The 54,635-nt window shown below is 66.1% G+C and carries 44 protein-coding genes and 7 pseudogenes; 24 read left to right on the top strand and 27 right to left on the bottom strand.

The features are described from left to right. The first annotated feature begins 412 nt into the window (after nucleotides 1-412). From QSJ97_RS18670 to QSJ97_RS18660, 3 genes are read left to right on the top strand one after another with little or no spacing between them, the layout of a single operon-like run. Complete coding sequence (locus QSJ97_RS18670) at nucleotides 413-874, top strand: PepSY domain-containing protein (RefSeq protein ID WP_285673572.1); 462 nt, start codon at nucleotides 413-415, stop codon at nucleotides 872-874. Beyond that, the gene (locus QSJ97_RS18665) at nucleotides 874-1,500 is read left to right on the top strand and encodes a cytochrome b/b6 domain-containing protein (RefSeq protein ID WP_285673571.1); all 627 of its coding nucleotides are present in this window, start codon (nucleotides 874-876) and stop codon (nucleotides 1,498-1,500) included. Before QSJ97_RS18670 ends, QSJ97_RS18665 begins: the two co-directional genes overlap by 1 nt. Next, the gene (locus tag QSJ97_RS18660) at nucleotides 1,500-2,057 is read left to right on the top strand and encodes a helix-turn-helix transcriptional regulator (RefSeq protein WP_285673569.1); all 558 of its coding nucleotides are present in this window, start codon (nucleotides 1,500-1,502) and stop codon (nucleotides 2,055-2,057) included. The genes QSJ97_RS18665 and QSJ97_RS18660 overlap by 1 nt, the downstream gene beginning before the upstream one ends. A 216-nt stretch (nucleotides 2,058-2,273) precedes the next feature. Here QSJ97_RS18660 and QSJ97_RS18655 read toward each other — a convergent pair whose 3' ends face one another. Next, a complete protein-coding gene (locus QSJ97_RS18655; protein ID WP_285673567.1) occupies nucleotides 2,274-2,702 on the bottom strand; it encodes a MerR family transcriptional regulator in 429 nt (142 codons plus the stop codon). 464 nt (nucleotides 2,703-3,166) lie between these two features. Here QSJ97_RS18655 and merF point away from each other — a divergent pair, with 464 nt between their 5' ends. The 4 genes from merF to QSJ97_RS18635 all read left to right on the top strand — a co-directional run bounded on the left by merF (nucleotide 3,167) and on the right by QSJ97_RS18635 (nucleotide 7,181). Next, nucleotides 3,167-3,376 carry a mercury resistance system transport protein MerF gene (gene merF, locus QSJ97_RS18650; protein ID WP_285673565.1) on the top strand — a complete coding sequence of 70 codons (210 nt, stop codon included), beginning with the start codon at nucleotides 3,167-3,169 and terminating at the stop codon, nucleotides 3,374-3,376. A gap of 10 nt (nucleotides 3,377-3,386) precedes the next feature. Beyond that, on the top strand, nucleotides 3,387-4,814 hold the full coding sequence (gene merA, locus QSJ97_RS18645) for a mercury(II) reductase (protein WP_285673563.1): 1,428 nt from the start codon (nucleotides 3,387-3,389) through the stop codon (nucleotides 4,812-4,814). A gap of 9 nt (nucleotides 4,815-4,823) precedes the next feature. Continuing rightward, nucleotides 4,824-5,537, top strand: a complete 714-nt coding sequence (merB, locus tag QSJ97_RS18640) for an alkylmercury lyase family protein (RefSeq protein ID WP_285673562.1) — start codon at nucleotides 4,824-4,826, stop codon at nucleotides 5,535-5,537. 183 nt (nucleotides 5,538-5,720) lie between these two features. Beyond that, on the top strand, nucleotides 5,721-7,181 hold the full coding sequence (locus QSJ97_RS18635) for a DUF4214 domain-containing protein (RefSeq protein ID WP_285673561.1): 1,461 nt from the start codon (nucleotides 5,721-5,723) through the stop codon (nucleotides 7,179-7,181). Between the two features lie 85 nt (nucleotides 7,182-7,266). Here QSJ97_RS18635 and QSJ97_RS18630 read toward each other — a convergent pair whose 3' ends face one another. The 4 genes from QSJ97_RS18630 to QSJ97_RS18615 form a co-directional block, all read right to left on the bottom strand. Further along, nucleotides 7,267-7,890 carry a response regulator gene (locus tag QSJ97_RS18630; RefSeq protein ID WP_285673560.1) on the bottom strand — a complete coding sequence of 208 codons (624 nt, stop codon included), beginning with the start codon at nucleotides 7,888-7,890 and terminating at the stop codon, nucleotides 7,267-7,269. A 17-nt stretch (nucleotides 7,891-7,907) separates the two neighbouring features. Continuing rightward, a complete protein-coding gene (locus QSJ97_RS18625; RefSeq protein ID WP_285673558.1) occupies nucleotides 7,908-9,371 on the bottom strand; it encodes a sensor histidine kinase in 1,464 nt (487 codons plus the stop codon). Between the two features lie 6 nt (nucleotides 9,372-9,377). Then, nucleotides 9,378-10,019: a hypothetical protein gene (locus QSJ97_RS18620; protein ID WP_285673557.1), complete on the bottom strand. Its 642-nt coding sequence runs from the start codon at nucleotides 10,017-10,019 to the stop codon at nucleotides 9,378-9,380. Between the two features lie 276 nt (nucleotides 10,020-10,295). Continuing rightward, nucleotides 10,296-11,486, bottom strand: coding sequence for a hypothetical protein (locus QSJ97_RS18615; protein WP_285673556.1), 1,191 nt, complete (start codon nucleotides 11,484-11,486; stop codon nucleotides 10,296-10,298). A gap of 964 nt (nucleotides 11,487-12,450) precedes the next feature. On the opposite strand from QSJ97_RS18615, the gene QSJ97_RS18610 reads away from it, so the two are divergent. Then, nucleotides 12,451-15,762, top strand: a complete 3,312-nt coding sequence (locus QSJ97_RS18610) for an Ig-like domain-containing protein (protein WP_285673555.1) — start codon at nucleotides 12,451-12,453, stop codon at nucleotides 15,760-15,762. Between the two features lie 516 nt (nucleotides 15,763-16,278). Here the strand turns inward: QSJ97_RS18610 and QSJ97_RS18605 are convergent. Then, nucleotides 16,279-17,493: a flavin-containing monooxygenase gene (locus QSJ97_RS18605; protein ID WP_285673554.1), complete on the bottom strand. Its 1,215-nt coding sequence runs from the start codon at nucleotides 17,491-17,493 to the stop codon at nucleotides 16,279-16,281. 427 nt (nucleotides 17,494-17,920) lie between these two features. Continuing rightward, nucleotides 17,921-19,939 carry a hypothetical protein gene (locus QSJ97_RS18600; RefSeq protein ID WP_285673553.1) on the bottom strand — a complete coding sequence of 673 codons (2,019 nt, stop codon included), beginning with the start codon at nucleotides 19,937-19,939 and terminating at the stop codon, nucleotides 17,921-17,923. Nucleotides 19,940-20,076: 137 nt separating this feature from the next. Between QSJ97_RS18600 and QSJ97_RS18595 the strand changes: the two genes are divergently transcribed. Both QSJ97_RS18595 and QSJ97_RS18590 read left to right on the top strand, forming a co-directional pair. After that, nucleotides 20,077-21,468: a selenium-binding family protein gene (locus tag QSJ97_RS18595; RefSeq protein ID WP_285673552.1), complete on the top strand. Its 1,392-nt coding sequence runs from the start codon at nucleotides 20,077-20,079 to the stop codon at nucleotides 21,466-21,468. Between the two features lie 15 nt (nucleotides 21,469-21,483). After that, the gene (locus tag QSJ97_RS18590; RefSeq protein ID WP_285673551.1) at nucleotides 21,484-22,116 is read left to right on the top strand and encodes a hypothetical protein; all 633 of its coding nucleotides are present in this window, start codon (nucleotides 21,484-21,486) and stop codon (nucleotides 22,114-22,116) included. Between the two features lie 244 nt (nucleotides 22,117-22,360). On the opposite strand, the gene QSJ97_RS18585 is transcribed toward QSJ97_RS18590, so the two are convergent. The 3 genes from QSJ97_RS18585 to QSJ97_RS25035 form a co-directional block, all read right to left on the bottom strand. Next, on the bottom strand, nucleotides 22,361-23,257 hold the full coding sequence (locus QSJ97_RS18585; protein WP_285673550.1) for an aminomethyl transferase family protein: 897 nt from the start codon (nucleotides 23,255-23,257) through the stop codon (nucleotides 22,361-22,363). A gap of 172 nt (nucleotides 23,258-23,429) precedes the next feature. Next, complete coding sequence (locus QSJ97_RS25040; protein WP_352231111.1) at nucleotides 23,430-24,500, bottom strand: FAD-dependent oxidoreductase; 1,071 nt, start codon at nucleotides 24,498-24,500, stop codon at nucleotides 23,430-23,432. Beyond that, complete coding sequence (locus QSJ97_RS25035; RefSeq protein WP_352231110.1) at nucleotides 24,488-24,769, bottom strand: FAD-dependent oxidoreductase; 282 nt, start codon at nucleotides 24,767-24,769, stop codon at nucleotides 24,488-24,490. The genes QSJ97_RS25040 and QSJ97_RS25035 overlap by 13 nt, the downstream gene beginning before the upstream one ends. A 65-nt stretch (nucleotides 24,770-24,834) precedes the next feature. On the opposite strand from QSJ97_RS25035, the pseudogene QSJ97_RS18570 reads away from it, so the two are divergent. Continuing rightward, nucleotides 24,835-25,868: pseudogene (locus QSJ97_RS18570) on the top strand (LysR family transcriptional regulator). Nucleotides 25,869-25,956: 88 nt separating this feature from the next. Here the strand turns inward: QSJ97_RS18570 and QSJ97_RS18565 are convergent. Then, nucleotides 25,957-26,844, bottom strand: a complete 888-nt coding sequence (locus tag QSJ97_RS18565) for an amino acid ABC transporter substrate-binding protein (RefSeq protein WP_285673549.1) — start codon at nucleotides 26,842-26,844, stop codon at nucleotides 25,957-25,959. Nucleotides 26,845-27,173: 329 nt separating this feature from the next. Here QSJ97_RS18565 and QSJ97_RS18560 point away from each other — a divergent pair. Further along, nucleotides 27,174-27,374 (top strand): annotated as a pseudogene (locus QSJ97_RS18560) (helix-turn-helix domain-containing protein); the annotation flags it as partial. Between the two features lie 19 nt (nucleotides 27,375-27,393). Here the strand turns inward: QSJ97_RS18560 and QSJ97_RS18555 are convergent. Both QSJ97_RS18555 and QSJ97_RS18550 read right to left on the bottom strand, forming a co-directional pair. Next, nucleotides 27,394-27,480: pseudogene (locus QSJ97_RS18555) on the bottom strand (integrase core domain-containing protein); the annotation flags it as partial. A 334-nt stretch (nucleotides 27,481-27,814) separates the two neighbouring features. Beyond that, on the bottom strand, nucleotides 27,815-29,155 hold the full coding sequence (locus tag QSJ97_RS18550; RefSeq protein ID WP_285673548.1) for a ferredoxin reductase family protein: 1,341 nt from the start codon (nucleotides 29,153-29,155) through the stop codon (nucleotides 27,815-27,817). A gap of 124 nt (nucleotides 29,156-29,279) precedes the next feature. Between QSJ97_RS18550 and QSJ97_RS18545 the strand changes: the two genes are divergently transcribed. Continuing rightward, nucleotides 29,280-29,717 (top strand): MarR family winged helix-turn-helix transcriptional regulator, encoded by a 438-nt coding sequence (locus tag QSJ97_RS18545; RefSeq protein WP_285673547.1) that lies wholly within the window; start codon nucleotides 29,280-29,282, stop codon nucleotides 29,715-29,717. Nucleotides 29,718-29,918: 201 nt separating this feature from the next. Here QSJ97_RS18545 and QSJ97_RS25170 read toward each other — a convergent pair whose 3' ends face one another. The 5 genes and pseudogenes from QSJ97_RS25170 to QSJ97_RS18520 form a co-directional block, all read right to left on the bottom strand. Further along, nucleotides 29,919-30,635 carry a transposase domain-containing protein gene (locus tag QSJ97_RS25170; protein ID WP_434220934.1) on the bottom strand — a complete coding sequence of 239 codons (717 nt, stop codon included), beginning with the start codon at nucleotides 30,633-30,635 and terminating at the stop codon, nucleotides 29,919-29,921. Beyond that, nucleotides 30,609-31,076: pseudogene (locus QSJ97_RS18535) on the bottom strand (transposase); the annotation flags it as partial. The gene QSJ97_RS25170 and the pseudogene QSJ97_RS18535, both read right to left, overlap by 27 nt. Before the next feature lie 77 nt (nucleotides 31,077-31,153). Then, nucleotides 31,154-32,099, bottom strand: a pseudogene (locus QSJ97_RS18530) (IS630 family transposase); the annotation flags it as partial. 740 nt (nucleotides 32,100-32,839) lie between these two features. After that, the gene (locus QSJ97_RS18525) at nucleotides 32,840-34,603 is read right to left on the bottom strand and encodes a purine-cytosine permease family protein (protein WP_285673546.1); all 1,764 of its coding nucleotides are present in this window, start codon (nucleotides 34,601-34,603) and stop codon (nucleotides 32,840-32,842) included. Nucleotides 34,604-34,666: 63 nt separating this feature from the next. Beyond that, complete coding sequence (locus QSJ97_RS18520; RefSeq protein ID WP_285673574.1) at nucleotides 34,667-35,995, bottom strand: ABC transporter substrate-binding protein; 1,329 nt, start codon at nucleotides 35,993-35,995, stop codon at nucleotides 34,667-34,669. 265 nt (nucleotides 35,996-36,260) lie between these two features. On the opposite strand from QSJ97_RS18520, the gene QSJ97_RS18515 reads away from it, so the two are divergent. Both QSJ97_RS18515 and QSJ97_RS18510 read left to right on the top strand, forming a co-directional pair. Next, nucleotides 36,261-36,422: a hypothetical protein gene (locus QSJ97_RS18515; RefSeq protein ID WP_285673545.1), complete on the top strand. Its 162-nt coding sequence runs from the start codon at nucleotides 36,261-36,263 to the stop codon at nucleotides 36,420-36,422. Nucleotides 36,423-36,909: 487 nt separating this feature from the next. Then, nucleotides 36,910-38,151 (top strand): porin, encoded by a 1,242-nt coding sequence (locus tag QSJ97_RS18510; protein WP_285673544.1) that lies wholly within the window; start codon nucleotides 36,910-36,912, stop codon nucleotides 38,149-38,151. A 312-nt stretch (nucleotides 38,152-38,463) separates the two neighbouring features. Here the strand turns inward: QSJ97_RS18510 and QSJ97_RS18505 are convergent. Both QSJ97_RS18505 and QSJ97_RS18500 read right to left on the bottom strand, forming a co-directional pair. After that, nucleotides 38,464-38,604: pseudogene (locus QSJ97_RS18505) on the bottom strand (transposase domain-containing protein); the annotation flags it as partial. 502 nt (nucleotides 38,605-39,106) lie between these two features. Beyond that, nucleotides 39,107-39,643: a hypothetical protein gene (locus tag QSJ97_RS18500; protein ID WP_285673542.1), complete on the bottom strand. Its 537-nt coding sequence runs from the start codon at nucleotides 39,641-39,643 to the stop codon at nucleotides 39,107-39,109. 145 nt (nucleotides 39,644-39,788) lie between these two features. Here QSJ97_RS18500 and QSJ97_RS18495 point away from each other — a divergent pair, with 145 nt between their 5' ends. Further along, nucleotides 39,789-40,964, top strand: coding sequence for an alpha/beta hydrolase (locus QSJ97_RS18495; RefSeq protein ID WP_285673541.1), 1,176 nt, complete (start codon nucleotides 39,789-39,791; stop codon nucleotides 40,962-40,964). A gap of 234 nt (nucleotides 40,965-41,198) precedes the next feature. Here the strand turns inward: QSJ97_RS18495 and QSJ97_RS18490 are convergent, their stop codons facing one another. Then, nucleotides 41,199-41,843, bottom strand: a complete 645-nt coding sequence (locus tag QSJ97_RS18490) for a TetR/AcrR family transcriptional regulator (RefSeq protein WP_285673540.1) — start codon at nucleotides 41,841-41,843, stop codon at nucleotides 41,199-41,201. 289 nt (nucleotides 41,844-42,132) lie between these two features. Between QSJ97_RS18490 and QSJ97_RS18485 the strand changes: the two genes are divergently transcribed. From QSJ97_RS18485 to QSJ97_RS18475, 3 genes and pseudogenes are all read left to right on the top strand, one after another. After that, nucleotides 42,133-43,473 (top strand): tetratricopeptide repeat protein, encoded by a 1,341-nt coding sequence (locus tag QSJ97_RS18485; protein ID WP_285673538.1) that lies wholly within the window; start codon nucleotides 42,133-42,135, stop codon nucleotides 43,471-43,473. Nucleotides 43,474-44,048: 575 nt separating this feature from the next. Continuing rightward, nucleotides 44,049-44,399, top strand: coding sequence for a transposase (locus tag QSJ97_RS18480; protein ID WP_285673537.1), 351 nt, complete (start codon nucleotides 44,049-44,051; stop codon nucleotides 44,397-44,399). Then, a pseudogene (locus QSJ97_RS18475) lies at nucleotides 44,327-45,148 on the top strand (IS3 family transposase); the annotation flags it as partial. The gene QSJ97_RS18480 and the pseudogene QSJ97_RS18475, both read left to right, overlap by 73 nt. Before the next feature lie 123 nt (nucleotides 45,149-45,271). Here QSJ97_RS18475 and QSJ97_RS18470 read toward each other — a convergent pair. Continuing rightward, nucleotides 45,272-45,439: a WGR domain-containing protein gene (locus tag QSJ97_RS18470; protein WP_352231112.1), complete on the bottom strand. Its 168-nt coding sequence runs from the start codon at nucleotides 45,437-45,439 to the stop codon at nucleotides 45,272-45,274. Between the two features lie 59 nt (nucleotides 45,440-45,498). Further along, a complete protein-coding gene (locus QSJ97_RS18465; RefSeq protein WP_285673535.1) occupies nucleotides 45,499-46,104 on the bottom strand; it encodes a tyrosine-type recombinase/integrase in 606 nt (201 codons plus the stop codon). Between the two features lie 427 nt (nucleotides 46,105-46,531). Between QSJ97_RS18465 and QSJ97_RS18460 the strand changes: the two genes are divergently transcribed. The 3 genes from QSJ97_RS18460 (at nucleotide 46,532) to QSJ97_RS18450 (ending at nucleotide 49,295) form a co-directional block, all read left to right on the top strand. Beyond that, nucleotides 46,532-47,089 (top strand): hypothetical protein, encoded by a 558-nt coding sequence (locus tag QSJ97_RS18460; protein ID WP_285673534.1) that lies wholly within the window; start codon nucleotides 46,532-46,534, stop codon nucleotides 47,087-47,089. Nucleotides 47,090-47,246: 157 nt separating this feature from the next. Further along, nucleotides 47,247-48,125, top strand: a complete 879-nt coding sequence (locus tag QSJ97_RS18455) for a LysR substrate-binding domain-containing protein (RefSeq protein ID WP_285673533.1) — start codon at nucleotides 47,247-47,249, stop codon at nucleotides 48,123-48,125. Nucleotides 48,126-48,290: 165 nt separating this feature from the next. Beyond that, complete coding sequence (locus tag QSJ97_RS18450; RefSeq protein ID WP_285673532.1) at nucleotides 48,291-49,295, top strand: hypothetical protein; 1,005 nt, start codon at nucleotides 48,291-48,293, stop codon at nucleotides 49,293-49,295. A 151-nt stretch (nucleotides 49,296-49,446) separates the two neighbouring features. On the opposite strand, the gene QSJ97_RS18445 is transcribed toward QSJ97_RS18450, so the two are convergent. Then, nucleotides 49,447-50,898, bottom strand: a complete 1,452-nt coding sequence (locus QSJ97_RS18445; RefSeq protein WP_285673531.1) for a GntP family permease — start codon at nucleotides 50,896-50,898, stop codon at nucleotides 49,447-49,449. Between the two features lie 250 nt (nucleotides 50,899-51,148). On the opposite strand from QSJ97_RS18445, the gene QSJ97_RS18440 reads away from it, so the two are divergent. Next, entirely contained in the window at nucleotides 51,149-51,592 is a 444-nt protein-coding gene (locus QSJ97_RS18440) for a lipocalin-like domain-containing protein (protein ID WP_285673530.1), read from the top strand. 139 nt (nucleotides 51,593-51,731) lie between these two features. Here QSJ97_RS18440 and QSJ97_RS18435 read toward each other — a convergent pair whose 3' ends face one another. Together QSJ97_RS18435 and QSJ97_RS18430 are read right to left on the bottom strand one after the other, a co-directional pair. Next, nucleotides 51,732-52,559: a class I SAM-dependent methyltransferase gene (locus QSJ97_RS18435; protein ID WP_285673529.1), complete on the bottom strand. Its 828-nt coding sequence runs from the start codon at nucleotides 52,557-52,559 to the stop codon at nucleotides 51,732-51,734. Further along, on the bottom strand, nucleotides 52,559-53,092 hold the full coding sequence (locus QSJ97_RS18430; protein ID WP_285673528.1) for an OsmC family protein: 534 nt from the start codon (nucleotides 53,090-53,092) through the stop codon (nucleotides 52,559-52,561). The genes QSJ97_RS18435 and QSJ97_RS18430 overlap by 1 nt, the downstream gene beginning before the upstream one ends. Before the next feature lie 145 nt (nucleotides 53,093-53,237). On the opposite strand from QSJ97_RS18430, the gene QSJ97_RS18425 reads away from it, so the two are divergent. Continuing rightward, nucleotides 53,238-53,954, top strand: a complete 717-nt coding sequence (locus QSJ97_RS18425; protein WP_285673527.1) for a winged helix-turn-helix transcriptional regulator — start codon at nucleotides 53,238-53,240, stop codon at nucleotides 53,952-53,954. Between the two features lie 65 nt (nucleotides 53,955-54,019). On the opposite strand, the gene QSJ97_RS18420 is transcribed toward QSJ97_RS18425, so the two are convergent. Continuing rightward, complete coding sequence (locus tag QSJ97_RS18420) at nucleotides 54,020-54,472, bottom strand: ester cyclase (protein WP_285673526.1); 453 nt, start codon at nucleotides 54,470-54,472, stop codon at nucleotides 54,020-54,022. Between the last annotated feature and the right edge of the window lie 163 nt (nucleotides 54,473-54,635).

Here is a 54,635-nt window from a genome sequence, read left to right as displayed (position 1 = left end):
TGCCGCTCACGGCAGATCTCCCCGGTCGCCCTGCCGCGGACTAAATGCTCCCGGCGCAGTGCCGCGATCGCATCCACGAGCTTCATCCCCCGCCCATCCGGACCACGGAACCGGCAGGCCCGTTCGAGCCCTCCAGTGGACAAGTTCTGGAAGCCGCCCCCCGCTCAGGGAGACAGCATGCCATCCCGATCCACAGCCTGCCCCAGCGACATCCTCGAGCGCATCGGCGCCGTCCACATGCACGGCAGGATCGACGATCTCATGCCGTGACGCACGAGCCCTGGCAGCCCGTAAGCGGGCGCTTATGGGCCGCGGGGTAAGCGTCCGATGGATGGCTCCGCGGCGCATCGCTTCCCATCCCCCTGGAGGCCGGCCGCATCGATGCCGGCAGATCGGGATACAGGAGGCCAGCATGACCCGGAGCATCTTCGTCGCCGCCGTTCTCGCGGCGCTGACATCGCCTGCGGCATTCGCCGTCGAACCCGCCCAAGGCGCACGGCTGGGAACCGGGCCGGGCGAGATATCGGCGGCGCTCGGAGAGAGCGGCTACGCGCTGACCAAGTTCGCGCGCGAGAACGGCCGCATCGCGTTGATCGCGGTCAAGGACGGGCTGCGTGTCGAGGCCTATCTCGATGCCGAAAGCGGCGCGGTGACCCGCCTCGAGTCCCGCGGTCGTCGCGGACCCTGGCCGCTGCCCGGCGTCGACGATGGCGCGCTCCGCGCGCAGCTCGAGGCCGACGGCTACCGGATCGTGGAATACGAGCGCGAGCGGGGCCGCATCGAGGTCCGTGCCGACCGCGCGGGACGGCGCTGGGAGCTCAAGATCGACCCGCGCGACGGGCGGATCGCCGAGATCGAGGCGGAGGACGACTGATGACCGGGACAAGCGAAGAGACCGCCATGCCGGCCGGCCCGCGCTGGGATCCGCTGGTGCGGCTGACGCATTGGGGCATCGCCGCGGCGGTGCTGCTGAACGGCCTTGTCATCGAGGAGGGCGGAGCGATCCATGTCTGGATCGGCTACGCGGCCCTGGCGATGCTGGCGCTCAGGCTCGTCTGGGGGCTGGCCGGCACGGGGCCGGCGCGCTTCTCGGCCTTTCCGCCGAGCCTCTCGGCAGCCCGCGCGCATCTCTCCGACATGCTCTCCGGCCGGCACCGGGTGCATCGCTCGCACAACCCGCTCGGCGCGCTCATGGTCTATGCGCTCTGGGCCATGCTGGCGGTCGTGACGGCCACCGGCATCGCCATGGCGGGCTCGCCGCTTGCGCCGCGGCCCGGCGATGAGGCCGGGTACGGGCGCGCAGCGGTCGTCGCCGGGCATGACGAAGCGGCCGAGGAACACGGCGGCGCGGAGAGCGCGGCCGGGGAGGCGCTCGAGGAGGTGCACGAGGTGGCGGCGAACCTGCTCCTCCTCCTCGCGGCCATGCATGTCGGCGGTGTCGCGCTGGAGAGCCGGCTGTCGGGCCGGAACCTCGTTCGCCCGATGCTGAAGGGGTCGTGATGCTGCGCCGCCTACAGCGCCGGTGGAGCGAGGCGCCGGGCGGTCGCCGGGAGACCGCCCTTGCGCTGGTCCTGGCGCTTCAGGCGATGGCGGCGGTGTTCTTCGTCGGCGACGTGCTTGCCGACATCACCTTCGATGGGGCCGACCTCCACCTCGTGCTCGAGGCGGCGGTCGCCCTCGCGCTCGTTCTCGGCGTCCTGTTCGGCGCCCTCGAGATGCGCCGCACGCTCGAGGAGGCCGAGCGGAGCCGGACCGCCCTCTCCGCCGCCCGCGGCGCGATGACCGACCTGATCGAGGCCCGCTTCGCGGCGTGGCGCCTGACGCCCGCGGAGACGGAGGTCGCGTTCCTGGCACTCAAGGGTTTCGATGTCGCCGCCATCGCCGGGCTCCGCGGCGCCGCCGCCGGCACGGTCCGGGCGCAACTGGCGCGCGTCTACGCCAAGTCGGGCGTCGCCAGCCGCGCCGAGCTGCTGTCCCTCTTCATGGACGACCTCATCGCAGGCCCCGTCGCCGGAGAGCCCTCTGGCGCCGATGCGGCTCGCCTGCCCGCAGCTTGATGGCGCGGCGCCGCCTGCCTGTCTCTCCGGTGACGCCGGGCCTGTCGGGCATCCTGGCCCGTCGGGGGAGAGCGGCCGCCGCTGGCACATCGTGTGATGCCGGACCATCCCCACGGGCGGGCCGGGCCACGGGCGCACCGGAAACGGCCTGGCGCCGGCGCCCGCCTTCCATCTCTCTGCGAAAGCCTCGGTTGCCGTGTCCGGGCGCAGTCGCGATCACGATTGCTCCTGATCTTCCCAAAGCGCGTCGATCACCGGGCAGTCGGGGGCCGTGTCCGACGCGCACCTGTCGGCGATCTCCGAGAGCGTGCGCTCGAGCCGCGCGAGATCGGCGAGCTTCTTGCGGATGTCTTGCAGGTGGGCGACCGTCAGACCGTGGATCTGGGCGCAGGTATAGGTGCCGGCGGTCGCCATCGAGAGCAGGCTTCTTATCTCGTCGATGCTGAAGCCGAGCTCCCGTGCCCGCATGATGAAGCGCAGACGCCTCTGGTCCTGATCGGTGTAGAGCCGTTGCCCGCCGGCGCTGCGGCGCGGGGCGGGCAGCAGGGCAATCTTCTCGTAGTACCGGATGGTCTCGAGGTTGCAGCCCGAGCGTTTGGCCAGAACGCCTCGGGTGATCGGGATGAACGTGGGCGTGAACTCCATTCGGATGACCCCTTGAACCTGTAGTCACTACAGAGCCTAGGTTATGGCGATCGCAGTCCAAGGCAAGCAGGTTCGAGGATCGCCGCCGTGACCCACCATGCCCTCGATCGTATCGCCACGACCCCGGTTGTCGCGGCGAAGACAGCCCTGCCGGTCCCAGGGCCCTCCGGGCCGGATGAAAGGCGTGCCATGTCGGCAGGATCGCAGCACTTGCTCGCAGCGGGGCTTCTCGCTCCCGGTGCGTTTGCACTGGCCCCGAGGGCCGGTGCAGACGCGGTCGCCGCGACCCGCCCGGCCTGCCCGACCAGGGTTTGCAAGCGCATGGAACCGGCCGAAGGGGCCCTGAACGCCGAGGCATCCCCCGAAGCCCCCGCAGCGGGCTTGGCCTTCGCCGACGGGAGAACCCTGCCGATGCGCCGGCGTGGTCCGGCCATCCTGAAACCGCTGCCGAAGGAGAGCGCCAGATGAACGAACGTCGCCTTCTCAAGCTCGGCATCGTCGGCACGATCGTTGCCGCGCTCTGCTGCTTCACGCCGATCCTCGTCGTTCTTCTCGGCGCGGTCGGGCTGTCGGCCCTGACCGGCTATCTCGATTATGTGCTGCTGCCGGCGCTGGCGATCTTCGCCGGGTTGACGGCCTATGCACTCTGGCGGCGCAGCCGCGCGAACTCCTAAAGGAGACGACATGTCAGACCGCGGCGCGCCGGGCGCGCGAACCACGTTCGACCTCGCCGTCATCGGCGCAGGGTCGGCCGGCTTCTCGGCGGCGATCACCGCTGCTGAAGCAGGCGCACGGGTTGCCCTGATCGGCTCGGGCACGATTGGCGGCACCTGCGTCAATGTCGGCTGCGTGCCCTCCAAGGCGCTGATCCGTGCCGTCGAGCCGATCCATCAGGCCCGGGCGGCAGCACGCTTCGACGGGATCGAGGCCGAAGCCCGCGTGACCGGCTGGCGGGCCGCTGTCGCGCAGAAGCAGGCGCTCGTCGATGAGCTGCGCGCCGCGAAATACGTCGGCCTCCTGCCGTCCTACGACCGTATCAGCTACCTCCCGGGGGCTGCGCGCTTCGAGGCGAACGGCAGGCTTGTCGTCGGCGGTGATGCCGTCGCGGCGGGCAGGATCGTCGTTGCCACCGGGTCGAGGCCGGCCCTGCCGGGCATTCCGGGCATCGAGACGGTGCCGGTTCTCGACAGCACCTCGGCCCTCGATCTGGAGACCGTGCCGCCCTCCCTGCTGGTGATCGGTGCCGGCTATGTCGGCGCGGAGCTGGCGCAGGTCTTCGCCCGCGCGGGCGCCCGGGTCACGCTCGTGAGCCGGCGCGGGCTGCTGCCGGAAGCCGAGCCGGAGATCAGCCATGCCCTGACGGGATATCTGGGCGACGAGGGCATCGCGAGCGTGAGCGGCATTGCATACGAGCGGATCGAGCGCACCGCAGCCGGAGCGGCGCTCCGGGTGCGCGCGGGCGGGGAGACGCGCGCCCTGGAGGCGTCGGCCGTCCTGGTCGCGACGGGGCGCAGGCCCAACACCGAGGCGCTCGGCCTCCGCCATGCCGGAATCGAGACGGATGCGCGCGGGTCGATCCTGGTCGATGATGCGATGCGCACGACCAGGGCCGGGGTCTATGCGGCAGGCGATGTCACCGGCCGCGACCAGTTCGTCTACATGGCGGCCTATGGCGCCAGGATCGCCGCCACGAACGCACTGAACGGCGACAGCCTTCGCTACGATGCGACCGGGATGCCGGCGGTCGTCTTCACCGACCCGAACCTGGCGACGGTCGGCTACACCGAGGCGGCCGCCAAGGCGGCGGGCATCGCGACGAAGACGAGCGTTCTCGCGCTGGAGCATGTGCCCCGCGCGCTGGCGGCCAGAGACACCCGCGGGCTGATCAAGCTCGTTGCCGATGCCGGCACAAGGAAGCTCATCGGCGCGCATATCCTCGCCCCCGAGGGCGCGGACAGCATCCAGACGGCTGCGCTGGCGATACGGGCGGGCATGACCCATGACGAGCTCGGCGCGACGATCTTCCCCTACCTCACCACGGTCGAGGGGCTGAAGCTTGCGGCGCAGACCTTCGACCGGGATGTCGGCAAGCTTTCGTGCTGTGCAGGGTGAGGCCGCGAGATGCCGCGGTTCGCGTTGACCATCGGCCCGAACACCCGGTTCCCGGACTGGTCGGCCGTGACCTCTCCGCTGGTCGAGGCAGCGCTTCTCGATCTCCTGCGAGAGGATCGCATGCTCGCGCGCTGGCAGGGTCTCGGGGAGGCGGCGCGGGATACGCACCGCGCAATCCTGCAGAGCTTTCGCGAGACCGGGCGCGCGCCGCGGCTTGCGTGGCTCGCCGAGCGTCGCCGGCTTGCCGCGGCTGCGATCGCCCGGCATCTCGACGAACTCGTGGCGCGCGATCTGGTGGTGTGCCGGCAGGGCGAGATCGAGGGCGCCTACCCGTTCACCGATCGGGACACCGGGCATGTCGTCGAGATCGGAGAGGTGTCGGTGAACGCCATGTGCGCGATCGATGCCCTTGGCATCGGTGCCCTGCTCGGCCGGCCGACGCTGATCCGATCGCGCTGCGCGCACTGCGCCGGAAAGCTGCGGATCGGCACCGGCAATGACGGGCGGTCGATCACGGGGCAGGTTCCGCCGGGCATCGTGGTCTGGGCCGGGGTCGAGCCGATCCATGGCTGCGCCGCCGACACGCAATGCCGGTCGATGGTCTTCTACTGCTCTGCCGAACACCTCGATGCCGCGCAGGGTGGCGAGCCGGTCTCCGGCTACCGCTTCAGCACGTCTCAGGCGCTCGAGGCCGGCGCCGCGATCTTCGGCCCGTTCCTCTAGCGGCCCCCGCGGCGAACCGGCCGGATGTGCCGGTCCTCCGGCCTTGCCCATGACGCCGGCAACGGTGAGCGCTCCCACCGGGTTTCGGACCTTGGTCCGATCGATCGGGGGACTGCCGCCCCTGTCGGGCGCCCACGCGCCCGGTAGGGTGATCCCGACACCCAGCCAGCGGGAGGTGCGCTCATGGACGCGCAGGTCGTGGACGTGGAGATCGAAGGCGCGGACATCGAGATCGCCTACGCCGACGGCTCCGAGGAAGAAATCGACGCCGGCATCTACGAGCGCAAGGACGCCTCGGGCGAGACGGTGGAGGAGCGGCCGGCGACCGATGCGGACCGGCAGCGGCTTCTCGATCTCGCCGCGGGTTTCGCGGGCGAGCCGGACGACGACGACGATAGCGGCGATACGGGCGGCGGGGAGCCGGCGGGAGACACAGGCATGGACAGGACGGTCACGAAGATCGAGATCTTCGGCGCGAACATCGAGGTCGAGTACTCCGACGGCACCAGGGAGGAGATCGAGTTCGGCATCTACGAGCGCAAGGACATGGCGGGCGACACCGTCGAGGAGCGCGCCGCGACGGTGGCCGATCGCACCCGGCTCGAGAGCCTCTCGATCGGGGATGCGGTGTCGGGTGACGGCACGCCCGTGGACCCGGGGGACGGCATGCCGGGCGGCCCCGCCTTCCCCGCCCCCGATGCGACCGTGACCGGGGTGGAGATCCTCGGCGACACCATCGAGGTCGCGTATTCCGACGGCTCGAAGGAGGAGATCGAGGCCGGTGTCTACGAGCTGAAGGACCCGGCCGGCGAGACCATCCTCGAGCGCCCGGCGACCGCCACCGACCGCGTGCGGCTCGAGGGGATCGCCGCCGGCAACCCGGCGGTCGTGGCGCAGGCGTTTCCCCTCGCCGACGGCAGCATCCTCGAGACCGGCCCGAACCGGATCGAGCAGACCTTCCCAGACGGAAGCAGGATCGAGATCGAGGGCGGCATCTACGAGGAGAAGGCGGCGGACGGCACGACGATCGTCGAGCGCCCGGCAACCCAGGCGGATATCGACGGGCTGACGGCGCTCCTGCCGGCGGGGGTGGACGCGCCCGATCTCTCGCCCGGCGCCCCGGCTCCGGGCAACGACGACGGCACCCCGGACCAGGGGCCCGGCGACGCGCCCGGCACGCCGGGATCGGACGACACGCCGATGCCGGGCGGTGACGACGGCACCCCGGACCAGGGCCCCGGCGACGCGCTGCGCATGGCCGAGGACGTGACGCTGTTCTACACCGAGACGCTCGGGCGGGCGCCGGACAGGACCGGGCTCAACTTCTGGATCGATGCGCTCGAAGACCGCTTCGACCTTGACGACCTGGCCGAAGCCTTTCTCGACTCGTTCGAGTTCGCCGAGGCGGTCGGCGATCCGGACGGCATGGAGAACGGCGCCTTCGTCGAGACGCTCTATGACGACCTGCTGGAGCGCGCCGCGGACACCGACGGCATCCTGTTCTGGACGTCCTTCCTCGATGGCGGCGGCGCCCGCGCCGAACTCGTCGTCGCCTTCGTCATCAGCGACGAGAACCGCGCGAACACGCCCGAACTCGACAATCTCGTCGAGGTGTCGCCCGGCGAGTGGGAGATCGCCGGCTAAGGCGACGGGCACGCGCCCGGCCGGCGCAGGCTGCATGCCGCGCGCTCCCGAAACCCGGGCGGGGCGCCAGCACCCTGCCGAGCGCTCAGCGGGATCGGCCGGCCGCGAGGAGCGCCGCCTCGACGCGGTTGCGCACATGCAGCTTCTGCAGGATGTTCGTCATGTAGTGCTTGACGGTCTTCTCCTGCAGGGCCAATTCGCGCCCGATCTCCTTGTTGCTCAGGCCCTTCGCGACCAGATCCAGGATCTGCTCCTCGCGGCGGGTCAGCGAGTCGAGCGGGTCCGCCGCCGCGCCGTCGGCTCGCGGGCTCTTCATCGCCCCGAGGACCCGCGCGGCGAGCGATGGAGAGACATAGGAGCCGCCTGCCGCAACGCCGGTCAGCACCTCGACGAGCTCGGCCGCGCCGATGCCCTTCAGCACATAGCCCTTCGCGCCGGCCTTGAAGGCGGTCATCACGTCATCGTCGGATTCGGAGACCGTGAGCATGACGATCCGCACCGCCGGAAACCGCTCGCCGATCACCCGCGCTGCGTCCAGCCCGTTGCCGGGCAGCGAGATGTCGAGGCACACGATGTCGGGCAGATGCTCCTCGACGGCCCGGATCGCTGCCTCGGCGGTCCCCGTCGCGGCCACGACCTGCAGGGCGCCGCTCTCTTCGAGGGTCCGCGCGACGCCGTCGCGGAACAGCGGATGGTCGTCGGCGATCACCACGCGGATTGCGACGGTCATTCTCCGTCCTCGATCGGCAGGGCCATCCGCAGGGTCGTGCCGGCGCCCGGCGCGCTCGCAACGGCAAACCGGCCGCCCACGCTCTCGATGCGCTCGCGCAGCCCGAGCAGGCCGAGGCGGTCGCTTGCGGCGGAGAGGTCGCCCGGGTCGAAGCCCGGCCCGCGATCGGCCACCGTCACCACCAGCTCGATGCCGTCCAGCCTGGCGGCAACCCGCTGCTCCCTGCCCGCGCCGTGGCGCCAGGCGTTGTTCAGGCCTTCCTGCACGAAGCGGTAGACGCAGATCAGGCTCGGATGATCGAGATGCAGCCCGGCGAGGGTCCGGGCATCCAGCGCCGCGCCGACCTCGCTCCGCGTCCGCCGTTCATGCGTCTCGATCGCGAGGGTCAGCGTGTCCAGCACGGATTTCCCGTCGATCTCGGGCAGGCTGAGCCCCGAGGAGATCGCCCTGATCTCCTTCATCGCGGCATCGAGCGATGCGCGGATGGTCTCGTGGTCCGCCCTGCCCCGATCCGGCTCGAGATGCCGGAACGCGGAATCGAGCCTGAGCGCCGCAAGGGCGAGCTCCTGGGCCGGGCCGTCGTGGAGCTCCGCGCTGATCCGGCGCAGAAGCCGCTCGTTGTGCTCGCCGGCGCGCCGCGAGGCGCCCTGGATATGCCGCCTCAGCCGCGTGTTCTGCACCGCCATCTCGTTGACCTCCGATATCCGGGCGCGCAGCTCCCCGGTCTGGCGCTCGATCGTCCGGCTCCCCTGGCGCACGATCCCGAAGAGCAGGACCGACATCGAGAGCGACACGCTGCCGACCACGGCCCAGGACTTGAGCCGCGCATCGAAGATGTCCCGCTCCAGCTCGGTCGCGATCTGGTAGAACTCGGCGACCGCGATGATCCTGCCCGTGTAGATCGAGTGGATCGGGTTGTAGACCTCGAGATAGGGAATGTCGCCCGCGTCCCGGATGTAGTCCGGCGGATGGGCCAGATCGTCGAACTCGGCGCTCAGCGCGCCCTTCCAGGCGGCGGCGAGCGGCGGCGTCGGCTCGAAGGTCTTTCCGATCAGGCCGGGATCGGTGCTGAACGCGACCAGCCCGCCGGGTTTCCAGAGCTTCACCGCAGCGATGCGCTCGGCGAAGGTCGGCTCGCGGAACAGGTCCCGCAGGCGCTCGGCGGTCCCGTGCGACAGGGTGTCCTGCGAGTTCAGCTCCTGCGAGAGCGGCGCGATGAAGCTCTCCATGTAGAGCGCCGTCGAGATCGCGGAATTGCGCGTGACGCTGTTCTCGATCTCGCGGCCGACCCACCATCCGATCACCAGCATGCCGAGCAGCACGACGACGCTGCCGATCGCGGCAAACCGCAGATGCAGCGGCGCCCGGCGCCAGGTGTCCGAGACCCGCCGCGCGGTGTGGCGCACGAGCCGGTCCATGGTCGCGTCCGCCGGCCGCTCCTGCGTGAGCTGGCGCCTCACGCTGCCTCAGTCCGCAGCGAAGCAGTAGAAGTAGCCGTTGCCTCCGCTCGAGCGGAGCGCCTCCTGGCTGCAGCCGCGCGACTGATGCGCCGCGTTCCACGAGGTGTTGCCGCCGCCGTGGCGGTCATGATGGCCGACGGTGGCCGATCCCTCCCCGTTCGAGGTCCAGTTGGCGCAGGTCTTGTCGCCCTCCTGCCAGGGGAAATAGGCGGTGCCGTCTTCCTGCGTGCCGGTCAGGATGTCGTGCTCGTTGCGCTCGTCATAGCGGCCCATGACGCGGTTGCCGTTCTCGTCGAGCGCCGTGCGCAAATAGATGTTCGGCATGATGTGGAGCTGATCGAGATCGACCGCGATCAGCTCGCCGAGGGCGTTGTACCAGGGCCCGTCGCCGATCCGCTGCCGGGCCGAGATGCCGCGCTTGCCGTCTTCCTGCGTCGAGAGATAGGCGCGCCACTCCCGGTCACCCGCGCCGGCCGCTTCGGCGAGGCTCTGGCAATGGGCATCCGCCCCGTCCAGCCCTCCGAGGTTCGCACCGTCGCCCATCCCGACGCTGGTGACGAAGAACCCCATCTCCTGCGCGGCCGCCGGGCCGGGCAGGAGAGCAAGGGCGGCGAGGGTTCCGGCAAGCATGGCTGCAGCGCGTATCATTCTGTCATCCTCCCAGTTTTTTCGTCGAGCGACGGGTCCGTGACCGGGGCGCCGGAGCGCCCGCCTCCTGCCGATGCTAGGTCCGTTCCATCCCGGAAGCTTCAGACCAAAGTCCGGCTAGTCGAGGATCGGCGGCAGCTTTCCAGCCGCAGCGCCCTGAAATGCGTGGCATGCAAGGGACCGTCGCCTCCAGCCGGCCGCCATTCCTGATCGCGGGCATGTCCGGCCGCGAAGGTGCCGGCTTGCCGGCCCGCCGCCCTGCCCCCCCGGCAGCGGCTACAGCACGGTCGCGGTGCCGACCGCGACGCCGCCGATCGTCCAGGCCGGCGCCGAGATCACCAGCAGCCCCGCGACGGCAAATGCCCCGAGCGCCTCCCACTTGTAGTCCCACACCTTCTCGTACCAGGCCGGCTCGGGTGGCCGGTAGCGCGGGTTCGGCATCATCTGCACCTCGATCTTCACCTTGATCTTTCCCTTGATCGAGTACGGGCCGGAACTGCGCTCGAACACCGGGCTCTGGCCCTCGAAGACCAGCTCCCCCCTGCTCGTCGAGCTTTTCAGGCTCAGCTCGAGCTTGCCGATCGTGCTGCCGATCTTGGCGCTGGTGGCCCCCATCCTGTCGAAGGTGAACCCGTAATCGAAGCCGGCGACCCGCTTCTTGACCTCGGTCTCGTATTTCGGCCAGGTGAACTGCGCGGTGATGCGGCCGTTGCGCGTCGCGGTCACGTTGCCGCCGATATAGAGCCTGGCATTGAGGATCACCGGCCCCTGCACGACGGTGAGCACGGCATAGGGCACGTCACCGCCGATCTTCACGGCCATCGTGGGATAGGTGAGCGCGATCGGGATCCGCGCGACCGGTGCGGGCCGGCGCTTGCCCTCGAAGTCCGACACCACGGTGGGCACGAACAGGCGCGGCAGGGTGAGCTTGGCGCACATCAGGATCTTGCGGTCAAACGCCAGCAGGGCGCCGTCGCTGGCCTTGATGATCTCGGCGGCGTAGACATCGCTGCCATAGATCAGCCTGGCGACCTGGGCAACCGTGTCGCCCTCGCGGGTGACATGGGTGCCGCCGCCCTTTGTCGCCCCCGCCCAGTCGACCGAGAGCTTGAGCGTGTGCTCGGTCGAATGCAGCGGCGGCGGCTGCGGCCGCGGCCGCTTCACCTTGATCTTGGACTGCGATTTCCGGACGGTGACCTTGATCTCCGCATCGATCACCAGCGTCCGCTCGTATTTCTTCCTGATCTTGTCGATCGCCTTCCGGATGCCGGTGAGCCGCTCCTTCTTGAGCCAGTCGGGCTTGTAGCGCTTGAATTCGGCGGTTCCGTCCTTCTTCGCGTAGATCAGGTCGGGGTCGCTGGTCACACGCCGGGAGAGCTCGCTCTCGATCTGTCCGGCGAGTTCTGTCTGGACCCGGCTGCGATGCATCCTGAGCACCGGGTCGAGAAAGCCGTTCTCACTACCCATGGTTACGGTTCCGGCACGGTACTCCCTGGCATCGGCCAGCAGACTTCCGTTGCGACAGCCTAGTGCCTACCGATCCTGTCCAACAAGCGATTTCGACCGCAATCCGCGATCCCGACGATGGCGCGGCAGAGAGGCAGGCCCGGGCCTTCCCGATCTGAAACGATTGTCTGAGCCGCTGAAGCCCGGGCGGTGTCGAGGACGTGGATTCCCCTTCCGGCCGCGGTGAGGTTCAGGTGCTTTCCTGCAGGCGGGGACAGCGTGTTTCGCGGGTTGATTAGCCGCCGGGAATGGACCTTCTTCGGGCCCTTCGTGATCGGGACGGGACCGGAGCGGTGCCGCCCGCCGAAGGATCATCGGCGCGTGCCGGATGGCGCGCCCCGGATCGCGAGGGCGGGTGCGCCGTGGCGCGCTCTGCAGTCAGGGCTCGGTCCCCGCCCATCAGCCGGCCGCGGGCGCAACGGGGGGCTCGGCGCCGGGCTCTCGGGCGCTCTCGCGGGGGCCATTCGACCGGGTCCGCCTCCGGACGAACGGCGGCGACGCGGCGTTCATCCCAGCCGGGAAGCGCTGGCGGGACCGCCAGACGGTCGGCGGTCACACATGCCCCCTGCGCAGCCGCATTCAGCGATGCGTCGGCCCCCTCGGGAACGCCCGCAGCGGCACGCACCCGCGACGACACCACCGCCGCGAGCGTCCCCGGCTTCGTCCAGCTCCTGTAAATCCGCCCGTGGCAGCAGGACTTCGCCAACACAGCCTAGACAAGACCGCGATCAGGCAGTCATGAAGCCCGCCGGACAGCCACAATGCCCGTTCTCCGATATGCACTGTCGAGGGTGTTAATGATTGACGGTCTGCCGTTGGTCCATCAATGCTTTCCCCGGGAGCTCCGAGGTCGGAGTCTGGATTGGGTGTGGTTTGGGTGATGGCCTTTCGTGTCGTCCGAGCTTGCTAGGCGAGGAGACACGACATGGCCGTGATCAACGGGGGCTCCGGTCCCGAAACGCTCGAAGGCACGGAAGGCGAAGACAACGTCGTCAACGGCAATGGCGGCAACGACCGGCTGGACGGAGCCGGCACCGAGGGTTTCGTCGATACGCTCGACGGTGGCTCGGGCGATGACACAATTTACGGGTATTACGGCGATCGCCTGCTTGGCGGGCCAGGCAGCGACTACATCTTTGCGGACCCCTTCTCCCTAAATCCCGGTCCGCCGGCGCTTTCGTCGGACGGGCCGTTCTTCATGGATGGCGGGACCGGCGCAGATACGTTCAACTGGAATTTCAGCGGGCCCAACGGCGCGTCCGGCTCCGTCATCATGGTGGACGATCCTGGCGACGTGGTTGTCCCCTCCGCCCCGGGGAGCGGCGCCGAGATCCGCTCCACCGTCACGGTCGACCTGAGGACGGTGGTCGGTCCGGGGAACGACTACGCCGAAGACTACAACGACCACCTCACGCTGCTTGGCAGTTCGGATCTCGGCGCCGCCGGCAACGCCGCCGACAATATCCTCACGGGCAATTCCGGCGACAACGCGCTGAGCGGCAGAGAGGGCGACGACACGCTCGAGGGCGGCCTGGGCGACGACACGGTGGACGGCGGCGCGGATACCGACACCGCGGTGGTGGGCGTGGCCCGCGCCGACGCCATCGTCACCTTCGACGGCGATGCGATCGTGATCGAGTCGTCCCAGGGCACCGACCGCTTCGAGGGCATCGAGAGCTTCCAGTTCACCGACCAGACCATCGCGGCGGGCGATCTGACCGAGGACACCAACACCGATCCGGTGGCGGCGGACGACAGCGCCGCGACCGGCTTCGAGACCTCGGTGCTTATCGACGTGCTGGACAACGACAGCGATGCCGACGGCGACATGCTCAGCATCGACAGCGCCGGCATCCCCGCCAACGGCAGCGCGGCGGTCGAGAGCGGCGAGATCCGATACACCCCCGATGGCGGCTTCGCGGGCACCGACACGTTCACCTACACGATCGCCGACGGCATGGGCGGCCTCGACACCGCAACCGTGACGGTCAGCGTCAACGGCCCGCCGGATGCGGTCGACGACAGCGCCGATGTGGGGTTCAACAGCTTCAGCGACATCGTCGTCACCGGCAATGACAGCGACCCCAACAGCGACGATCTCACCATCGAGAGCGTCGGCACGCCGGCCAACGGCACCGCCACCAGGATCTCCGAGACCACGATCCGCTATGTGCCCGATACCGGCTATTCGGGGCCGGACGAGTTCACCTACACCCTCTCCGACGGCGTTCTGACCGACACCGCGACCGTGACGGTCACGGTGGCCGGGGCTGGGAACACCGCCCCCGCGGCCAGCGACGACAGCGCGGCCACCGCCTTCGAGACCGCCGTGCTGATCGACGTGCTCGGCAATGACAGCGACGGCGACGGCGATGCGCTGACCATCGTGAGCGTGACCAGCCCGGCCAATGGCACCGCGGCGATCGAGGGCGGCCAGGTGCGCTATACCCCGGCCGCCGGGTTCAGCGGCGCGGACATGTTCACCTACACCGTCTCCGACGGCATGGGCGGCACGGACAGCGCGACCGTCACCGTCACCGTCGATGCCGGCGGGGCCTCGCTGCCGGCCGGCCGCGATGCCTTTCTCGGGCCGAACTCGGGCGGCGCGGGCGCAGGCGCGGCCGCTGCGGGCGCGGGCGCGACCGCAGACGGCTTCGGCTTCGACCTGGGCGTGTTCTACGCCTTCGATTTCGGCGGGTTCAGCATCGCGACGGGCTATTCGGTCGAGATCGACGAGCCGGCATTCGGCACGGTCTCCCGCTCCGGCGATGTTCTCGAATACAGCCCGGACCCCGACTACAACGGCCCGGTGCTGCTGTCCTACACCTTCTCGGACGGGGTTGCCGTGGAGACCGGCCGCATCGGCTATCTCGGCTGGGACACCGGCAACCCGGTGGCCAGCCCGCTCGATGCGCAGTTCTCGCTCGGGGCGGCGCTGGCCTTCTCGAACGGCGGGATCGGCACGCTCTCGGACGACACCGGCGGCGATTTCCTGAGCTTCCTCGGCTTCGATTTCGATGGCGACGCGGAGCGGGCCCGGCTCGAGCGCGAGGGCGTCGCGCCGCCCGACTTCTCCGTCAACGGCATGACCGTCGCCGAGCTGGCGGAGGGCGATCTGATCGATGTCCTCGCCGCCGCGGTCAACGACGAGGGCTTCCTCACCTTCGATCTCGAGATCGGCGGCGAGATGGTCTTCGCCATCGATCTCGACGAGGATGTCGACAGCATCGATGCGGTTCCGAACGACACCAGCTCGTTCCTCTACCGGGTGCGCGATCCCGCGGGCAATGCCTCGATCGGCGTGTTCTCGATCGAGAACGGCACCGACGCGACGCCGAACGCCGGCCCGGTCGCGGGCCGCGACACCGTCGGCATGCTCGGCACCGCCGCCGGCCTTCCGACCGGGATCGACGTGCTCGCCAACGACACCGATGCGGACGGCGATGCCCTCGCCCTCGACATGATCCCGACCGATCCGGAGCACGGCACCGCGGCGATCGTGGAGAACCGCGTCATCTACACGCCGGATCCGGGGTTTTCCGGGGTCGACAGCTTCGTCTACGCGCTGCGCGACGGCAATGGCGGGCTCGCCGTCGCCGAGGCCCGGGTCATCGTCACGGATGCGGACTGCGCGGAGATCGGCGGCACCGGCGCCGCGGACCGGCTCTCGAGCAGCGCCGCCAACGAGTGTTTCGACGGGCTCGCGGGCCGCGACACCGTGGTCTTCGCCGGCACCCGCAGCGAGGCCGAGCGCGCCTTCGCCGGCGACGGCGTCGCCTTCGACGGCCCCCAGGGCACCGATCTGCTGATCGGCATCGAGCGCGCCGAGTTCGACGACGGCGCCTTCATCTTCGATGCCGGCGGCGCCGATGTCGGCTACATCTACCGCACCTATGCCGCGGCCTTCGCGCGCACGCCGGACGAGGGCGGCTTCATCTTCTGGAACGACGCGATCAACACCGGCGCCTTCAGCCGCGAGGGCGTCGCGCAGTTCTTCGTCGACAGCCCGGAATTCGCCGAGAAGTTCGGTGCGAACCCGAGCGACGGGGACTTCATCGACGCGCTGTTCAACAACGTGCTGCTGCGCGACCCGGACGACGGCGGGCGCACCTTCTGGCTCGACGCCTTCGAGACCGGCCTCTTCGACCGCGCCGACATGCTGGTCTTCTTCGCCGAAAGCCCCGAAAACGTCGCCCGCAACATCGAGAACCTCGACGTCGGCGTCTGGGTGGTCTGAAAGCCGGCAATCCGGCCATGTAAGGCGACGTGCAGGTGACGGGCCAGGGCGACCCCCGGTTTTTCAGGCTGCCGCCTCCGGCCAGGAAGGCCCTGAGCGGAAGAACTCGGGGACAGAGAACGGGCCGGCTCGGCGAAGAGGCTGGCATGACGATCTAGGTTTCTGGAGGAACGCGGGGCGACGGGTGCCGGGAATGCCCGTCTGCTCGGGGTGAGCGAAAGCAGGGTTCGGTGCCACGTCCACAGGATGAAGGCGGGTACGGTCGATGGCCGGAATGCGCAGGTGCATTGACCCAGCGAAAATCTGAGCTTGCCCCCTGAAGCCGGACCGGGCGGTACAGTTCCGCCAGGACGGAGGATCCCGGACGAGAAAGCTCAGCCGAATGGCGGGAAGGTTCACAATGCGCATGGCGGTTCTCCAACCCGCTGCGCCGCACCACATCGCCAGCCCGACCTTGGCTGGCACACGATACCGCGACCTGGAGGCGGCGCGCCGAAGCTCCGCCCGGAGCCCAACCTAGCCGTTCGGCAGCCTTGCTACGATGTCATCGACAATGCGATTGGCATCGTCGGCGGCAGCGAGAACCGTTCCGGCGCGCAGCGATGCGAGCGAGTCCAGCCCGGCGAAGTATAGGCCCGGGACCGAGATGCAGCGATCCTCCACGGGATTTCCCTTCGCGTCGAGTGCCCCGGGAACCTTCAGCCAGCCGAAATCGCCTCGGAGACCCACCGCCCAGATCACGTTGGTGATGCCTTCGGCATTCAGGTCGATCTCCGTAATGGGCGGGTCGGGGAACTCGGCGGCAACCGTTTCCGCAGGGTCTGGAACGGCGTCCGGCGCGGCGAGTGCCCGGCACGCGACGAAGTCGTCGATTTCCCGTTTCAGCATAGCCGACATCTCGTCGCCGAATGCGACGCTCTCGGCGAGCGAGTCGTGGAAAGAGAGGCGCCCATCGGATGTGCAGTCCTTGAGCCTGCCAAGGAGCTTGACACCCTGCGCGCTGAGCGATTGCAGGCTGATCGTGTGGGTCGCGCCAATCAGACCGCGGCCGGTTTCCGTTGTTCTCGGCTTCGCCATGCGCCCGTTGTCCGTCAGCCACAGGAAGATATCCCGGCCGCGATAGGTTCGCGGAACGCGTCCGTTTCGCCCGGTTGCCAGAAAGACCCGCCGACCGTCCCGGGTCAGCTCCTCGGCGATCTGGCCGCCGGTATTCCCGCAGCCGATGACCAGCACGGCGCCGGGCGGAAGCGCGGCAGCGCTCCTGAACGCGGTCCCGTCGATCTGTTTGACCGAGGCAGGAAACCGGTTTGCCAATTCGGGCCATCTGGGCAGGTTCAGGTTTCCGGTCGCCACAACCACGCAATCCGACTCGGTCGTGCCGCGCGAGGTACGGATCACGTATCCGCCATCCGCCGGTCGGACCTCCCTGACCTCGGTTTTCTCCTGCACCAGTAGGTGGTTGCGGCGGACATAGCCCTCGACCATGTCGACGAATTCGTCCCGCGTCATGTAGCCTTCCGGGTCGGTCCCATCGTAGCGATCGCCCGGCAGGATGGTCAGCACGTTCGGTGTGTTCATCCGGAACGAGTCCCAGCGCTGGGTTCGCCAAGTCTCGCAGATGCGGTCGCGTTCGAGAATGACGTAGTCAAGCCCGGCCCGGCCGAGCATGCAGCCGACGCTCAGCCCGGCCCATCCGGCTCCGACGACGACGGCGTCGTGGCGTTCGGGCATCGATGATCTCCAGCGATGATCCGTTGAAAAACCCTATCAGAAATCAGAACCGATGCCCGCTTCGTCCCGCATATCGGCGCCTCCGGGCTCCAGGATGCTGCACCTTGATCGAACGGCAGTTCTGAAGGACGCGACCGCGAGAACGGTTCGAGCGCTCGAGGTCGGCTTGGGGCCGGAAGCGCCCCGCGTCGATGTCTGTGCCGGATCTTGGCCCTGCCGCCATACCGCAAGTCCGCTTCGAGCCCGATGCGGACATCGCGGCGCATGCTCCAGGCGACTGCCTTGATGCAATGCCCGACCGTTGCGCATGAGTTTGGCGGGTGGCGGAGACGGTCCCGGGATGCGCATCCGCGGCGGCTGCGAAGATGGAGAACACTGGCTGGTGCTTGGGCAGGCCGGGAACGTCGACAAGCCGACGCCGCCCATGTCAGCTCGGCAATCCGATCCGCGGCGCGACCCGACCGAAGAGCGACTGCAGATCTCCGGAGACGTGATAGGCGCAGAAGAAGTCGCCCAGGCGGTAGGATGGGCGCAGGGTTCGGACGACAGCAATCTCGCGCCGGGCGTCTGCGAGCTCGCCGCAGGCCGCCATCACGAGCGCCGCAAGACCGCGGGCCTGAACATGCGCGTTCGGCATGCTCGTCAGGCTGAGCGCCGCCTCGACGGCCTCCGCCCGGTTGCCGAGGCGCAGATTGGCGAGCGCCTGCACACCGTGCATCGCATATCGCCAGGGGTCGAACGGGCTGAGGCGTTCCGCAATCCGGCTGTCTTCGATCGCGCGCTTGGGATCGCCCGTCTGGCACTCGCAGAACGAGCGCGAATGGCGCGCCAGCGCAAAGCTCGGGCTGAGATCGATAGCCTGATCGATGGTGCGGGACGCTGCGGCCTCGTCATTCGACATCCACAGCGCCCGCGACATCGACCAGAGCGCCGCTGGGTCCTTCGGGTCCGCGTGCAGGCCACGGCTTGCCGCGTCGAGCGCATGACGGAGTTCCCGGGCCCTTTCCGCCGGCCGGAAGGCGAATGCATTCATCCAGTGGGCATATGACAGCCCCGCGAAATTCCGCGCCAGGACCGGGTCCAGGCTGGCGGCCCGATTGAAGAAGCCGATCGCCATGTCGTTGTCGGCGCGGGTGAACCGGTGCAGATGCCAGAGGCCGCGGTGATGCGCCTGCCACGCGGTGAGAGTCGCGACGGGTTTCTGGAACGCCCGGTGACACTCGTTCACCTCAATCTCGGCGGCCAGAGCGGCGGTGATCCGCACCGCGACGTCATTTGTGACCTCGGGTGCCCTCTCGTGGTGGAAGGCAATCCGGTCCGACCAGATCAGTCGGTCGGTCTCGACCGCCATCAGATCCAGATCTACGCAAAGCTTTGGCCCGATCCGAGCGATCTCGCCTGCCAGCGCGTAGTCGGCCCGGACACTGCGCGCGATCTCGGTCAATGAGAGCCCACGGTCTGCCAACGCCAGGGCCGAAGACGGGGCCAGCACGAAAGGCGAGCGGAGCCGTGCGATCCCGACCGTGACGTCATGGGCGAGGCTGTTTGCGACAACCTGAGCATCCGGGTCGCCGGCGCCGAATGGTGCGACGGCGATCAACGGGATGCGCCCGTCGGGCGGGGCATCGGGGGATGCTCGCTCGGGGTGGCGATCCGATGCCTCGCGGCCGCGCGCCGCCACCTGCCGCCGCATGTCATGCCAGGCCCTCAGCAGGCCGTCCTCGTTGATCCCCTCCTCCCGATACGCCCGCCGGGTCGCCTCGAGGTGGCGCTTGGCCTCGCCGATCTCCCGGCACGCGACGAGGCTTCGAAGCAGCGCGATATGCGCCCCATCGTCGAACTGCCAGCAGGCGATCAGCCGCCGCAGGGCCTGCATGCGCGCCGGAGCCGTGAGGCCGAGCGCAGCAACCATCCGCTCGAGCACCGAGCGGTGCTCCGCGGCGAGCATTGCGCGTTGGCCTGTCAGCCAGGCGTCGAACCTGGGCGGGAGGCTGCCTTGAAGATCGCCGAAGAACTCCCCGGCGTATTGCGCGTCCGCCGCATTCAGCTCTGCAATCGTGGCCGTAGGGTTCAGCCGCGCGACCAGATCCAGAAACTGCAGGGCGTCCACCGTCACCGCCGCCCGGTCGAAGCTGACCCAATCGCCCTCGGCGACAACCGCCGACGAATGCTCGCCGAAGATGCGTCGCAGTTTCGACAGAGCCCACCGAAGCTCCGCCCGCGGGTCGCTGACCCGGTCCCAGAGCAAATCGCAAAGCCTGGATCGCAGCACCGGTTTCGGCGACATCGCGAGATAGCCGAGCAGCGCCTTCACCTTGCGCGAGCGCGGCAGCCTTCTCGGCGCACCGCAGTGAATGAGGTCGACCTTGCCGAGCAGCCGCACCGTATAGCCGGTCGAGCGCGACAACCGGTCGGGCGCATCAACTGATCGAGGCTCGGTTTCCATTCTCCCTACCACGCTGCGTTCAACGCCGTCGCGCGATGCTCACAGGACGTCTCGCAACCGCGTCCCATCCTAGCATGTTGCACCGGGGCACTGAAGGCGAGCCGATGGCCAGGAGATGCAGCCGAAGGAGGCTCGAAATGCCGACAATTGCACCCGATCCCACCTTCTATCCGTCACCACGCATGGCCGCGAAGGCGCCGGCCGAGAGCCTCGCCTATGTCGCCGCCTTCGATCCTGAGCGGGCGATGCCGGACGCGATCGCGGTGGTCGATGTCGATCCCGCCTCGTCGACCTTTTCGCAGATCGTCGGCCAGACCGACATGCCCAACACCGGCGACGAGTTGCACCACTTCGGCTGGAACGCCTGCTCGTCCTGCCTCTGCCCGAACGCATCGCATCCACATACCGAGCGGCGTTACCTCATCGTTCCCGGGCTCAGGTCATCGCGGCTGCACATCCTCGACACCAAGGACACTCCGAAGTCTCCGAAGCTCGTGAAGGTGATCGAGCCCGAGGAGATCGCCGAGAAGGCGAACTACTCGCGAATCCACACGATCCATTGCGGGCCCGAGGGGATCTATGCCAACGCGCTGGCCGACGCCGAGGGCAACGCGCCGGGCGGCATCATGCTGCTCGACCACGAGACCTTCGAGGTGCGCGGCCAGTGGGAGATCGACCGCGGCCCGCAGGAGCTCGCCTATGACTTCTGGTGGCATCTTGGCCACGACACGATGATCACATCGGAATGGGGCCTGCCGTCGACCTTCGAGAACGGCCTTGTTCCCGAGGTGCTGCTAGGCTCGAAATACGGGCGGCGCCTGCATTTCTGGAACCTGCACACCCGCAAGCACCAACAGACGATCGAGCTCGGCGAGGAGTATCAGCTCGTGTTCGAGCTGCGCCCCGCCCACGACCCGACGAAGGCCTATGGCTTCGTCGGCTGCGTGATCAGCCTCAGGGATCTCTCGGCGTCGATCTGGACCTGGTACCGCGACGGCGACCGCTGGCAGGTGAAGAAGACCATAGAAATTCCCGCCGAGCCCGCTGACCCGAACACGCTTCCGCCGGTGCTGCAGGGCTTCAAGGCGGTCGCGCCTCTGGTCACCGACATCGATCTCTCGATGGATGACCGCTATCTCTATGTTTCCTGCTGGGGAACAGGCGACATGATCCAGTACGACGTAACCGATCCCCTGGCCCCGAAGGAGACCGGGCGGGTTCGCATCGGCGGGATTGTCAGCCGGGCCGGCCATCCGAAGGCCGGGGGCCCGCTCAATGGCGGCCCGCAGATGGTAGAGGTCAGCCGGGATGGCAGGCGCGTCTACTTCACGAACTCGCTCTATGGCGCGGTGGATCCGCAATTCTATCCCGACGGGATCGACGGCTGGATGGTCAAGCTCGATGTCCGGGAGGGCGGCGGCATCAGCTTCGATGAGCGCTTCTTCGTCAATTGGCCGAAGCCCCACCGGCCCCATCAGATCCGTCTTCAGGGCGGCGACTGCTCGTCCGATTCCTACTGCTATCCGTGAGACCTGTGGGCGCCGATGTCGAGCAGTCTCTCGCCCTGGCTGGCGCTGGCCGGGCTCGGCGCATTCCATGGCCTGAACCCGGCAATGGGCTGGCTCTTTGCGGTTGCGCTGGGGTTGCATCGCCGGAGCCGTGGGATCGTCTGGCTGGCGCTCATCCCGATCGCCCTCGGGCACGCCCTCTCGGTGGCGGCCGTCGTGCTGCTGATGCTCGGCCTCGGCACCCTGGTCGAGACACGCCACGTAGAGATCGTTGCAGCGCTCCTGCTGATCGGCTGGGCAGCCTATCACTGGCGCTTCGCCCACCGGCACCGGGTGCGGGTCGGGATGACCGCCGGGCTCGCCGGGCTCGGCCTATGGTCCTTCCTCATGGCGACGGCCCATGGCGCCGGGCTGATGCTGCTCCCGGTGCTCATCCCGATCTGCCTAGCCGCGGCCCCGGCTCAGGGGCTGGTCTCCGCCGGGTCGCTGCCAATCTCCCTGGCCGCGATCGGCATCCACACGCTGGCGATGCTTGCGGTTACAGCGGCGGTGTCCTCGGCCGTATACGAAATCTTCGGTCTGGCCTTCCTACGGCGTGGATGGGTCAATCTGGATCTTGCATGGATCGCGGCACTGGTGGTCGCCGGCTTCTTCCTGATCGCCGCATAGGATCCAGAATTGAGACGCTGTCGCCAGGTAGCCGAGGTAGCCTGCGAACGGCCGCTTCACATTGAATGGGACCGACTGTGCGAGGGCAGCCTTGTTCGCAATGCGCATGGCGGTTCTCCAACCCGCCGCGCCACACCACATCGCCAGCCCGACCTTGGCTGGCACATGATGCCGCGACCTGGGGGCGGCGCGTCGAAGCGCCGCTCGGCGCCCAATCTGCAGCCTGTGGCGGCCGGTCCGGATGTCAGCCCCTGCTCTGCCCGCGTGCAATCGCGTGATCCGGATCATACGGACAGGACCCGACCACCGTCGCCGTTGTCCCTGCGCCGATCAGAAACACGTTGAGAACGGTCCCCATGTGAGTTCTTGCCGGATCGATGCAGGCCATCGCGAGGTTCTTGCCGACCCGGCAACCCCAAGCTGCCGAGGTGATCGCGCCCACCGGTTCCTCTCCGTCAAAGACGGTCTCGCCCGCCTGGGCCGGCGCGCTCGCGCTATCCAGCTCGAGCAGAACTCTTCGACGCCGGTCGCCCAGGGCGATCTGCCGTTCGAGCCCCTGCTTTCCGGGAAAATCCCTGGTCATGTCGACAAAGCGGCCGACGCCTGCCTCGATCGGATTGAACTCGGTGATGAAGTCCAGCTTCCAATGGCCAAATCCCCTTTCCATCCGCATCGGTTCGATCGCGTACAAGCCGAGATGGGCAAGGCCATAGGCCGCGCCGGCGCGGGTCAGCACCAGATAGGCCGCGTGCAGCTGGATGTTCGGGACGTGCATTTCGAACGCCTGCTCGCCCGAGAAACCGACGGCCATGACCATCGCCTCGACATGCCGGACAAGGCAGGTTCTGGCGGCCATCCAGGGGAAGTCGGTCCGGGTGAAGCTGGTTCTCGGGCACACGGCATCCATCAATGCGCGTGCGGGCGGGCCTGCGACGACGAGGACCGTGTGGCTGTTGGTCAGGCTCTCCATCCGAATGTCCGCGCCCGCCGGCAACCGCTCGGTCAGCCAGTCCATGTCGTGGTACTCGGCGGCGGCGGCGGAGCAGTACCAGAGGCGGTTGTCGCTGATCCTGACGATGGTCGCTTCGGCGTCGATGTTGCCGTTGTCGCTCAGGAAATAGCACAGGGCAGCCGGGAGCATGTCAGGCTCTCCAGCCAGCCGGCGGCGCCGGACCCGGTGATCTCGAACCGGTTGAACCGGACAGCTCCGCGAGGCCGACACGCGTCCGAACCGCTTCGACTTCGGCCCCGACCACATCGTGCCAGTTGCAGAAGCGGTAGCTGTGCTCTTCCACGTAATCGGCAGTGGGCTTTTAGAAGCTCGTTCGCTCCCACCCGTTGACCACGCCAAACGCTGCGCCTTTCGCCTGCAGCAGGGGATAGAGCGGCGGCGTCTTGGCGGGGCGACCCGCGGGGCGGTGTTCGTGCGGCATGTGCCACCGGAATTGATGCCTGTAGTCTTCGACCGCTTTCAGCGCCGTGTATTCGGTGTTGGCGAAGCTGGTGATCCGGCGGAGGTCGAGCTGCCAGGTATCCCACTCGGTTTCGCCATGCACCATCATCTGAGCCAGCATCTTGCCGTAGCCGCCGCCTTCGCCGATGCCGACACGGATACCGTTCGTCGACCACAGATTGCGGCGCCCGGGCTGCTTGCCGACCAGGGGCCCCGCGTCGGCCACATAGGCGATGGGGCCGTTGACCACGGACCTGATCCCGACGTTCCCGAGGCAGGGAAGCCTCTCGAAGATCGGCGCCATCCTGGGCAGGAGGCGATCCAGATCGTCGGGGCAGAGCGCGTTCACGAAATCCGGATCTATGCCGTCCATCCCGAACGTCCTGCAGTTGTGTTCGTAGATCCCGACCAGCAGCCCCTGCCTTTCCTGCCGCGTGTAGAAGCTATCGCACGGGCAACGGACCATCGGCACGCGGCCCTCGCGCCCCGCCAGATCGGGAATGTCCTCCGTCAGGAAGTACATGTGCTCCATGGCGATGACCGGATAGCCGATATCCAGCATCCCGCCGATCTCTCCCACGCGGTACCCGGCTGCGATCACCACATGCTCCGCGGCGATGTCGCCCCTGTCCGTATGCACGATCCATTCATTGCCGGGTTTCTGGGTCAGCCCGGTGACAGGACAGTTGCGATTGATCTCCGCTCCCGCTTTCCGGGCTCGCCGGGCCAGAGCCTGGCAGAGTTGCGCCGGATCGATATCGCCGTCGAGATCGTCCCAGAGGGCGCCGAGCAGGCCGTCGCCGCTCACCAGCGGATTGCGCCGGACGGCCTCCGCCGGGTCGAGCAGATCGAAGTCGATGCCGAGCCCCTTCGCGACCGAGATGATATGGTGCGACGCATCCACATTGTCCTGATCCGTCAGCAGCCGCATCCCGCCGGTGCGGTGATGATAGTTGTCGGATACTCGGGATCGTCGGCAAGTTCCTTGTACAGCCGGATGGTGTACTGCCGCAAAGGCAACAGCAGCTGGTTGAAGGCGAGTTGCGGACACTGCGCGGCCGAATGCCATGTCGTGCCCGACGTCAGCTCGTCGCGTTCCACGAGGGCGACGTCGGTCCACCCCTCCCGGGTCGGATGATAGAGGGCGGACAGACCGCTGACGCCGCCGCCTACGATCACCACCCTTGCCGAGCGGCGCATGTCCAGAACCTCGCCGCTGCATTGCCGGAGCAGTGTCGGCGAGACGCCGGATCTCGAAAAACTGAATTAAAAGAATACCTTCTTCTGAGGATCAGAACGAGGAATGCGCAGTATCCGCCGAAATCACCCTCAGGGCCCTCCGCTATTTCATGGCGGCCGTTCGGGCAGGCGGCATCACCGAGGCGGCGAAGGTGGTGAACGTCGTCCCGTCCGCCGTTCATACCGCCGTCAATCAGGTCGAGGCGGCCTTCGGTCTGCAGCTGGTCACGCGAAGCCGGGCGAAGGGCATTTCCCTGACCGCGACCGGGCAGCAGATGGTCGCAAAGATCCAGAGCCTTCTGGACGACTACGAAATCCTGATGCGGGACGGCAACGATATGCGGACCCGACCGACGGGCACGCTTCGCGCCGGCTACTATGCGCCCGCCGCACCGGCCTTCCTGCCCAGGGTCGTCAGGAAGATGCTGGCCGAGAACGACGATGTCTGCGTCAGGTTTTCCGAATGCGACAACCAGACAGCTCAGGACGGCCTCGTCTCAGGCGCATTCGACGTGATCGTCTGCGTCGCCAATGCGATGAAGCCCGGCATCACCTATGAAACGCTGCTGGAGGTCCCGGGCCATGTGCTCGTGCCGGCATGCCATCCCTTCGCCAGCCGGCCCAGCGTCGCGATGCGCGACCTGTCCGATCAGCGGATCGTGCTGCTCGATCTGCCGGTGTCGAGCCGGACATCGTTGCAACCGCGACGTCGCTGGAAATGGTGCGCAGCCTCGTTGGGCAGGGCGTCGGCTGTTCTCTGCTCCACATGGTGACGGCGAACGCGTTCACCTATGCCCGGGACGAGGTAAGGCCGGTGCCGCTGAAGCCTGCTGTCGAGCCGTTCAGGATCGTGCTGCTGTGGACGGGCTCGGCTCCCGCCGCCTCGCAAGGTATTGTTATCTTTGACCGAGTTTCGAGTCGGGCTCTGAAGGTGAGCAGGCCAATGGCACCATCACCAAGACCTTCCGACGGCCTGCGACCGGGTCGTGGACAGTTTCGCCCTCTGGGAAACGGCGGCTCGACGCTCCAGCGCCGTTCTGGCCCGCCGTTTCCCTGTTAGCTCCCCACCATCATGCGAGGCTTGGCGACCTGCAGCCTTCCATGTCTGGGCGCACCGTCCTACAGCTGCCCCGGATCAGGCGCAGCGCCTATTCCGGGATGGCCCCGAGGGCATACACCGCAGCCACGGCGTCAGGCGGCTGTTTCGCAAACCGGCCGAACCATTTGAGGTAGATCTGACCGATCCGGCCGGTCCGGTTCAGCTCCGCAAGAGCGCGGTCGGCGATCAATCTGAAATCGGCGTCGCCGCGCCGCAGGGCCAGGGCAAAGGGTTCGTATGTGAATACCTCATCCGCCAGCGCGTAGTCCTGACCGGACTGGCGGGCGAGGACCAGGCCGATCAACACAACCTGATCTGCGGACAAGGCCGCGACCGCTCCCTGATCAAGCTGCGCCATGCCCTCGGCGGCCGAAGAGACGGTGATGACTTCGGCATCGATGCCTCTCTCGGACAAGAGCTGGCGCAGTGCTTCGATGGTCGTGGTCCCTGCGACGGCGGCGACGCGCTTGCCGCGCAGGTCGCTGAGAGACCCGATCCCGCTGTTCTCCAAGGTGATGAGCGACGCGCCCGTGGCGAAAGTCAGCTGCGTGAAGTCTACGCGCTCCGACCGGCTGAGCGTCTTCGTCGTCGCTCCGCAGAGGAGGTCGATCTCCCCCCTCTCGATGGCCTCAAAACGCGTCTCTGCGGTGACGGGCACGAACTTCACCGACAGATCGGGGCGCCCGAGTTCCTGCTTCACCGCATTGGCGACATGTCCGCAGAGATCTATCGAATAGCCGACCGCAATGCCCGATTGATCAGTGAATGACATCGGCGGCTCGGAGGTCCGATATCCGAGGTTTATCTGCCCGGCGGCTGCAATGCGCTCCAGCGTGCTCTGGTTGGCGTTGCCGCTCGACGTTCCTGTTGTCTGGCAGGCTTGTAGCAGCACCAGGGCGAGGCCGAGGCTGCAAATGCGTGAAACTGCTTTCATCATCTCTTTCTGTCCGTATCTCGTTGCTGTCGCGGTACGCTGACAGGCTTCTTCCGGTTGGAAAAGGGATAAGTCCTCGGGTTGCTGGAATGCACACAGCCACGGCAGAGCGTCCCGCGCCACCCCACGGCGCGCTGGCGTCACCATAATGGCGACTCTTGCCCCCGTACGGCGCTTAACAGCACGGCTTTCGACGGCTTTGGTGGGCTCGAAACCGCAATCCAAGCCATGGTGGATTGGCCAAGGTGTGAAGTTCGGGGAGATGGTTTCACCGCTGCTCGCTGGAGTGCGGCGCTACGATTTCCGCTTTCCACCGACACGGGGAGAGAGCGATGACACCGGCGGCGCGGCGGATCTGGGTCCGGACACGTGAGCGAACCGGGAACGCTGGACTGACCTGCCGACGCTGCGGCGTGTCGCGGCCGACACTGCGGAAATGCTGGCGCCGCTACCAGGCCGAGGGTGAAGCCGGCCTGGTCGATTGCAACCGACGCCCCCGGAGCTCTCCTGGGCAAGTCTCACCTTCGCAGCGAACTCGACCGGCGACGCGTTTCCAAGGGCCGAGTGGGGGCGCATGCGGTTGTAGTCGACATGCCATGCCGCGAGCACGTTGCGGGCCTCGAGGAGTGACGAGAACAGGGTAGCCGATGAACGGGTTCACGTGTCATGGGTGTCGATTGCACCATCGCCGTTCAGATCAGGCGACTGCACCCACACCAGACCGGTGACATTGTCGGTGACGGTGCCGTCATCGTTGACCGTGTACCTTTGCTGCGGGCCGTAATGCTGCGCATTCTGCCCGTCGAATGGTTCGCCTGGCTCGGGGCAGTCGAACGCCTGTGCCGCGTCCTAGCAGGTGCTCTACATGGTGTCGGGCACCGGGAACGGCGCGTCTGGCAGGGCCGGTGTGGCGGCGAAGAACAGCAGGGAGATGACGAGCCTGCGCATGGAATTCTCCTAGGGGTCATACGCATCAGCGCATGTTGAACAGTTCCTGGTGAAAATCGGCCGAGCGCAGGCCGTGGGCGACGAGATCGCGGCGCAGGGTTTCGCCGAAGGCCGCGGGACCGCAGAACCAGACGCTGGCCTTGGACCAGTCGGGCAGCATCTCGCGCAGGCGAGCACCGGTCAGCCGACCATCCTTGCGATCTTCCATGAGATGAAGGGCCACGCCTGCGCCGGCGACATCGACCTCCAGCAGCGCCTTTGGCTCCGCCGCGATCTCGGGCACGGTGTGGAACAGATCGACCGTTCTGCCGTCCGGGTTTGTCGCCAGATGTTTCAGCCGGGCGATGAAGGGCGTGATCCCGATCCCGGCGCCGATCCAGATCTGGCGCTCCTTGCCGTCCTCGAAGGTGAACCGGCCATAGGGTCCCTCGATGGTAATGTCATCGCCCACCGAAACCGTCTCCGGCAGACGCTCGGTGTAGTCGCCGAGGCCCTTGCTGATGAAGGTGACGGACCGGTTCGCCGGGGTCCAGGCCGAGGCGATCGTGAAAGGGTGCGGACCCTCCCTGCGATCGAAGGTGACAAAGGCGAACTGGCCCGCCTCGTGCCCCGGCCAGTTCGCGTCCACCGTGACTTCGGCCTCCGTCACCTTCATCGACGGAAACCGGCGCAGTGCGGCGATCCGGCCCGGCACCTGACGGCGGCGGCCGATCTGCCGGGTCAGCGCCAAAGCCGCCGCCCCGACGCCACCCAGCATCATGAGGGCCGTGACGACACCCACCGGCTGGGTCCAGGCGTCGAAGTTCATGAGGACGATCGAATGGAAGACCAGCACAAGATAGGCGAGGGCGATCAGGGTGTGGCTCTTGGCGAAGAAGCGATAGGGAATGCGTTTGACAAGCGCGATGGCGATGAGCGCGGCTGCCGCGTAGAATGCCCATTCGCCCAGGCTTTCGGCCGTGTGGCGCAGCCCGACCAGGAAAGTCTGGACCGTGCCGAACTCGGGCAGCTCGCTCCCGTGCGGCCGCCGTTCGGGCGCCGTCATCAGGCCCCATGAGACGGCCCATTTCGGCCCGTTTGCCGTGATCCAGTGGAAGACCGCCGCGACCAGCGCGGCAATACCGAGCCACTTGTGCAGACGATAGGATTTGTCGAGCCCGTTCAACCATCGGTTCACCCGAGGCGATCGAACGGCCAGGATCATCGCGAGGCTCATCGAGCCGATGGCGAGCACGCCGGAGTACTGGAGAGCCAGGTTGCGCAGCGCGATGAAACTCGGTGCCTCGGAGAGCGGAGGGCTGCTTGCGATCCACAGCAGGCTGAGGCCGATGAGCAGCGCCCAGAGCGTGATCCGTATTGGTTTCATTGCATTGATCCTTGGTCCGTACTCGGGCGGCCTGCCCTCTGCCCAGGGCTCGCTTCGCCATCTCGTCCCGGAGCTGGCAATCGCCCCTTGAACGAGTCACGGAATTAGGACATTAACTGTTAGTATGCAAGTAGACAGACATGGCTTCCACGGCCTCCTTCACAGCGCAAACCTCGTTGAGGCAGAACTGCGCCGGCAACTGGCGCCGCTTGGCATCCAGACACGTCAGGCCTTGGTGCTCGACGCGATGGATCGGATGGGGCCGGTTTCGCAATCCGTCCTTGCCGCGGAATTCGGCGTCACCTCGGCCAGCATGAGCACGATGACGGACAGGCTGCTGGCCGCCGGCTATATCACACGCACCACCAGCCCGACGTCTCGTCGCCAGAACGAGCTTGAGCTGACACCCAGGGGGCGCGCCCTTCTCGATGGGATCGCGCAGGCGTGGACCGCCGTGGATCGGATCTTGACGAAGGCCCTTGGCGACGATGCCGCTTCGTTCTTCGCTCAGGCGCAACGCCTGAGAAATGCTTTGGAAGGCAAGATCCCCGGCAGGAACTGAACCCAACACAACGCGAAGAACAAACGCCGTCGCCACAGGTCAACCGATTGAACCGGACAAGCCTGCGTTCATGCGTCACCCAAGATCCGTTGCTTCGGGCTGCAAGCCGGCCTTTGCTGCAACGGCGCGCATGCAACCCTCGGATGATCGCTTTCGCGCTGCCCGTGCCAAAGACGGTCGGATGCGGAGGGAGATGCCGTCTCAGGTGATCTTGATCTCGAGCTTGGAGGCCGTCATCTGCGCGAACACCGCACCGGTATAGGTCTCGGTCGAGCCCATCCCGCTCCAGTCGACGGTGTAGAGCGCATGGATGCCGCCCCAGTTCGCCTTTGCCCGACCATTGTTGAGTGCGCGGACCGACTTGACGCGGGCGGCGAGCCCATAGACCGCCGCGACCACGACGCTCTTCGCCGGGACGTAGATCTGGCAGCGCGTGAGGTCCCAGAACTTTTTCGGCGTGTCGGAACCAAATCGGATCTCCCACAACTCCTGATCCTTGGGATCGTCGGTGATCTCATACTGCGTCGCTTCGGCCGAGCAGACGATATCGCAGGCGACCTCACCGAAATTCCCTGTGCGCTTGTAACTCAGCGTCCGAATATGCGTGAGGCTCGTGATCCTGTTGGCATAGGCGGACCAGCCCGAGATCGCGGCGCATCCCTGGTTCTTCGATTTCGCGACGCTGTCGACGATCAGATCCCAGCTCTTCTTCCGATTGTTCACGAACTTGATTTCGCCCATGGCGGCTTTCCTCCGTGACCGTCCGGTGAAGGCGCTCTGGCGGGTTGTCGGCGGCGCCAGCTGCGCTGCTTCCGTAGCGTAACGCCAGGGCAGCAACTCGTCGAGACGGATGATCCGGTGGTCTGCGATCCGGCCGCGAACATCGGTCAACCAGGCTTGGGGATCGACGCCGTTCAGGTCTGCCTTCTCGCCGTCGGTGTTGCGCTGGCGCGGCGCTTCCATGATCGACGCATCGATCATCTGCCCGCCCATGGCGAGGTAGCCCGCCTCCTTCAGATGCGCATCGAACCGGGCAAAGAGCCGCTCCACGGCGCCGGCCTTCGTGAGGTGCTCGCGAACGAGCCAGATCGTGCGGGCGTCCGGCACCCGGCCATGGAGATCGAGCCCGAGAAGACGCATGAACGACCGCCGGTCGCGGATCTGGAACCCGGTGCGCTCGTCGGCCAGCCCGTGGAGGGCCTCGATGACGAGGATCCTGAACATCATCACCGCGTCCATCGGCGGCCGACCGCCCCGGGCGCGGTCCGACCGCGCCAGCGCCGCGTCAAGCTCGGGCCGGAACATCTCGAAATCCACCACCTTGGCCAGACGCTCGAGCGGATCGCCGCTCTTCGACAGCGCCCGGTACCGCTCATCGAGATCGAAAAACCCCGGCTGACCTGACGCTCGCGCATCCCTAGAGCACTTTCCGCTCGGTCTGGTTCATGGCCGGCGGCGGCGAATGGGTTGCGGCACTCGCTCGGCGTTACGGGGTCGAGGATCATGCCGACGGTGGTCCAGAGGGCGTCGCGGGTGCGGGCGGCGGCGGTGCGGCGCAGGCTCTCGAGCTTGGAGACGGCGAACTCGATCGGGTTGACGTCCGGGCTGTATGGCGGAAGGCAGATCAGGCGGGCGCCCGCCTCCTCGATCGCCGCGCGGACCTTCGGGCTCTTGTGGCAGCCGAGGTTGTCCATGATCACGATGTCGCCCGGGCGGAGGGTCGGCGCCAGGACCTGCCGGACATGGGCGAGGAACGCCTCGCCGTTCATGGGCCCGTCGATCGGCATGGGCGCGTCGAGCCCGTCGAGGCGCAGCCCGGCGACGAAGGTGGTGGTGCGCCAGTGGCCGTGCGGCAGGCCCATGCGCAGCCGCTCGCGGCGGGGACAGCGGCCGCGGAGGCGACCCGTCTTCGTGTTCAAGCCGGTCCCGTCGATGAAGACCAGCTTCTCGGGGTCGCGCTCCGGCCGGGCATCGAACCAGGCTTCGCGCGCCGCGCGGACGTCGTCGCGGTCCTGCCGGTCGCGTGCCCGGACTTTTCCTGGTCGTCAGCCCGTGCCGGCGGCAGAACCGCCAGACCGTGCTGCTGCTGACCCGGACCCCGCGCCCGCGGACGAGCAGCGCGCGCCGCTCCTCGAGCGTGCGGTCCGGCGCGGCCTCGATCTCGGCGAGCGGGAAGCCCGCATGCGCCTCGATCCGCCCCGAGAGCCGGTCGCCGCCTTGGCGGCGCGGCGCCATGCGCCCGCTTTCGCGCCACTCACGCACCCAGCGGATGGCGCTCGACGCGCTCACGCCGAACCGTGCGGCGGCACTGCGGCACGACATCCCGGCCTCGACGGCCGGGATCACCCGACGGCGAAGATCCGCGGAAAGCCCCTTTGCCATGCATGCTGGCCTCCCTTCCCAGCCAGAAGGGTGAATCAGCTCGAGCAGGCCGAGGGACCCCCCGGCAATTCAATCCGCGCGGAGAATGCTCTAGAGAAGGCCTTGTCGCGCGAACTGCTCCTGACCCACCACTCACTGGCGGGCCGACAGACACAAGCACTCGGTCCGGAGTTGCCTTTGACGCGCCGTCCAAGGGTCGGCCGCCGAGACGGCCTATTGACCGCTGCACAGCGGTGCCTGATGGTAGAGGATGAAGACGGGTTAGGGTGTGGCGTTAAACGGTCTGGGCCATAGTATTAATTGCGCTGCTTGGACGTGATTGTACTCCCCACTCGAGAACGGGCGGGTTCCGGCCATCTGCTGCGCATGCTAACAGCAAGGCGACAATTCCCAGGAGCCGACCTTCAAGACCGCGCAGCTCGAGTCGATTGAAATATTGCCGAGCAGCCGGACATGCGCGTTGTAGGACATTGAGAGCGAAGCCATGGTCGAACGCCATCCCATCTTGCCCTGTTTCAGTGGACAGTTCCAAAAGATCCGGCTGACCGCTCTCCGAAGCGGCTATTTTCCAGTAAAAACCTGCACCCGGACCGTGCACCCGTCGGTGATGGCGTAGGGCATATTCATAACCAGAGGCGTGGTGTCCGGCACGTTTACGGTAAACGATCCCGGCGCTCTCGGCGCTCTCTCGCGTTCTCAGACATCACCACGGCCGTTGCTACGATTGCGTCTACGTCGCATCATTCCGCCGGCTCGGCCGAAACGGACGGTTCTCCCTGTCGCTGCAGCGCCTTCGACCGCTGCAAGCCCCACCAAGCGAACACGAAGTAGATCAGGGTGCACCAGATGGTGACGTCGTAGAACAGCTCTCGATTCACGTAGTAGGCGTAAAGGTCAGGGCTGTTGAATAGCACCCTCCACGCCAGGACAGCCGGCACCAGCAATCCGATGACAATCCATACTGCGCGGATGCCCTTGGTCAGGAGAGACGTGTCCTTGACTTCGGAGTGACCTTCCTTCCTTGCCAGTTTGGCATGGTACTCCTCGACCCGCCTGTTGAAGTCGGCTTCGCGTTTCTCGGCCTCCGGATAGCTTTGGCCAGCGCCCGCGCGCTTGGCCAAGACGGTGTATAGAATGATGGAAAGAAGCCAGGTCGGCAGGAACAGGTAAACGAAGGGGATGATGTTGAGGAAGTCCAGGCCGAAGCCGAACACCAGACAGATGCCCCACGTCATCAGCGCCGGCATGTTGTCCTTTGCGCCCTTCAGGCGGTGCCAGTTGGATTTCAACCCCATGCGCTGAAAGACGCGCTGTTCGGCGAAGACGATGCCGCCGATGGGCACCAGGACCAGACCGGCATAGGCAAGGATGGGCAGGATGCTGCGGTAGATGAACGGGAAGCAGCTGCCGACAACGACGACTGCCCCGACGGCAAGCGTCACTTTCTGGCGCGGAACGCTCGGAAAGACGGCCTGGGCCGCCAGACCGGCGCGATACAGGTTGGGGTTGGCCGTGGTCCATCCGGCAATGATGACAATCACGAAACCGGTGGCGCCAAGCGCATAATAGGCAACGTCACCGGGCGAAACCACGGCAACGCTCAGTTTCATGATCGACGCCGTCGCTGCACCCATCAGCGCCGCGGAGATCCAGGCGACGTAGTGCCCGAACATCATGCCGGTCGCGGTGCATAGACCGTAGACCGATTTCTTTGCGTAGCGCAGCAGCGCCATGTCGACGAGACCGAAATGCGCGAAGGTATTCGCGGCCCAAGCGAAGCCGATGACCTCTATCAACCCGATCCCAGGTTCCCCTTCGGCATTGATACCCGTGAACACCGTCGCCCCCGCAAGATTCACGAAATCCGAGAAGCTCGATAGCGTCGTGTAGCCGGTCAGGGTCTCGTTAAGCGCGGGGATCAGCACCATGCCACCGGCCGTGAACATCACCATCAGCCAGGGCGTGCAAATGGTTGCGAACTCGGCCACCACGTTGAACCCGTAATAGGCTACGACCACGGCTATGATGCTCGCTGATCCAGCAATCAGCGCGAAGTAGACGTTGCTGGGATAAGGATAGGTCTGCGGCGGAATGTCGAACAGCACACGGACCGCGGTGGCCGAGACGGTGATCATCGCTGCGGAAATCGCCACGAAAATCAACACGTTCGCACCGTTGTAGATCCGCGGGACCAAATCGCCCATGTAGTGATCGAGATAGGAATAAAGACTAAGCCGCATTTTGACCGCGATCGGCGCCGTGATGAGCCAGAAGCTCAGCACAGCAAGCGTATTGCCGATGAGCAGTCCGATCAGAATGTCCTCGATCGTCGCGCCCATCGCCACAAATGCGGCGCCGATGACGAATTCGGTCGCTGCGACGTGTTCGGAGCCATAAAGGCCGAGGAAGTGACCGGGCCCATGCAGCCTGTGTTTCGGCACCGGCAGTTGTTCGTCGTCCAATTCGGAGACGGGTTTCTGGTAGGCGTCCGCTGTATGAGTCACGTTTTCCTCCCCTCGTAGCCTTGCGTCTGGAACGTGCCGCGTCGAGATCGTCCGGAGCTGGAGCTAGTCATCGCTGATGAAGCGCGCGCGCTCGATCACCTTTTCGGTCACCCATTGCGCGTTCTTCAGCGCCTCGTCGGTCGGAATCTCGCCTGCAAGCGCCTTCGCGATCCGGGAGCCGACAGCCGTCGCCATGCCGGGAAATTCTGGGATCGCGACGTACTGGATGCCGGTATAGGGCACCTCGTCGACGGTGGGCTTGGCCGGATCGGAGGCCTTGATCGAGGAGAGCACCATCTCGGCGAAGGGCGCCGCCTTGAGATAGTCGCTGTTCTGATAGAGCGATGCCCGCGTGCCGGGAGGCGCGTTGACCCAGCCATCCTCCCTAGCCACGAGTTCGGTATAGTCCCTCGATGTTGCCCATGCGACGAAACGCATGGCCTCGTCCTGGTGCCCGGAACTCGAAGAGATTCCCAACGACCAGACCCAGAGCCAGTTCGCCCGTTTTCCGAGGCCGGTCCCTGGTGCGAGCGCAAAGCCTACCCTGTCCGCGACGTTCGAAGTCTCGGGGTCGGTTATCGTCGACGCCGCGACCGTGGCGTCAACCCAGATCGCACACTTGCCGTTCTGGAAAAGGTTGAGCGTCTCAGTATAGCCGTTTTTCGTGGCATCAGGCGGGCCGTAGTCCCGTACCAGGCTTACGTAGTCGTTGACCGCGCTCGCCCATGCCTCGCTGTCAAACTGAGGTTTCCAGTCGTTGTCGAACCAGCGTGCACCGTAGGAATTGGCCATCGCCGTGATCACCGCGACGTTCTCGCCCCAACCCGGCTTGCCCCGCAGGCAGATGCCATAGACATCGTCGTTCTGCTCGCTGATCTTCGAGGCGGCGCTCCGTATGAAATCCCAGGTGGGCGCGTCAGGCATCTCTAGTCCGGCATCCTCGAACAGGTCAGTCCGGTACATCGTGAAGGCGGACTCGCCATAGAACGGCGCCGCGTAGAGGGTGCCGTCGTGGCTCAGGCTTGTCCTGATCGACGGCAGAATGTCGTCGACATCATAGCCTTCCGGCATTTCGACCAGCGGTGTGAGCCAGCCCCGCTCGGCCCAGATCGGCGCCTCGAACGTTCCGATCATCACGATGTCGAAGCGCCCGGCCCCCGTTGCAATGTCCGTGGTTACCCGCTGGCGAAGGATGTTCTCTTCCAGCGTGACCCAAACCAGCTCTATTCCGGGGTTGTTGGACGTGAATGACGCGGACAGCCTCTGCATCCGTTCCATGTCAGGATTGCTCACGGTCGCAATGGTCAGGGTCGTCTGGGCAGAGGCGGCAGAGGCGGCAGAGGCGGCAGAGGCGGCAGAGGCGGCAGAGGCGGCAGAGGCGGCAGACGCCATGGCCAGGGACGCGACGGCAAGCAACAGTTTTCGCAAAGTCATTACGATCCCTCCCGAACCATTATATTTTGTGTATCAGTAGGCTTCCTTGGGGGAACCGTGTCAACGGGGTGAATCGTGTCAACGTTTGTTAGTAAAAAATCCAAACTCTATGCATTTTATCACGCGCGGAGCCACGCAGCCGTCCCGCATCGGCAGGCCGGTGGACCAGCCGATGCGGAAACGCACGGTGGCGGTTCGGCAGGCTGACGTATGCTATTGGACCATGATCGATCAGAAGGAGGATGCGGCACGCGCCGCTTGGCTCTACTTCGCCCGCTCCTACACGCAAAAGCAGGTGGCCAATCAGCTTGGCATCACGCGCCAGAAAGGCTTTCGCACCCGCCGCGAATGGCCGCTGACGGGATTGCGCCGGCGAGATCCATAGTTCCCCCGAATGTCGGGAGAGGTCCAATCGGTACCTTAACAGAATTGGCAAGAGTGTTAACCATCAACCTCAACGGCTTTCGGAAAAGTTTTATCTTTTCAACCACCATATGCGGCCGACCTGCCGCAGATTGAACCTTTTCCGGGTGATTGGTTAACGGAGCTCCGAGCGCTCGAAGTGGGCGGCTGGCTTCGAGGCGGACCGGACATTGGGGCGGCTTGCAGAGTACTTCCGTGTATCGACCCAGCGGAATCTGCTCTGACAAGACCGTTGTGGTGCTATACAGCGGCTTCTCTGGACATTCCCGGTTCGGAGTCTCGGTGCCAATGAAATACGGAGAATTGCCGTGGCTCTACAGACCCGACGCACTCGACACAAACCCACTCTGGGGCACTATTCTGCGCAACTCCGGTCAACCCCTGAGGTGACGGGTATACCGTCGGCGAGGAGGCGAAACCGGAACCGATGGCTTGAAGGGAGCCTTCGCTTGCTCGGTCGCGATCTGCTCCGCCATCTGCGCCTCTCACCTGCAGATCCGCCCCTGCGCTGCGACGGTGCCATTGCACTCAGTATGATCGCGTTTCCAGCAATGATCGCCCTGGCGTTCACCGTCGCTTCCGCCCGCGCTGAGAACCTTTCCGAGACCCGCCTCTTGCCAGAAAACGGGTTCTTTGGCGCGAACGATGACGGAATTCCCTATTTGTATGGTCAGATCAATAAAGGATTCCTCGCTCATTCCGATGGACAGGACACCAACTTCTTCCCGCTGGTCGACAACGACAACTCCTCGACGCGCGTCGGCATCAAATACGAGGCGAAATGGTGGCCAAACGTAACAATTTACGGAAACATTGAGGGCGAGTGGCAGCCCTATGCCTCGAACAGCGTCAATCAACTCAACAAGGGCGATATCGACTGGGGCGATGCGAATTTGCGCAAGTTCGAGTTGCAAGTCGAGATCGATGACTTTGGCCGCCTCTGGGCCGGTCAGGGAGCCATGGCCTCGGATAGTAGCGCCGAGGCTGATCTCTCCGGAACCACCTTGATTGCATACTCTTCCATCGCCGATACGGCCGGTGGTCAGTTGTTCGCATTCGATGGTGGACGCGGCGGGTTGTCCGGCGTCTCCATCGGCGATGCATATTCGAACCTCGATGGGCTGAGCCGCCGAATGCGCTTGCGCTACGACACACCGTCATTCGGCGGTGCGCGTGTGTCGAGTTCAGTAGGCTACGATGCGCTCGGTGGCGACGACGTTGCCGAGTGGGATATTGCGGCATCTTTCGGCCGCAACGAGGATGGCGAGAGCTTTGCCTTCGCGGCGGCCGCCGCCTACTCGCGCCCCAAGGGAGTCGATGACCGCTTTAGTGCGTCGGCCTCGGTGCTCCTCAAACCGACCGGGCTGTCACTCACCGTTGCCGGCGGCTACGACGCACAGGAGAACAATGCACGCGACCCGGCCTATTTCTATGGAAAGCTCGGCTACTCACCGCCCTGGCTGACGTCGTTGGGCCGGACCTCCTTCGCGGTAGACGTGTATTATGGGCAGGATTTCAACACATTGAACTCCGACAGCCTCAGCTTCGCCTTCGCCGCAGTCCAGAGCATTGTTTATTCAGACACTTCGTTTGATCTTTACGGGATCGTGCGCCACCACGCCTACGATGATCCGGGCGCGAACTACGAAGACGGTCTGTCCTTCATGACTGGAATACGCTGGAAATTCTGAATGGAATTCCCAGATCGCACTGTCTGATCTGATTTCTTGTACGAAGGGTGCTGGCATACGAATTCGAAGACACTGGCTTTGCCGGACCGGATCTTGTCGATCATTTGCCCTTACGTATCAGTGACCTCCTCACACCCCCGACGTGCCGGCCATCGCCCGCTCAGGTAGCGGGCGCGACCGGATCCCGGTAGTCCTCTCCCTTGACCAGCATCGCCCAGAACTGGCGGGCCATTATGAACGCCGGCGCGCCATGGGATAAGTCCGCCTGAAATCAGCGAAACCGTAAGCGGTGCGGAGGGCCCACAGGGGGATTCAGCTTGACGCGTGCTTGAAGTTCCATGGGAGGAGATCGTCGAGGCGCTCGTTGGGGTGACCTCGGGCGATCGCCTCGAGGGTTGCCTTGAGAAAGGCGAAGGGCTCGACGCCGTTGATCTTCGCGGTCTCGATCAGGGAGACGCTGTAAGGCGACATGCGAGTGGCGAGCTAAGGCGACACCCAGTTTTGCGGGCTGCCGCCTCCGGCCAGGAAGGCCCTGAGCATCAGAACTCAGGGGCAATGAATGGGCCGGCACAGCGAAGCGGCTCGTATGACGATCAAGGTTCTGGACGAACGCGGGGCGACGGGTGCGGAGATCGCCCGGTTTCTCGGGGTGAGCGATGGGACGGTCCGGTATCACGTCCGCCGTATGAAGGCGGGCGCGGTCGATGGCCGGAGCGCGCATCGCCCGTCTGAGCGCGGCGATGCGCTCCGCCTGCGGAACGCGAGCGGCACACCGGGCTGCCTCCGCAAGCGCGCCGTTCTTCGGCGCGGACGGCTCGGCAACGCTGCCCGGCAACCCGTTCCAACCACCACCGCGGCCCCCCCACGCGGACCTTCGGGGATGGGCGAGATCTGGAAGACGGAGAGACGCATACCGCAGGCCCCATTTCAGTTGTATTGGCTCCTGCAGAGCGCTTCATCGATCTGCAAACAGCGCCTTTGCGCGCTCGGGGTCCCAGCGGCGCTCGGTGAGGCCCTCGGCCTCCCATTCCAGACGCTCCGCCTCGAAGAAGTCTCCGCCGTAGACGTGGATCGCTCCGGTGTATTTCGAGAGCGGGTTGATCACGGAGTGAATGGTGTCGCGGCCGAGCAGCACCACGTCGCCCGCAGCGAGCGCCTTGGCCTCCGTCGCCTCGATTCGGCCGCCGGCCCCGTCCCGGGTGCGGCGCCAGAAGATGTTGTCCTCGCGGCCCGAATAGATGCCGATCACCGCCCACATGTTGTGATCGTGCGGCATGAGCACCATCTCCGGGCGCCAGACCATATTGAGGATGGTCAGCTCGGGCGACTTGTAGATCGCGTTGAGCCCGCCGGATCGCGGCGCGCCGAGGGCGGCGGTGACGGCGGTGGGGTCGGCCATCGCGCGGCGCAGAACCTCGCCGACCGCGCCATGCGAGGGGCCTCTGCGGACCGCGGTCTTACAGTCCTCTACGAAGGTCTCGAGATTGAACATGGTGCCACCTCCTGAACCGGGCTTTCGGTTAGGATGCGCTCGGCGATCAGTCGGCGCTTGCAGGCAACCTCCAGAACCGCTTGGGAGTCCCTTGATTTTCCTTTAGAAGCGAGGCGCGGGCGGGTCACAGGAGAGCGGCGATCAGATGCGCTTTCTCTTTGCCGATTGCGTGCTGGACACCAAGCGCCACAGGCTTCTCCGCAGCGGCGAGCCGGTGCCAGTCGAGCCCCAGGTCTTCGATCTTCTGCATGTCCTCGCGGAGCGCGCCGGCGAGTTGGTTACCAAGGACGAACTGATCGCCGCCGTCTGGAACGGGCGCATCGTGTCAGACGCAACGATCGCGTCGCGCATCAATGCGGCGCGCACAGCGGTTGGCGACAGCGGCAGGCACCAGCTTGTGATCCGGACGCTCCCGCGGCGCGGCTTCGCTCTGGTCGCCGAGGTGTCGCGCGGGTCCGATGACAGGCCGCAGGGCGCGCCAGAGATGCGCCAGACCGTCCGCATGGTTGCCTCGTCGGACGGCACCGGGATCGCCTATGCCGTCTCCGGCGCGGGTCCGCCCTTGCTGCGCGCCGGGCATTTCCTCACGCATCTCGAGATGGACTGGCAGGGTTCGGTCTATCGCCCGACCATCGCGGCGCTCAGCGCGCGCCACACCCTCGTGCGCTACGACCAGCGCGGAACGGGGCTCTCGCAGACCGATGTCGCCGACCTGTCGATCGAGGCCTATGCGGCCGATATGCTGGCCGTGGCAGACGCGGCGGGGCTCGACCGGTTCCCGATCTTCGCCACCTCGCAAGGCGTTCCGGTATCTGTGCATGTGGCCGCGGCGCATCCCGAGCGGGTGAGCCGGCTCGTCCTCTTCGGCGGCTTCGCACAGGGCCGTGCGCTGCGCAGCGGCAACCGGTCGCACGGTGATGCGGAGGCGCTCATGACGCTGCTCAACAGGGGTTGGGGCAAACCCGAGAGCGGGTTCATGTCGGCCTTCATTGCGATGTTCTGCCCCGACGCCTCGCCCGAGGAGCGGACCAGCATCGCCAGGAGCCAGCTCGCTTCGGCGACACCCGAGATGGCGGGGCGTATCCGCCGGGCGATCGACCGGTTCGACGTGACCGAGAGCCTCGCCAAGGTGCGGGCGCCGACGCTCGTCATGCATGCCGACGGAGACGCGATCCATCCGGTGGCCCAGGGCCGGCTGCTAGCGGCGAATATTCCAGGCGCAGAGTTCAAGCTGATCCATAGCAACAATCACATCATCCTCGGTTCATCCTGCACCTGGGATGAAATCATCTCTAAGGTTATAGAATTTATAAATATATAAGGCAAAAATTAACCTGTTATTTCCTGAGTTGTTCCGAAGTAAATCACTACACTTGCACACCGACGGGATACAAGTGCCTTCCTCTACATGTCATTCCGGAAGGGTCTCAAACGGCCCATCTTCCAAATAAAGGTTATATCTGGAAGTGCCAAGCGCTTCGCAGGCCCCTGGAAGCCCTTCCCAGCTGGGCAAAATTCGGAAGATACGCCGAGCGGTTGTATTGCGGTGTGCCGTTCAGCGTTCCGCAGCGGTGGCCCGGGGTTCGAAGACCAGTCGGATGAAGTCGCGATAGAGCAGCATCTGGCGCGGCAGCCGCGACTTGTCACCGACCGCCTTGGATAGGATGATGCCGCCATCGGCCACCACCGACAGCATGTCGGCCAGATCGTCGAGATCGATGTCGATGCGCAGCTGGTACTGTTGGGTTATACGGTCGAGACGCGTTCGGATCATGGCGCGCCAGATCAGCACCGCCTCTCCGGTGAGCCGCCGCACCTCCCGGTCGAAGAGCTGCTCATGGTAGCAGACCGAGGCGACGATGCAGCCCGGATGCGTTGCCGGCAGATCCTCGAACAGCTTCGCAAGCATCTTGAGCGCGATCAGGAAGCTGTGCAGCGGGTCCTCGCTCAGCGTGTCGGCCTCGGCGAAGATCCCGCTCAGGATCTCGCCGTCCTCCTCGACATAGCGCTCGATCAGCGCCTGCGCGAGCATCGCCTTGTCGCGGAAGTGGTAGAAGAACCCGCTCTTCGAAATGCCGACCTCGGCGATCAGCTCGTCGATCGAGGTGCCGGAGAAGCCCTTGGCCAGCACGGCTGCCTCGGCGGCACGGAGAATCTGCTGCCTGGTCGATGAGGGCGAGTTCGCCAGTTTCTCCGCCATCGACCGGCCCTCCTCGGCCTTCAACTGTACCGCCGGTACTGTACCACGGGTGCGGTCCGCACGGTCAAACCCGTTGCCGGACCCGGCGCAGCGTGGCGCAATTTTCTCACAAGCCTCTGATTTAAAACAGAAAGCAGGAAATTCGGCCGCCTGACCAATGAGTTCACTGATCCTGGCACGTGCCGATGGATAGATCTGCGCCCAGGGTTTCGCGGCCTCCGCAGGGTGCGGGCTTGTCGCGCTCCCGGTGCGCCAACGCGCACGACCGTTGCGATCAAGGAGAAGACCGATGCATTCCGACCGGCAGAACAATCCGCTTACCGGCGCCTCGTCAGAGGCAGCCGAGCATTTCGACGCGGCCCTGCGCGCCTTCAACATCTATCGCGGGGACCCGGTGGCCATGGCCGACAGCGCCATCGCCGCGGCGCCGGACTTCGCCATGGCGCACATCCTCAAGGCCTATCTCTTCGCGCTTGCGACCGAGCCCGAGGCGGCAGCGGAAGCGCGCGCCATTGTGGCGACGACGAAGCTCCTCGCCGCCACCGACCGGGAGCGCTCGCATATCGCAGCGCTCGACTGTCTTCTGGCGGGCAACTGGACGGAGGCCGCACTTCGGCTCGATCATCACAACATGGCGTTCCCGCACGATCTTCTGGGGCTCCAGGCAGGACATCTGATGGATTTCTATCGTGCCAACGCGCGCAATCTGCGCGACAGGCTGGCGCGCGCCCTGCCGAAATGGTCGGAGGACATGCCGGGGTACGCCGCCCTGCTCGGCATGTACGCCTTCGGGCTCGAAGAGACGGGCGACTATGCCCGGGCCGAGGCCATGGGCCGGGAGGCGGTGGCCCGCGATCCCCTGGACTGCTGGGCGCATCACGCGGTCGCGCATGTGCTCGAGATGCAGGGGCGCACGGAAGACGGCCTCGCCTGGATGGACACGCGCGAGCCGCACTGGTCGGGCGACGACAATTTCTTCAAGGTGCACAACTGGTGGCACAAGGCGCTCTACCATCTCGATCTCGGCCAGTCCGGCGAGGTGATCGCGCTTTACGACGCCCGCATCCGAGGCGATGCCAGCCCGGTCGCGCTCGATCTCGTCGATGCCTCGGCGCTGCTCTGGCGGATGCATCTCGAGGGGCACGATGTCGGGCCGCGCTGGGACGAGGTCGCCGCAGCCTGGGACGCCCATGCGGACGGCAAGCTCTATCCCTTCAACGACTGGCATGCCGCCATGGCCTATCTCGGCGCCGACCGGAGCGGCGAGGTCGACCGCATCGTCGGAGCCTACCGCTCCGCCGAGCCGGACTGGACCGAGACGGCTGGCTGGGCGCGCGAGACCGGCCTGCCGCTGATCGAGGGGTTCCGGGCCTTCTGGCAGGGCCGCTACGCCGATTCGGCCGAGCATCTTCACGCCGCGCGGTTCATCGCCAACAGCTACGGCGGCAGTCATGCGCAGCGTGACATCATCGACTGGACCCTGACCGAAGCGCTCCTGCGCGGCGGCAACACTGGCGGCGCCGAGGCGCTGGCGGGCGAGCGCCTCGCGCTCAAGCCGCACAGCCCTGTCAACCGCCGCTTTCTGAACCGCGCCCGAGCCGCGGAGCCGGCACCGACCCGCGCCGCCTGAGAGCCGGCGCCCGGCGCCGCCAATCTCAGTCCGACCACATCCCGGGCGGAGGGAGCGAAGGCTTTCTCCGCCGCCATCCCATGCGTCCCGGATGCAACGTGAAGGAGAAGACGATGAGCCCTTTCTGGAAGCGCCTGGCGCAGCGGAGGGCCGCGAAAGCCCTTCCCTGCTGGTCATACTGGAAGATTCCAGAGCGTGGGTCAGACCGCGATCTTGACATCGATCACGCTGTCGACGGCGATTCGGATTGGCGTATGAAGGTCTATCTCGGTGTTGTCACTTCTGATCGAGGCGACCAGGGCATAGCGAGTGCGCTGCATACGAACGTCGCCTCGCGCTCGCCTGCGCCACCATCCCGTCACCGGAAGGACGGCGATAGTGTCGCGGGTAAGGAGGTCGACAGCCGGACCGCGCCAGATGTTGCAGTGAAGGGAGCCCGCATTGGTTGGGGTCTTCTCGAGGAGCCACCTCCCGTCGTCGCCGTCGCCACGGCGCTGGACTGCGCCCCTGGGGCCGGACAGGTTGAGGCAGGAGAACTCCCCACCTGAGGTCGGGCTTTCGGAGTATGAGAGCCCATGCGCAGACACAGACGCCACAGCACCGCCTTCAAGCGCCAGGTCGTCGAGGAGTACCTCGCTGGCGCCGCGCTCAACGCGCTATCGAAGGAGCATGACATTTTCCGGCATCTGATCCGGGTCTGGATAGAGAAGTACGAGGCCGGCGAGTTCGACGAGGAGATCGAGGCGGCCAACACGCATCACGAGGCCCAGGCGAAGATCGCCGCGCTCGAGCGGATGGTTGGCCGCCAAGCCCTCGAGATTGAGTTTCTAAAAGGGGCTCTCGCCTCGAAACGATTTCGGAGAAACGCGGCTACATCCGCGATCACCGGCCCCGTGGCATCTCCGTCAAACGAGGATGCGAGCTGATGGATGTCTCACGCTCCTCCTTCTACGCCGAACCCGACCTGACCCATGCCGAGGCGATGATCGTCGATGAGATCAAGGCGATCTGCGCGGCCTCGCCCGCCTACGGATACCGGCGCGTCGACGCCGAGCTCCGGCACCGATCCACAATCGTGAACTCCAAGAAGGTCCGGCGCATCATGCGCGAGCAGGGTCTGCAGCCGAAGCGCAAGCGCCGGTTCGTCGCGACCACAGACAGCAACCACGATGGCCCGGTCTTTCCAAACATCGCCAAGGGCTTCGAGGTTCACGCGCCCGATCATCTCTGGGTCGCAGACATCACCTATGTCGAACTCGCCTCCGGCTTCGCCTATCTGGCCGTCATCATGGACGCCTGGTCGCGCCGGATTGTCGGCTATGCCCTCGATCGCAAGATCGATGCGCGCCTCGTGACCGCCGCGCTCAAGGCCGCGATCGCCTTCCGCAGGCCGCTGCCGGGCACGGTGTTTCACTCGGATCGCGGATCGGTCTATGCCTCAAAGGCTCACCGGAAGCTCCTGAAGCGCCATGGCTTCGTCGGTTCGATGGGCCGGCGCGGCAATCCCTATGACAACGCCCAGGCCGAGAGCTTCATGACGACGCTGAAGGTCGAAGCGGTCTACGTGGCCGGCTACGAGACCTTCGAGGACGTCGCCGCCCACCTTCCCGGTTTCATCGAGGAGGTCTACAACGAAACCCGCCTGCACTCCGCGCTCGGCTACTTGAGCCCCGCGCGCTACGAGGAGATCAACCGCCCGGCCCTGGTCAAAACCGCTGCCTCAACCTGTCCGGCCCCAGGGGCGCAGTCCAGAGACAGGCCGATTTTTTCACCCAAGGCATCAAGGTGCGTATCCACGTCAGGCCTTTCGACAATCCATGGCGAGGAGCGCATCGACGGCCTGGCCCTCGCTCGCAAACTCTTCGCGCTTCATCTGCCCGCCGCGGCCGATCCGGCCCCATTCGCGGATCAGCGTGCAACCGCCGAAGAGGTCAGGCTGCAGCGCCAGGCGACAGAACCGGCGCATGTTCTGCGCGGGGTCGATCCGGGTGAGCCGGAGGCTCGTGGGGAAGAGCTCGAGCTGGGTCATGCCCACATCCTTTTCCGCGATGGCCTGCTCCTCCGGGCCGAGGGCATTGGCGTAGATCGCCGTGGTGGAGATGTCCGCATGCCCCACTTCTGCAACAGGTTCAGCGGCACCCCGGCGCCGATGGCGTGAACGCCGTAGGCATGGCGGAGCCCGTGCGCCTTGCGATGCAGTCCCTCCAGGATTTGCGCCGCCGGCATCACCCCCTTGATGAGCACGGCCGCGTGCTGGCGCGTCCAGGGCCAGATCCGGGCCGCGGCCTTGGCGCCGCCGCGCTTCTGCGCCTGGCGGATGCCATGGGCGGCCTGTAGCGTGTCGAGCAGCGCGGGCGGCACCGGCACCGCGCGGTGCTCGATCATCTGATTGCCCAGCTTGTCCTTGCGCTTCTTGAGTGAGCGGATGATGACCCGCTGCCCGCTCATGTCGATCCGGGCAGGGGTGAGCTCGAGCGCCTCGGAGACCCGCGCGCCGGTGAAGACGAGGGTGTCGCAGAGGGTGCGCAGCTCCGGCCGCGCCTGACGGCTGGCGGCAAGGAACCGCTCGCGCTCCTCGGCGGAGAGGTAGTTGCGCCGGCCTTGATTGTCGAAGAGGCGAATTTCACTCATGCTTCCAGTAACATAGAATACCGGAAGACCTGCAAGTCCGATCAGGTCACTATCCCCATCTTTCGGGCGGAATCGGCCCGGAAACCCCTTTCAGAATTACCTTTTCTGGAAGATCGAGGGCTTGGGGGCCTTCCGGTATGACCTGTACAGGAGGAGGGCCGCTGCCGGCCCCGGTGGCGCTCCTGCTCTCGGGCCTCGGGGCGCTCGGCGCGCTCAGGGCCGACCGCGGGCCTCGGCCCGGATGAGCGCGAGGTTGCGCATTGAGAGAACCCGCCTGCCTCGATCAATCTTGCGGTTCTGCCGCGTAACGTGGGCGCCAGAAGGGTGAAGAGAAGGCGCGGCGCTTTGGCGCTAGCCCGGTTCATGCACGAGAGTTGGCGTGCCGAGCGGGGATTGTGCCCTGGATGATGGTCGTGTGGCTGCGGCCATGCTGTCTGGCGCGCTCGCGGTGCGGCGCGGTCATGGATGTCAGGTTCTGGGGTTTCGGCTTCGGGGTCATCTGCCGACCGATGCCTGCAAGCAGCTCCTGCCGATCCTCCTGGCGCTCGGCCGCTGGGGGATGGACTGGACCCGCGGCAACCTCGAGGACACCGACTACGATGTCGAGCTGCTGATGCTCTATCTCGAGCGGAGCGTCCGGCCGGAGAAGCTGCCGAACGCCAGGGCGGTGATCCGGTTTCGCTTCACCGACGTCGACGACATGCCGGACTGGTGGATCGTCGTGGGCGGCGACGCGATCGACATCTGCACCGCCGATCCCGGCAAGGAGGTGGACATCTACATCACCACCAGCGTGCGGACGATGACCGAGGCCTGGATGGGCCGGATCACCTATCGCCAGGCCAGGGCCGACGGCTCGTTCGAGGTGCATGGCCCGCCGGCCCTGACCCGCAACATCAGCACCTGGCTCGCCGACTGCATCTTCGCCGACCTGCCGGAGCCCTCCGAAATCCTCGGAAACGCCGGAAGCACGACCGACATATAGCCCTGATTAGCTAAAGTGTCTCGTAGCGAGCCTTCCAGAATCCGCCAGACTGCGCGGCGCTGCACGCCCTTCAAACTTGTCGGCGCCAGTTCGGAAAGGTACCTATGAATTCATAAGATTCATAAGGTGGTGGCGATAGATTCATAAGGTGGTGGCAATGTCGATTGCCCGGCTGCGCGCGTTCCATGCCGTCGCTCTCGAGGGGACGATACAAGGGGGCGCCAATCGCTTGCATATCTCGCAGCCAGCGGTCTCGCAGCACCTGCGTCAGATCGAAGAGATGACCGACAAGCCGATCTTCCGGCGCAGCGGTCATCGTCTGGAGCTGAGCCCGGACGGGCAGGTTCTCTTCGATGCGGTGGACCGGATGCTCCGCGCCGAGCATGACGCCCAGCGGGCGCTGAGAGGCCCGGACGGCGGCATGGGCGGGACCCTTGTGGTCGGCTCCGACGGGCCGTTCAACGTGCTCGATCTCGTCAGCGAGCTGCGCCGGCGCAATCCGGGCATCCTGGTCGAGGTCAAGCTCGGCAACGCCGCGAAGATCTGGGCGGATCTTCTGGATCTGAGGATCGACGTTGCGGTGATCGCCGACTCCCCGGAGGATGCGCGAACCTATCGCGAGGAGCTCGCGCGGCTCAGCCTCGTGGCGCTCGTGCCCTCAGCCCATCCGCTGGCCTCGGCCCGCGCGCTCGCGCTCGAGGATCTTGCCGGCGAGCCGCTGATCTTCCGCGAGACCGGGTCGAGCACGCAGCGCCTGCTCGGCGAAGCGCTGGCGGGCCGCGGGCTCGACATCGCGCCGACGATGGTGCTCGGCAGCCGCGAGTCGGTCTGTGCGGCGGTGGTGCGCGGCCTCGGGATCGGCTTCGCCTTCGATTGCGAGCTCAACGAGGATCCGCGCGCGCTCGGCATTCCCATCGCGGGCTTCGAGGAGATCAGCACCGATCATGTGGTCAGCATGAAGGCGCAGCAGGGCAATCGGCTCGTGCGCGCCGTCTTCGCCTGCATCGGCGATGTCGCGCAGCAGCGCCGGCGCTGAGCGCCGGCGCGAGGTGGTGGGCGGCCGGCGCAACAATATAAGTCCAGCTTATGATTTTTCGATAGGAATAATATGCGCTCCTCCCAACATGGGACTCAAGGCAGAGCGAGCCGCCCTCGTCCCGACCGGGCGCCCTCGCCAAACCGTGGCAAAGGAGGCCCTCCCATGGCGACCAAGCTCACCGACAGCAACATCGAGAAGATCAAGAAAGAGATCCGCGTGAAGGGGTTTCGCACCAAGTTCTGGCGCGAGTATCGCGCCGGCGCCTGCCGGGGCAACGGGGTCGCCAAGGAACTCGACAAGCTCGAGAAGCTCGGCCTGCCGCAGAGCGGCGATCCCTCCAAGGCGCCGATCGAGAACATGTCGGAGATCGTCTTCGCGCTGACTGATCTCGAGGGCGCCATATATCGCGCGTCCACCAAATGCGGCCGCCTGCAGAAGCACAGCAAGGAGTTCTGCCTCGAGTACAAGAAGTTTATCCAGCGATACTACAAGGTCGCGCAGAAGCTCGCGAACGGCGGCGGCGGGGAGCTGATCGCCGAGGTCAAGGCGGAGCGCCGCGAACTCGAACGCCAGAAGCGCGAGGAGGAGGCCCGCCGCCGCGAAGAAGCCGAGCGCGAGCGCAAGGAGATCGCGGCCAGCAAGAAGAAGACCGAGGAGGAGCTCGTCAAGAAGGTCGAGAAGGACGAGACGCCCGAGGAGATCGCCCGGGTGCGCGACAAGCTCGAGCATTCGATCATGATGCTCAAAGAGATCCCCGCCGAGACCGACGCGGTCGCCTTGAATGCGCAGAAGGCGCGCCGGGAGATCGACCGGCTGATGACCGCCTGGGAGGGCGGGCGCGACAAACCCGAGGTCAGCGTCGGCAAGCTCGACAAGGCGGTAGCGGTGGCAGTGCAGAAGACCGCGCCGAGCTTCGGGCTCGACAAGGCGGAGAACCTGCTGCTCTCGCTCCAGTCGCACAAAGGCTCGGCCCTCGACTGGATCAAGAAGGAGACGCTGCGCCGCCAGGACAAGTCCGTGACCGGCGAGCTCAAGAAATCGGTGGAGGCCGCTACCCGGGGGCTCGCCGCCGCGTCGCGGGAATACGCGGCCTATGTGCGGGCGATGAAGCAGGCCTACGCCCGCATCAAAGAGGCCAACAGCCAAAGCGCGTCTCAGGCCGCCTGATGCACCAGCCGGCTGGGCAGGAGATGGGCAATCTTCCAATGTCGCCCAGGCTGGAAGGCGAATCTGCAGCCTTGGCGTGCGTCATGCTTCCAGAAAGAGCCCACACCGGAAGGTGGCGATTTCGGCAGGTGGGGCGGCTTCGAGGTGCTTCTCAGAAGGCCCCGAAAACCGTGGCAAGCAGCAGGATCGTCGACAGGGCAAGCATCGGGATGACCACGGCGACCACGAAGATGTCGCCATAAGCCTCCCGGTGGCCAAGCTTGCAGATGCCGAGCACCGTGATGACGGCGCCGTTGTGCGGCAGCGCATCGAGCGCGCCCGAAGAGATGGAGGACACCCTGTGCATCGCCTCGAAAGAGATCCCCTGCTGGCGGGCAAGCTCGACATAGGTCGGCCCGAGCGTGTCCAGCGCGATGGTCATGCCGCCCGATGCTGATCCGGTGACGGCGCTGAGCAGATTGACCGCCACCGCAAGCGACAGGAGCGGGTTGGACTGGCCAAGGCCCAGAACCCACTCGCCGAGCGTCGCGAAGGCAGGCGTCGCGGCAATCACCGCGCCGAAGCCGACGAGGCTCGCAGTATTCGCGATCGGGATGACCGCGGCGTTCGCGCCGGCATTCAGGCTGTCGCCGAGGCTCTCAAGGCGCGGCAGGTTCGTTGCGATCAGCACGAGGATCGCAGTGCAGAGGGCGAGGATGATCGACCAGAGCCCGCGCACCGCCTCGATCGTCGTCGCGCCGAACAGCGGGGTGGCGAGATAACCCGTCTCGAGGCGCGGTGCTACCAGCTGAAGAAACGCCAGGTTCACCGCCACGACCACGACCACCGGAAGGGCCGCGAGCGAGAGGGGCGGAAGGTCCCGGTCATGGCGCCGCTCCTGCTTGATGTCCCTGAGGTCGAGACCGTCACGCCGCGCGCCCTCGAGGGTCCGGACGCCGGGAGGGGGAACCGAATCCTCATGCGCGCCGTAGCCCTCTCCGGCTGACCGGGCCGCAGCCGCCCGGCGCTCGAGCCAGGCGACCCCGAGCACGAGCATGATCGTTCCCGCGATTATCCCGAGGCCTGGAGCCGCGAAGGCCGTGGTCCCGAAGAACGGCATCGGGATCGCGTTCTGGATCGCCGGCGTTCCCGGCAGGGCGGACATGGTGAACGTGAAAGCACCGAGCGCCAGCGCCGCCGGGATGATCCGCTTCGGGATCGCCGCGTCGCGGAACAGCGCGGCCGCAACTGGAAAGACCGCGAAGGCGACGACAAAGAGCGAGACCCCGCCATAGGTCAGGACCGCACAGCAGAGGACCACCGAAAGCACGGCGCGGTCGCGCCCGAGCCTTTCGGTGATGGCATTCGAGATCGCAGCCGCCGCGCCGCTGTCGTCCATCAGCCTCCCGAAGATCGCGCCGAGCAGGAACAGTGGAAAGAAGGCGACGACGAAGCCGCCCAGACCCTCCATGAAGATCTGTGTATAGCTGGCAAGGACAGGCAGGCCTCCGCTCAGGGCCGCGGCGAGAACCGCCATCACCGGCGCCAGAAAGATCAATGTGACACCACGGAACGCGAGGTAGATGAGGAGGGCCAGGGGGATGAGTATGCCAAGAACGCCCAAGGTGCCTGCCTCCGCTACCATGCTGCATTGCGACATGACATTCGCAAACGCAGCACAAGCCTGGCAAGTCCCCGTCGTTCGCCATGGTCGAAGCCGGAATCGGGATACCTGATGCGGCGGTTCACCGAGCCGACATCCGCCGTTCTTCCGGAATTTCCCAAAGGGTCCGATTCCCCGAGGGTTTGTGTCGCACAGCGGGGACTTTACGGGCATCATTCCGGGGCTTCAGTGGGTGATGGAGGGAGAGAAAATGAAAGATCCCAGCGCGCTGATTGGGTCGTGGCGCATGGAGGCATGGACCCGCACGTCGGTAGAGACGGGCGAGACAACCGACGCGCTCGGTCCTTATCCCATCGGGTATATCGCCTATCATCGAGACGGTCGTATGATGGCAACGGTGTTTCGCCGGGATCGGCATCCGCCGAAGGCCGAGGGCTGGACCGTGCCCGAGAAAGCGCAGCTGTTTGACGACATGCTGGCCTATGTCGCATCGTACACGCTTGAGGACGACCGCGTCTTACATGACGTCGACGGCTCTTGGAACCCGAATTGGCAGGGCCTGCTGACGCGCCCGTTCACGTTGGATGGGGATCGTTTGACGATCAGTGGCGCTCCAGGGATCGATCCGGCGACCGGTGAGGAAGTGATCTACCGCATGGAGTTCATAAAGGTCTCGGACAGTCCGAATATGTAAACTTTGTGGCATGTGCTTCCGCGGCCGGACAGCGGACTACCACTGGAACCAACCGCCTGACATCAAGCTTTCGAAGCTTGAAAGCCAATGCCATAGCAGGGTGTCCTTCCAATTATTGCCCAGACCCGAAGCATGCGCATCAGTCGATGGGTCTCCGGCCCACCACGGTGACGAACTCGCCGGGGATCCGGTAGCTCCCATCGGGCGCCCGGCAGGTGGAGACCGAGGACAGGAACTCCCGGCGCACCGCGTCCCAGACCTCCGCCTCGAAGCGCTTGACGGCCAGGGCGACCGGGCCGCCGAGCAGGACCGCATCCGTGACCTCCCGCTCGGACCGGAAGGCAAGCAGCTCTGATTGCCGGTGTTCGCGCACCTCCTCGAGCCCCGCCGCCTCGAAAAGCCGCGCCAGGGCCCCCGGCGCCCCTGTACCGAAGAACAGCGGGCAGACCTCGGATGCCACGCGCGCATCGACGATGGGAAAGACCTCGGCCCAGCCGCAGTTGCGCCGCTCGCCCCAGACCGTCGCGGCAACGGTCCCGCCCGGTCGCACGACGCGCCCCATCTCCGCCACCGCCGCGGCCGCGTCGGGCGTGTACATGAGCCCGAGCGCGCAGATTGCGGCGTCGAAGGCGCCGCTCGGGACATCGAGCGCCTCCGCCGCCATCCGGGCGGTCTCGACATTGGCCACCCCCGCCTCCGCAAGCCGCGAGCGCAGATCGGCAACCATCCGCTCCGAGAGGTCGGTGGCGAGGACATGCCCCTCCGCTCCCACCTGCTCGGCAAGCCGCAGGGTGACCAGGCCGCTGCCGCAGGCGGTCTCGAGGACTTTCTGGCCCGGCTTCGCGGCCGCGACGTCCAACAGCCGGTCATGGGCCGGGCGAAGCTGCGCCTGCCAGCCCGCGTGATAATACGGCGCGGCGGCATCCCAGCCATAGCGCTGAACGCGCAGTTGCAGCCGGGCGTCCATCACATCGCCTCCGCGGCGATCGAGACGGCCATCGTCACGGGCTGGGCATCGCGATAGGCGAGGAACCAGGGGTCGTGCGCAAGCGCCCTGTCGATCATCGCGCGGATCCTGGCACCCTCCTCAAGGCTGACGATCCCGATCGATACCCGGGTCTCTCCCGGAGCGGAGCGCGCGCCCGGCATGGCCAGAACGCCGCGGTTGTCGAAGTCCTGCGCGATCTCGACCCGCACCGAGGCGATGTGCAGACCCTCCCGTAGCGCGGTCATCTTGATGCCGATCGCGAGGCAGCTGCAGATCGCCGCTCTCCCGAAATAGCCCGGCGAGGGGCCGAGGTCCCCGCCCCCGACGGCGCCGGGCATGTCGATGGTCACCGCGTGGCCGTCCTGCTCATAGGTGCAGGTGAGGCCCTCGCGAACCTCGGCCTTCCCGCGATTGGTGACGCGCGCCTGCTCGGGCCGCCGCTCGAACACCGCGATGGCGCGCAGCTGCCCCTCCCGGGCGTGGATGTCTCTGGCGTCGATCTCTCTGGGCATCTGGTCCTTCCTCCGACTTGCTGGAGGGGACGCTCGCATCCGGGCCGCCCGGCCCGCCAGTTCAGCAAATGCAGCAAACCCGCTACACTTTCTGAAGTGGACGCAGGCGGCCGCCGGTGCTGAGATCCGTCCAGGAGGAAACGCCATGTCAGACTCGACCTACCCGAGGTTCTGCCCCGTCGCGATGGCCGCCAGCCTGCTGGAGCCGCGCTGGACCATGCTGATGCTCTGCGAGATGTGGTCCGGCTCGACCCGGTTCAACGAGATCCAGCGCGGCGTGCCGGGGATGTCGCCGGGGCTTTTGTCGAAGCGCCTCAAGGAGATGGAGGCGAACGGCCTCGTGATCCGTCGCCCGGGTGCAGGCGGCCATACGGAATACCTCACCACCCCGCTTGCCGACGAGCTCGAGCCCCATATTCGTGCCCTCGGCGAATGGGCGCATCGCAACATCGACTGCGAGGTCTCGCTGCAGGACCTCGATGCCCGCCTCCTGATGTGGAAGATCCGCGGCAAGATCGACCTCCTGCAGCTGCCCAAGCGCAAGAGCGTCATCCAGTTCATCCTCAACGATCCGCCGAACGAGACTGCCAACTACTGGCTGGTGGCGAAGCCCGGCGAAGAGACCGACCTTTGCTACACCGATCCCAAACACGACGTGGATCTCTACGTGGTCTGCGAGCTGCGCGCGCTCACCTCGGCCTGGATGGGGCATTCGAGCTTCGTGCAGGAGATCGAGGCGGAGCGGATCACGCTCTCGGGGCATGAGCTGATGGCCAGGACCCTTACCAAATGGCTGACGCGCAGCAGCTTCGCTGTCATCGAGAAGCGCAGTCCCGCAGCTGTGCAGGAGAGGCGCGGCTAGCCCGGCAAGCGGCCATCTTCCACAGCGGCCCAGAAGGCGTTGAGATCGGCGAAGAGGTCCCGTTCTCAAATCGCTCGCTCCGCACTGGTCATCCGCGTAATCAAACCGTGCACGTCGCCCAGCACGTACAGGTCCCGGATCTTACCCTGATCGAAGGTAAAGATCGGCATTCCGATCCACCACACGTGCCGTCCGCTCGGAGGAACGCCGAACAGTTCCCGGCGATGGTAACCATGGAAGCGCATTTTGCCGCTGACGTATGAGCCCTCTTCGATCATGGACAGAATGTCGGTCGTGTAGGACGCGAACGTCGTGGTCACCAGATCGACATATCCTGCGAAACCGTCGTGCCCGACGAGGACGGGGCCCAGTGAACCGCGAAAGGTGAAATCGGCGTGGAATAACTCTGGTATCAGGGTCTTGTCTGCGCGATCCCACAACTCCTTGTAAAAGATGCGGACCATTTCCTTCTGGGTCGACAGCTTCATGCCCCCAAGATCCAATTCTTGCTCGTCCATTGGCTGCAACCTTACAGGGTCCCATGTTCTTCAACGATAACAGGCCTTCGCCATGGCGCCAGGCCAAAGGCCAATCCAGACGGGCCATCGGTTCGAGCCGCGCCTTGCAGCGGCTCCACTTCCCATCGCGACGGATGCTGCGCTCGGAGCCCATATTGCGGAT

Origin of the sequence: Paralimibaculum aggregatum (assembly GCF_030270585.1) — a bacterium.
Lineage (GTDB): Bacteria > Pseudomonadota > Alphaproteobacteria > Rhodobacterales > Rhodobacteraceae > Thermohalobaculum > Thermohalobaculum aggregatum.
Note: the sequence above shows the minus strand (reverse complement) of the source record. Positions and strands in the feature narration are given on the sequence as shown.

What these genes read in the sequence shown, in the direction of transcription:
- QSJ97_RS18585 (WP_285673550.1), bottom strand. Translation starts at nt 23,257, where the DNA reads ATGCTCCCGGCTGCCCTGTGCTATTTCCTGAGCGACAACGGCAACATC.
- QSJ97_RS18590 (WP_285673551.1), top strand. Translation starts at nt 21,484, where the DNA reads ATGTCGAGCAGTCTCTCGCCCTGGCTGGCGCTGGCCGGGCTCGGCGCA.
- QSJ97_RS18485 (WP_285673538.1), top strand. Translation starts at nt 42,133, where the DNA reads ATGCATTCCGACCGGCAGAACAATCCGCTTACCGGCGCCTCGTCAGAG.
- QSJ97_RS18455 (WP_285673533.1), top strand. Translation starts at nt 47,247, where the DNA reads ATGTCGATTGCCCGGCTGCGCGCGTTCCATGCCGTCGCTCTCGAGGGG.
- QSJ97_RS18465 (WP_285673535.1), bottom strand. Translation starts at nt 46,104, where the DNA reads ATGAGTGAAATTCGCCTCTTCGACAATCAAGGCCGGCGCAACTACCTC.
- QSJ97_RS18655 (WP_285673567.1), bottom strand. Translation starts at nt 2,702, where the DNA reads ATGGAGTTCACGCCCACGTTCATCCCGATCACCCGAGGCGTTCTGGCC.
- QSJ97_RS18490 (WP_285673540.1), bottom strand. Translation starts at nt 41,843, where the DNA reads ATGGCGGAGAAACTGGCGAACTCGCCCTCATCGACCAGGCAGCAGATT.
- QSJ97_RS18620 (WP_285673557.1), bottom strand. Translation starts at nt 10,019, where the DNA reads ATGATACGCGCTGCAGCCATGCTTGCCGGAACCCTCGCCGCCCTTGCT.
- QSJ97_RS18430 (WP_285673528.1), bottom strand. Translation starts at nt 53,092, where the DNA reads ATGCCCAGAGAGATCGACGCCAGAGACATCCACGCCCGGGAGGGGCAG.
- QSJ97_RS18660 (WP_285673569.1), top strand. Translation starts at nt 1,500, where the DNA reads ATGCTGCGCCGCCTACAGCGCCGGTGGAGCGAGGCGCCGGGCGGTCGC.
- QSJ97_RS18470 (WP_352231112.1), bottom strand. Translation starts at nt 45,439, where the DNA reads ATGCGCCGGTTCTGTCGCCTGGCGCTGCAGCCTGACCTCTTCGGCGGT.
- merA (WP_285673563.1), top strand. Translation starts at nt 3,387, where the DNA reads ATGTCAGACCGCGGCGCGCCGGGCGCGCGAACCACGTTCGACCTCGCC.
- QSJ97_RS25040 (WP_352231111.1), bottom strand. Translation starts at nt 24,500, where the DNA reads ATGCGGCTGCTGACGGATCAGGACAATGTGGATGCGTCGCACCATATC.
- QSJ97_RS18495 (WP_285673541.1), top strand. Translation starts at nt 39,789, where the DNA reads ATGCGCTTTCTCTTTGCCGATTGCGTGCTGGACACCAAGCGCCACAGG.
- QSJ97_RS18605 (WP_285673554.1), bottom strand. Translation starts at nt 17,493, where the DNA reads ATGCCCGAACGCCACGACGCCGTCGTCGTCGGAGCCGGATGGGCCGGG.
- QSJ97_RS18515 (WP_285673545.1), top strand. Translation starts at nt 36,261, where the DNA reads ATGATCGATCAGAAGGAGGATGCGGCACGCGCCGCTTGGCTCTACTTC.
- QSJ97_RS18670 (WP_285673572.1), top strand. Translation starts at nt 413, where the DNA reads ATGACCCGGAGCATCTTCGTCGCCGCCGTTCTCGCGGCGCTGACATCG.
- QSJ97_RS18520 (WP_285673574.1), bottom strand. Translation starts at nt 35,995, where the DNA reads ATGGCGTCTGCCGCCTCTGCCGCCTCTGCCGCCTCTGCCGCCTCTGCC.
- QSJ97_RS18460 (WP_285673534.1), top strand. Translation starts at nt 46,532, where the DNA reads ATGCTGTCTGGCGCGCTCGCGGTGCGGCGCGGTCATGGATGTCAGGTT.
- QSJ97_RS18635 (WP_285673561.1), top strand. Translation starts at nt 5,721, where the DNA reads ATGGACGCGCAGGTCGTGGACGTGGAGATCGAAGGCGCGGACATCGAG.
- QSJ97_RS25035 (WP_352231110.1), bottom strand. Translation starts at nt 24,769, where the DNA reads ATGCGCCGCTCGGCAAGGGTGGTGATCGTAGGCGGCGGCGTCAGCGGT.
- QSJ97_RS18595 (WP_285673552.1), top strand. Translation starts at nt 20,077, where the DNA reads ATGCCGACAATTGCACCCGATCCCACCTTCTATCCGTCACCACGCATG.
- QSJ97_RS18610 (WP_285673555.1), top strand. Translation starts at nt 12,451, where the DNA reads ATGGCCGTGATCAACGGGGGCTCCGGTCCCGAAACGCTCGAAGGCACG.
- QSJ97_RS18440 (WP_285673530.1), top strand. Translation starts at nt 51,149, where the DNA reads ATGAAAGATCCCAGCGCGCTGATTGGGTCGTGGCGCATGGAGGCATGG.
- QSJ97_RS18450 (WP_285673532.1), top strand. Translation starts at nt 48,291, where the DNA reads ATGGCGACCAAGCTCACCGACAGCAACATCGAGAAGATCAAGAAAGAG.
- QSJ97_RS18600 (WP_285673553.1), bottom strand. Translation starts at nt 19,939, where the DNA reads ATGGAAACCGAGCCTCGATCAGTTGATGCGCCCGACCGGTTGTCGCGC.
- QSJ97_RS18565 (WP_285673549.1), bottom strand. Translation starts at nt 26,844, where the DNA reads ATGATGAAAGCAGTTTCACGCATTTGCAGCCTCGGCCTCGCCCTGGTG.
- QSJ97_RS18550 (WP_285673548.1), bottom strand. Translation starts at nt 29,155, where the DNA reads ATGAAACCAATACGGATCACGCTCTGGGCGCTGCTCATCGGCCTCAGC.
- QSJ97_RS18425 (WP_285673527.1), top strand. Translation starts at nt 53,238, where the DNA reads ATGTCAGACTCGACCTACCCGAGGTTCTGCCCCGTCGCGATGGCCGCC.
- QSJ97_RS18615 (WP_285673556.1), bottom strand. Translation starts at nt 11,486, where the DNA reads ATGGGTAGTGAGAACGGCTTTCTCGACCCGGTGCTCAGGATGCATCGC.
- QSJ97_RS18420 (WP_285673526.1), bottom strand. Translation starts at nt 54,472, where the DNA reads ATGGACGAGCAAGAATTGGATCTTGGGGGCATGAAGCTGTCGACCCAG.
- QSJ97_RS18545 (WP_285673547.1), top strand. Translation starts at nt 29,280, where the DNA reads ATGCAAGTAGACAGACATGGCTTCCACGGCCTCCTTCACAGCGCAAAC.
- QSJ97_RS18500 (WP_285673542.1), bottom strand. Translation starts at nt 39,643, where the DNA reads ATGTTCAATCTCGAGACCTTCGTAGAGGACTGTAAGACCGCGGTCCGC.
- QSJ97_RS18665 (WP_285673571.1), top strand. Translation starts at nt 874, where the DNA reads ATGACCGGGACAAGCGAAGAGACCGCCATGCCGGCCGGCCCGCGCTGG.
- merF (WP_285673565.1), top strand. Translation starts at nt 3,167, where the DNA reads ATGAACGAACGTCGCCTTCTCAAGCTCGGCATCGTCGGCACGATCGTT.
- QSJ97_RS18435 (WP_285673529.1), bottom strand. Translation starts at nt 52,559, where the DNA reads ATGGACGCCCGGCTGCAACTGCGCGTTCAGCGCTATGGCTGGGATGCC.
- QSJ97_RS18480 (WP_285673537.1), top strand. Translation starts at nt 44,049, where the DNA reads ATGCGCAGACACAGACGCCACAGCACCGCCTTCAAGCGCCAGGTCGTC.
- merB (WP_285673562.1), top strand. Translation starts at nt 4,824, where the DNA reads ATGCCGCGGTTCGCGTTGACCATCGGCCCGAACACCCGGTTCCCGGAC.